Below are 52,504 nucleotides of genomic sequence, written 5' to 3' on the forward strand. Positions count from 1 at the left end.
TTTTTACTTGTTTTATATAAGGGATTTGAGTAGTTTCTCTTAGAATGCCTATGATAGAATATATAAGGTGAAAGAGAGCGATTATAGATGCTAATTGGTACTCAAATAAAATGCAATAAAGAAAATAATGTGACGGGGTGTGAGAATCTTGAATGATGTTGTACAAGTTCCTGTTACGGATGTAAAGGGGATAGGAGGAGAAACATCTGAGTTACTACATGAGATGGGTATTTATACAGTTTCTCATCTATTAGAACATTTTCCGTACCGTTATGAAGATTATGCGATGAAAGATCTTGCTGAAGTAAAGCATGATGAACGTGTAACGGTTGAAGGGAAGATTCATAGTGCTCCTTTGCTGCAATATTATGGTAAGAAGAAATCGCGTTTAACAGTTCGTGTTCTCGTCGGTCGTTATTTAATTACGGCGGTATGTTTTAATAGGCCTTACTATAAGCAAAAATTAAAGTTAGATGAAACGGTAACGATTACTGGTAAATGGGATCAACATCGTCAAACAATTGCTGTATCAGAACTTCATTTTGGGCCGGTTGTACGTCAACAAGAAGTGGAACCTGTTTATTCAGTAAAGGGGAAACTTACAGTAAAACAGATGCGTCGTTTTATTGCTCAAGCGTTAAAGGAATATGGAGATTCTATAGTCGAAGTGTTACCGGATGGTTTGTTAGGGCGATATAAATTATTACCAAGATATGAAGCGCTTAGGGCATTGCATTTTCCGGTAGGACAGGAAGATTTGAAGCAAGCGCGTCGCCGTTTTGTATATGAAGAATTTTTCTTATTTCAGCTGAAAATGCAAACGCTCCGGAAAATGGAGAGGGAAAATTCAAAAGGGACGAAGAAAGAGATTCCCTCAGTAGAATTACAAGAATTTATCGATGCACTGCCGTTTCCATTAACGGGTGCGCAGCGCCGAGTTGTAGATGAAATTTTGAAAGATATGACATCTCCTTATCGGATGAACCGACTATTGCAAGGTGACGTTGGTTCTGGGAAAACAGTTGTTGCTGCGATTGGCCTTTATGCATCGAAATTAGCTCATTATCAAGGTGCTTTAATGGTTCCTACAGAAATTTTAGCTGAGCAACATTATCAGTCGCTTGCTGAAACGTTTTCGCATTTTGGTATGAAGGTGGAACTGTTAACAAGTTCTGTTAAAGGTGCGAGACGTCGAGAAATTTTAGCGAAGTTAGAACAAGGAGAAATAGATATTCTTGTTGGAACGCATGCCTTAATTCAAGATGAAGTTATATTTCATAGGTTGGGTCTCGTTATTACAGATGAACAGCATCGATTTGGTGTAGCGCAGCGCCGAGTTTTACGGGAGAAAGGTGAAAGTCCAGATGTATTATTTATGACAGCGACACCAATTCCGCGTACGCTTGCAATTACTGCATTTGGAGAGATGGATGTTTCGATAATCGATGAGATGCCAGCAGGTAGAAAGGTGATTGAAACATATTGGGCAAAACATGATATGTTAGATCGCGTTCTCGGTTTTGTTGAAAAGGAGATAAAAAAAGGAAGACAGGCATACGTTATTTGTCCTCTAATTGAAGAATCTGAGAAACTTGATGTGCAAAATGCTATCGACTTACATAGTATGCTGACGCATCATTACCAAGGGAAATGCCAAGTTGGATTGATGCATGGGAGATTATCGTCTCAGGAAAAAGAAGAGATAATGGGACAGTTTAGTGAAAATAAAGTGCAAATTCTTGTATCGACAACAGTTGTTGAAGTAGGTGTGAACGTACCGAATGCGACTGTAATGGTTATTTATGATGCAGAACGTTTCGGTTTATCGCAGCTTCATCAGCTTAGAGGGCGTGTCGGCCGTGGTAGTGAACAATCATATTGTTTATTAATAGCAGACCCTAAATCAGAAACAGGGAAAGAAAGAATGCGCATAATGACTGAAACAAATGATGGATTTGTATTGTCAGAAAAAGATTTAGAATTACGAGGTCCTGGAGATTTCTTTGGGAGTAAGCAAAGTGGCTTACCAGAATTTAAGGTTGCTGACATGGTACATGATTATCGAGCGTTAGAAACAGCAAGGCAAGATGCGGCGATACTAGTAGATTCAGAAGCGTTTTGGCACAATGATCAGTACGCTGCCTTGCGTACGTATCTTGATGGGACAGGTGTGTTCCAAGGAGAGAAGCTCGATTAAAGGGAGTCAACAAAAGTTTTTGTTGCATTCTACTTTTAATGATTATATACTACTGTTAGTACCTAGTCATAAAAATGGATGGTGCGGTATGAAAAAAAGAAGAAGTAAAAAAGAAAGACAAGAGTTATTACAACAAACAATCGAATCAAATCCTTTTATTACGGATGAAGATTTAGCGGAAAAATTTCAAGTGAGTATACAAACAGTACGACTTGATCGTATGGAATTGTCTATTCCTGAATTAAGAGAGAGAATTAAACATGTAGCTACAAAGCAACATGAAGAAGATGTGAAATCTTTACCGTTAGAAGAGGTTGTTGGAGAAATTATTGATATTGAATTAGATAGACATGCAATCTCTATCTTTGAAGTAAAGGTAGAACATGTATTTAAAAGAAATCAAATTGCCCGTGGGCATCATCTGTTTGCACAAGCAAACTCACTAGCTGTTGCGGTTATTGATGAAGAATTAGCTTTAACTGCAAAGTCTACCATTCGATACATTCGCCCTGTAAAATTAGGAGAGCGTGTTGTTGCAAAAGCGCGCGTTGAAGATGTAGAGAATGATAAGGGACGGACGGTTGTCAAAGTGCGTAGCTTCGTTGGAGAAGAACTTGTTTTTACAGGCACTTTTGAAATGTATCGATCTAGTAATTATAGTGAGGAAGGTAACAACTTATGAAAATCGCAATAGATGCAATGGGCGGAGATCACGCTCCAAAGGCTGTAGTATTAGGGGCAATGAAAGCTATTAAGGAATATTCTGATTTACATATTACGTTAGTAGGGAAAGAAGAGGAAATTCGTCAATACTTAACGAGTGATGAACGAATTACTATTCTTCATACAGACGAAAAAATAGAATCAACGGAGGAACCAGTAAGAGCGGTTCGTCGAAAAAAACAAGCTTCAATGGTGCTTGCGGCACAACAAGTAAAGGATGGAGAAGCAGACGCTTGTATATCCGCAGGTAGTACAGGAGCTTTAATGGCAGCTGGATTATTTGTTGTCGGTCGTATGGAAGGAATTGAGCGACCAGCTTTATCGCCTACAATGCCGACTGTAGATGGAAAAGGTTTTGTTATGTTAGATGTTGGAGCAAATGTTGATGCAAAACCAATTCATTTATATCAATATGCAGTAATGGGATCTGTTTATGCTGAGAAGGTAAGAGGAATTGAAAATCCTCGTGTTGGACTATTAAACGTTGGAACAGAGGATGGAAAAGGAAACGAGCTTTCAAAGCAAGTATTTGCAATGCTTAAAGATGCGCCAATTAATTTCGTTGGGAACGTTGAATCGAGAGATTTATTGCAAGGTGTAGCAGATGTTGTTGTATGTGATGGTTTTACAGGGAATGTAGCGTTGAAATCATTAGAAGGAACAGGACTTGCGCTATTCTCTATGTTGAAAGAACAACTAATGAGTTCGTTTACGAGCAAATTAGCAGCGGCGGTATTAAAGCCAAAACTTATGGTATTAAAAGATAAAATGGATTATTCGGAGTATGGGGGAGCTGCATTATTTGGATTGAAAGCACCTGTCATTAAGGCTCACGGTTCTTCTAATGACCAGTCGATATTTAGTGCGATTCGTCAAACGAGAGAAATGGTAGCGAAAGAAGTAATTCCTACAATTTCAAGCGTAATGGAGAAAGAGTCACTCCAATAAGAGGAGGATTTGAAATGGGAAAAATAGCATTTCTTTTTCCGGGCCAAGGTTCACAGGCAGTTGGAATGGGTAAACAATTAGCAGAGAATAATAAAGAGGTTGCAAAAGTGTTTGCAAAAGCAGATGAGGTGTTACAAGAGTCACTTTCAGAAGTGATTTTTGAAGGCCCGCAGGAAAAGCTTACATTAACAACAAATGCTCAGCCTGCATTATTAACAACGAGTTTTGCTATTTTGACAGCTTTGAAAGAGTATGACATTACACCTGACTTTGTCGCTGGTCATAGTTTAGGTGAATATAGCGCTCTTGTAGCAGCTGGTGCATTAACTTTTGAAGATGCGGTATATGCTGTAAGGAAACGCGGGGAATATATGGAAGAAGCTGTTCCGGGCGGGGAAGGTGCAATGGCAGCTATATTAGGTGCTGACCCACATATGCTGAAACAAGTTACAGAAGAAGTAACAAGTGAAGGATATGCAGTGCAAATCGCTAATATGAATAGTACGAAGCAAATTGTAATTTCTGGAACGAAGCAAGGCGTAGAGGTTGCTTCTCAAAGAGCGAAAGAAAATGGTGCAAAGAGAGCAATTCCACTAAAAGTAAGTGGGCCATTCCATTCTTCACTTATGAAGCCGGCAGCTGAGAAGTTCCAAAGTGTTTTAAATGAAATTACAATTCATGATACGAATATTCCTGTTATTGCAAATGTTACGGCGGATGTTATTACGCGTGGTGCCGACATTCAAGAAAAGTTAATCGAACAGCTTTATTCGCCTGTATTATGGTACCCGTCTATTGAATGTATGGTGAAGCAGGGAGTAGATACATTTATTGAAATTGGGCCTGGAAAAGTACTTGCTGGACTTATGAAGTCAATTGATTCATCAGTGAAAGCATATGCGATATATGATGAAGAGACATTAAAAGATACCATTTCAAATTTGAGAGGAGAAAACTGATGTTAAAAGGGAAGGTAGCATTAGTAACTGGCGCTTCACGTGGAATTGGTCGCGCGATTGCGATCGATTTAGCGAAACAAGGGGCAAATGTAGTAGTAAATTATGCAGGTAATGAACAAAAAGCAAATGAAGTAGTAGATGAAATTAAGAAATTAGGTTCTGATGCAATTGCGGTAAAAGCAGATGTTGCAAATGCTGATGATGTTACAAATATGGTGAAACAAACAGTAGATACATTTGGACAAGTTGATATTCTTGTAAATAATGCTGGTGTAACAAAAGATAATTTATTAATGCGTATGAAAGAAGAAGAATGGGATACAGTTATTAATACAAACTTAAAAGGTGTATTCTTATGTACAAAAGCAGTATCTCGTTATATGATGCGTCAACGTCACGGTAGAATTATAAATATCGCTTCTGTTGTGGGTGTTATAGGAAACCCAGGGCAAGCTAATTATGTTGCTGCTAAAGCGGGTGTTATTGGATTAACAAAAACATCTGCAAAAGAGTTAGCAAGTCGAAATATTACTGTGAATGCAATTGCGCCAGGCTTTATTGCGACTGATATGACTGATGTACTAGATGAGAATATTAAAGCCGAAATGTTAAAAGTTATTCCAGCTGCTCAATTTGGTGAAGCGAAAGATATCGCGAATGCTGTAACGTTTTTTGCTTCTGATCAAAGCAAATATGTTACAGGTCAAACGTTAAATGTTGATGGCGGTATGGTAATGTAATAAAAGAATCGATTTCACCTAGTTTTTTTGGTCAATATTTAATATAATATTTGAGGGGAGGTGAATGGAATGGCAGATGTTTTAGAGCGCGTAACAAAAATCATCGTTGATCGTTTAGGAGTAGAAGAGACTGAGGTAGTACCAGCTGCAAGCTTCAAGGAAGATTTAGGAGCAGACTCCCTAGATGTAGTAGAACTTGTAATGCAATTAGAAGATGAATTCGAAATGGAAATTTCTGATGAAGATGCTGAAAAGATTGCTACTGTTGGCGATGCTGTGACTTACATAGAGAGTCATCTATAATGCTTAAGTGAAGTCCCGTTTTTTAGCGGGGCTTTCTGGCTTATATCTGGAGGGACCTATGCCGTACCGAAAATATAGAGAAAAAAAATACGAAACAAAATATCGTGAAGCATTTAAAGTGTTTCAAGAAAAGATAGGTATTACGTTTACAGATGAAAAATTATTGATTCAAGCATTTACGCATTCATCGTATGTGAATGAGCATCGAAAAAAACCGCATGAAGATAATGAGCGTCTTGAATTTCTTGGAGATGCAGTATTGGAACTGACTGTATCACAGTATCTGTTTCAAAAATATCCGACAATGAGCGAAGGAGAGTTAACAAAACTACGTGCAGCTATTGTATGTGAGCCATCTCTTGTTCGTTTTGCGAACGAATTGTCATTTGGCAGCCTTGTTTTATTAGGAAAAGGTGAAGAAATGACAGGTGGACGTGAACGACCAGCTTTATTAGCGGATGTCTTTGAAGCGTTTATTGGTGCCCTTTATCTTGATCAAGGGCTAGAAACAGTTTGGGAATTCTTAAAAGAAATTGTATATCCGAAAATTAATGAGGGTGCTTTTTCTCATGTGATGGATTATAAGAGTCAGTTGCAAGAATTGATTCAGCGTGATGGCAGTGGCAATGTTGAGTATCAAATTTTGCAAGAAAAAGGACCAGCTCACAATCGAGAATTTGTGTCACGTGTTACGTTAAATAACGTAGCTTTAGGTCTTGGTAGTGGTAAGTCGAAAAAAGAAGCAGAGCAACAAGCTGCTGCAGAAGCATTGAAAAAATTAAAAGAACAACTATAAGGAATCCCCCTTTGAATGAGGGGGATTCCTTATGCATAGAATGAAACTTTCTTTTTGTTTATAAAGAAAAAGAAGGTAAATCCGTATAATACTTGTTTTTGTATAGAGAACATTTATAACGACGGAGAATAGGAGGAAGGCCTTTCGTGTTTTTAAAAAGATTAGAAATAGCAGGGTTTAAGTCTTTTGCTGAGCGTGTATCTGTTGATTTTGTCCCAGGTGTAACTTCTGTAGTAGGACCTAATGGAAGCGGGAAAAGTAATATTACTGATGCAATTCGCTGGGTACTTGGTGAACAATCTGCAAAATCATTACGTGGTGCAAAGATGGAGGATATTATTTTTGCGGGCAGTGATACGAGGAGAGCGGTTAATGTTGCTGAAGTAACAATAACTTTAAATAATGAAGATCAACGTTTACCAATTGAATACAATGAGGTGTGTGTAACACGTCGTGTATCTCGTTCAGGTGATAGTGATTTTTATATTAATAAACAATCATGTAGATTGAAAGATATTATCGATTTATTTATGGACTCTGGTATGGGAAGAGAAGCTTTTTCAATTATTAGCCAGGGGAAAGTGGAAGAGATTTTAAGTAGTAAGTCAGAAGAGCGTCGAGGTGTATTTGAAGAAGCGGCAGGCGTACTAAAATACAAACTTCGCAAAAAGAAAGCTGAAGGGAAACTAGCAGAAACACAAGAAAACTTAAATCGTGTACAAGATATAATTCATGAATTAAGTAGTCAAGTAGAACCTTTAGAAAGACAAGCTTCTATTGCGAAAGATTATCTTGAGAATAAAGAAGAATTAGAGAAAGTAGAAGCTGCGCTTATTGTTCATGAAATTGAAGAATTGCATGAGAAATGGGAAGCGCTTCGAAATCAGTTTGGGCATAATAAAAACGAAGAAGCTAAAATGTCAACGAATTTACAAAAAAGTGAAGAAGAGCTTGAGGAATTACGAGGACAATTACAAGCGGTAGACGAGTCTGTAGACTCGTTGCAAGAAGTACTTCTTCTTTCTAGTAAAGAGCTAGAAAAACTAGAAGGGCAGCGTGAGTTGTTAAAAGAAAGAAAGCAAAATGCTACGACGCATTGTGTGCAACTTGAGCAGTTAATTGTTGAATTAACTGAGAAAGCTAAAAGTTACGATGGTGAGATTGAGTCAAGTACAGAATCTTTAATGCAATTTGTGAATGAAGTAAAAGAGTTGGAGCAAAAATTGCATGATAATGAGCAACTGCTTGCTACTTTTGCTGACAATTTAGAGGAACAGATTGAGAATTTAAAAGGTGACTATATTGAGCTTTTAAATCAACAAGCTAGTCATCGTAATGAATTATCTATGATTGAAGAACAATCGAAACAGCAAATGTCTAAAAACGAGCGTCTAGATGAAGAGAATGCGAAATATGTAGAAATGCGTATGGAAATTACAGCGAAAAAGACGAAACTTGTAGAAAGTTACGAACAAGCGAAAGAAAAAGTAGCTGGCATTCTCTCAAATATACAGAAGACAGAGGCGGCGCTTGGGAAATGTAAGACGCAGTATAGTGAAAATGAAACAAAACTGTATCAAGCATATCAATTTGTGCAACAGGCACGTTCTCGAAAAGAAATGCTTGAAGAGATGCAAGAAGATTATTCTGGATTCTATCAAGGTGTACGTGAAGTATTGAAAGCTAGAGAAAATAGGTTGCAAGGTATCGAGGGTGCTGTTGCGGAACTGTTAACGGTACCGAAAGAATACGAAGTTGCAATGGAAATTGCTCTAGGTGCAGCGATGCAGCATATTGTTGTACAAAAAGAGGAACATGCTCGTAATGCGATTGCATTTCTAAAGCAAAATAAACATGGACGTGCAACGTTTTTACCGCAAGCTGTTATTAAAAGCAGATCGTTATCATTTGAGCAATTACGCATTGCAAATCAACACCCATCGTTTGTAGGTGTGGCGGCAGAACTTGTGCAGTACAACAATAAATATGAAAATGTAGTTTCAAATTTATTAGGTACTGTTATTGTTGCGAAAGATTTACGTGGAGCAAATGAGTTGGCGAAACAACTGCAATACCGTTATCGCATTGTAACAATCGAAGGTGACGTCGTGAATCCTGGCGGTTCTATGACTGGTGGGGCGGTAAAGCAAGCGAAATCTTCTTTATTAGGACGCCAACGTGAACTGGAAGAGTGGACTCGCAAGTTAACTGATATGGAAGAAAAAACAACGAAGTTAGAAAACTTTGTTAAAGCAGTAAAACAAGAGATTCAAGAAAAAGAAGTGAAAATACGCGAACTAAGGCAAACTGTAGAAGCAGATCGTGTAGATGAGCAGAAATTAAGAGAAGAGATTAATCGTTTAGAATTAGAAGAACATCGTATTAATGATCGGTTGTCTATTTATGATTTAGAGATTGAAGGGTTTTTACAAGATCGAGTAAAAATGCAAGGGCGTAAAGAGGAGTTAGAAGGGGTTTTAACGAATCTTCAAGCTGAAATTACTAAGTTAGATAGTAAAATTGTAGCTTTAACAAAACAAAAAAGTGAGCAACATTCTTCGAAAGAAAAAGTTCAAAAAGAAATGACTGAGTTAAAAGTGCTGGCAGCTGAAAAGCAACAACGCTTATCTAATCAAAAAGAAAAAGTTGAACGATTGACGAAGGAAAAAGAAGAAACGGATGCGACACTTGTAAAAACGAAAGAGGATTTAGCGTTCTTAAAACAAGAAATGACATCTAATTCAAGTGGTGAAGAGCAAATTACGAATATGATTGAGAAGAAAGCATATGATCGTAATCAAACTTCAGAATTAATTCGCTCTCGTCGTGAACAACGTGTATCGTTGCAAGAGAGAGTAGAACATTTAGAGCGCAATTTGAAAGAAACGACAGGTAAACATAAATATGTTCTTGAAATGTTGAAAGATCAAGAAGTGAGAATAAATCGACTGGATGTAGAGTTGGAAAATAGATTACAACATTTACGTGAAACATATACGATTTCATTTGAAGCGGCAAAACTAAAATATACAATGACAATGCCTGCAGAAGATGCGCGTAAGAAAGTAAAATTAATCAAATTATCCATAGAAGAGTTAGGTACAGTGAACCTAGGGGCAATTGATGAATATGAACGTGTAGCGGAGCGTCATACATTCTTACTAGAGCAGAGAGACGACCTAGAAGAAGCAAAAGCGACATTGCACCAGCTTATTACCGAAATGGATGAAGAAATGAAAAAACGCTTTTCTACTACGTTTGAAGGCATTAGAATGGAGTTTCAATCGGTATTCTCTGAATTATTTGGAGGCGGTAGAGCGGATTTAGTAATGACTAATCCAGAGGATTTACTAAATACGGGTATTGATATTGTAGCACAACCGCCAGGGAAGAAACTGCAGAACTTAGGTTTACTTTCAGGTGGAGAGCGTGCTTTAACAGCAATTGCGCTTTTATTTGGTATTTTAAAAGTACGCCCAGTACCGTTCTGTGTACTAGATGAGGTAGAGGCAGCCCTTGATGAGGCGAATGTAGCTCGTTTTGCACAGTATTTAAAGAAATTCAGTGATGAGACGCAGTTTATTGTAATTACACATAGAAAAGGTACAATGGAAGAGTCTGATGTGTTGTACGGTGTAACAATGCAAGAATCGGGGGTATCTAAACTTGTTTCGGTTCGTTTAGACGCCGGAGAAGAACTTATTGCAAGTGAATAGGAAGGATGGGAAAGTATGAGTTTTTTTAAAAAACTAAAAGAAAAAATTTCAAAACAAACGGATACAGTTACAGAGAAATTTAAACAAGGATTAGAAAAAACGAGAAATTCATTTGCGGATAAAGTGAATGATTTAGTGTATCGTTACCGTAAAGTGGACGAAGATTTCTTCGAAGAGTTAGAAGAAATTTTAATCGGTGCAGACGTTGGCGTTGCGACGGTAATGGAATTAATTGACCAATTGAAAGAAGAAGTACAACGTCGTAACATTCAAGATCCAAAAGAAGTACAAGCTGTTATTTCAGAAAAACTAGTAGGAATTTACAAAGGTGACAGCGATTTTAGTAACGAAATTAATATGCAAGAGGACCAATTAACGGTCGTTTTATTTGTTGGTGTTAATGGTGTAGGAAAAACAACGACAATTGGTAAACTGGCGCATAAGTTTAAATCAGAAGGTAAGTCAGTCCTATTGGCGGCAGGAGATACATTCCGTGCTGGAGCGATTGAACAATTAGAAGTATGGGGCGATCGCGTTGGTGTAGAAGTGATTAAACAAGGATCTGGATCTGATCCAGCGGCGGTTATGTATGACGCTGTACAAGCAGCGAAAGCACGTAAGGTAGATGTATTACTATGTGACACAGCAGGACGCTTGCAAAATAAAGTGAACTTAATGAAAGAGTTAGAAAAGGTGAAGCGTGTAATTGAGCGTGAAGTACCAGGTGCTCCTCATGAAGTATTGCTTGTTATTGATGCAACAACAGGACAAAACGGTTTAAGCCAAGCGAAAACATTCCGTGAAGCAACGAATGTAACTGGTATTGTTTTAACGAAGTTAGATGGAACTGCTAAAGGTGGTATTGTATTAGCGATTCGTAACGAAATGGATGTACCGGTGAAGTTTGTTGGATTAGGAGAACAAATGGATGACTTGCAGCAGTTTGATCCAGAACAATATGTGTATGGTTTATTTGCGAACTTAGTAGAAACAGAAGAAGTATAAGCGAAAGAAGCGGTATTTCCGCTTCTTTTTCTATAAAAAATATATGATGTTAAGAAAAAAACTTGACACTCTTTTGGACTACATGTAAACTAATTCATGTAAAGGGAAATCACTTAACAAAGGATGATCCAACATGCTCGAAAAAACAACGAGAATGAACTATTTATTTGATTTTTATCAATCGTTGTTAACGCAAAAACAAAGAAGTTATATGTCGCTTTATTATCTAGATGATTTATCTCTTGGTGAAATTGCGGAAGAATTTGATGTAAGTCGCCAAGCCGTGTATGATAACATTAAACGGACTGAAGCGATGCTTGAAGAATATGAAGAAAAATTAGTATTACTTCAAAAGTTTCAAGAGCGACAGCGACTTGTTGCAAAGCTAAAACAGCTAATCAGCGAAGAAGAGCATGTGAATGAAGAAATGAAACAAGTTGTTGAAGCTATCGAAAAATTAGATTAGGAGGGCGGCAATATGGCATTTGAAGGATTAGCCGACCGACTTCAACAGACAATGCAAAAAATCCGCGGCAAAGGAAAAGTTTCTGAAGCCGATGTGAAAGAAATGATGAGAGAAGTTCGTCTAGCTCTTTTAGAAGCGGATGTTAACTTTAAAGTAGTAAAAGATTTTGTGAAGCGTGTGTCTGAACGTGCTGTCGGACAAGATGTAATGAAAAGTTTGACACCTGGACAACAAGTAATTAAAGTTGTACAGGAAGAACTTACAGAACTTATGGGCGGAGAGCAAAGCAAAATTGCTGTTGCTAATAAGCCACCGACTGTTATTATGATGGTTGGTCTGCAAGGTGCGGGTAAAACAACGACGACAGGTAAGCTTGCGAATTTGCTTCGTAAAAAGCATAATCGTAAACCGATGCTTGTTGCAGCGGATATTTACCGTCCAGCAGCGATTAAACAGCTTGAAACATTAGGGAAGCAATTGGACATGCCTGTATTTTCTTTAGGAGATCAAGTAAGTCCTGTTGAAATTGCGAAACAAGCGATTGCAAAAGCAAAAGAAGATCATCACGATTATGTTTTAATCGATACAGCGGGTCGCCTGCATATTGATGAAGAATTAATGGATGAATTAGCGAAAGTGAAAGAAGTTGCGAAACCGGATGAAATTTTCCTTGTTGTCGATGCGATGACGGGGCAAGACGCGGTAAATGTTGCACAAAGTTTTCATGAACAGTTAGGTTTAACAGGTGTTGTATTAACGAAATTAGATGGTGATACGCGCGGTGGTGCTGCATTATCTATTAAGGCTGTAACAAACACGCCGATTAAATTTGCTGGTATGGGTGAAAAACTAGATGCAATTGAAGCGTTCCATCCAGAGCGTATGGCATCCCGTATTTTAGGGATGGGCGATGTCTTAACATTGATTGAAAAAGCGCAAGCTACAGTTGATGAAGAGAAAGCAAAAGAACTTGAGCAAAAAATGCGTACGCTTTCGTTTACGCTTGACGATTTCCTAGAACAACTTGGACAAGTGCGCCAACTTGGGCCGCTTGATGAATTGTTAGGAATGCTTCCTGGTGCAAATAAAATTAAAGGGCTGAAAAATGCGCAAGTTGATGAAAAACAAATTGGGCATATTGAGGCAATTATTCGTTCTATGACTAAATTAGAACGAGAACAACCGGAAATAATCAATGCTAGTCGCAAAAAGCGCATTGCCAAAGGTAGCGGTACAACTGTACAAGAAATCAATCGTCTAATTAAGCAATTCGATGACATGAAAAAAATGATGAAGACGATGACGGGAATGCAAAAAGGTAAGAAAAAAGGACTAGGTGGATTGAAGTTTCCATTCATGTAAGGAAAAAAAGATGGCTCTGTTAAGAAAAAATACTTTACAAAGCAATAGTCTTTTTGCTAATATAATTATCTGTGTGAAATAAATTCGGAGGTGCTTTATAAATGGCAGTTAAAATTCGTTTAAAACGTATGGGAGCTAAAAAAACTCCTTTCTATCGTGTAGTTGTTGCAGATTCTCGTTCTCCTCGTGACGGACGTTTCATTGAGGAAATCGGAACTTACAATCCAGTTGCTCAACCAGCTGAAGTTAAGATCAACGAAGAAGCAGCATTAAAATGGTTAGGAAATGGTGCTAAACCATCTGATACAGTTCGTAACTTATTCTCTAACCAAGGTATCATGGAGAAATTCCACTTATCTAAACAAGGTAAGTAATTGAGGCAATGACTATGAAGAAGTTAGTCGAGACGATTGTCAAGCCTCTTGTCGATTATCCTGAAGATGTAAAAGTTACACAGGAACTTTGCAACGGAGAGATAAAGTATCGATTAACTGTACATCCTGAGGATGTTGGAAAAGTCATTGGAAAGCAAGGGAGAGTTGCGAAAGCGATTCGAATGCTCTTGTATTCAGTGGGACATCATAATGATGAAAAAGTAACACTGGAAATTCAATAAACGTAAAAAGGGCGAGGAGTTATTCCTCTCCCTTTTTTAACATTTAAATAGAGATTGCATGTTCCATCTGTGAAATGGAGATGCTTAATTTATATAGAAACCAGGGGTGACATACTATTTATGACAAAATGGTTTAACGTAGGGAAAATTGTAAATACTCATGGCGTAAGAGGAGAAATCCGTGTTATTTCTCGTACTGATTTTCCAGAAGAGCGATATAAAGTAGGAAACACGCTATACATATCGAATGAGAAAGGCACAGACTATCTTCCGGTAAAGGTAACTTCTCATCGCCAACATAAGACATTCGATTTATTAACATTTGAAGGATATAACAATGTAGATGAAGTAGAGAAGTTTAAAGGTTCTTTAATAAAAGTACCAGAAGACCAGTTAGGTGAACTTGCTGAAGGTGAATACTACTATCATGAAATTATTGGTTGCAGTGTTGTAACGGAAGAAGGAGAAGCGCTAGGGACAATCAAAGAGATTCTATCTCCTGGTGCAAATGATGTTTGGGTAATTAAACGCCCGAAGGGTCAAGATCTCTTAATTCCTTATATCGATGACGTTGTACTTCAAGTTAATGTTGAAAATAAATTAGTAACCATTCATGTAATGGAAGGGCTGCTATAATGAAAATTGATATTTTAACGTTGTTCCCAGACATGTTTACCGGTGTATTTGGATCTTCTATATTAAAGAAGGCGCAAGAAAAAGAAGCGGTAAACCTTCGTGTTGTTAACTTTCGTGATTATACAACAAGTAAGCATAATAGCGTAGACGATTATCCTTACGGCGGAGGAGCTGGTATGGTGCTTACTCCTCAGCCTATTTTTGATGCTGTAGAAGATTTGACGAAAGAGACAGAGCGTAAGCCGAGAGTTGTCTTAATGTGTCCGCAGGGCGAAAGATTTACGCAGAAGAAAGCGGAAGAGCTTGCAGGGGAAGAACATTTAATCTTCGTATGTGGGCATTATGAAGGATATGACGAACGAATTCGTGAGCATCTCGTAACGGATGAGATTTCTATTGGTGACTATGTATTAACGGGCGGAGAATTAGCCTCTATGGTTATTACTGATAGTGTGGTACGTCTCTTGCCAGGTGTGCTAGGAAATCATGCTTCACAAGTAGAGGATTCGTTTAGTACAGGTTTATTAGAGCATCCTCATTATACACGTCCAGCTGATTTTCGTGGTATGAAGGTACCGGATGTATTAATGTCAGGGAATCATAAAAACATTGATGAATGGCGACATAAGGAATCTTTGCGCCGAACGTATACGCGTAGACCTGATTTATTAGATGAGAGAGAGTTATCTAAACAAGAGAAAAAATGGCTTGAGGAAATAAAGCGAGAGCAGTAATAACTTCATATATTTGCTATTGCAACAGGCCTAGTAATATGCTATTATAACATTTGTGCTACTGAAATCAGTAGCCGTATTAACGATGTTCCGCTGTAATTTATTAAGACTTTATAAGAGCATCTGTTTAAAGGAGAGAATTTAATATGCAACAATTAATCGCAGAAATTACAAAAGGCCAATTAAAAACTGACCTTCCTTCATTCCGTCCTGGGGACACTTTACGTGTACACGTAAAAGTTGTTGAGGGAACTCGTGAAAGAATTCAGCTTTTCGAAGGTGTTGTAATTAAACGTCGTGGTGGCGGAATCAGTGAAACATTCACAGTTCGTAAGATTTCTTACGGTGTAGGTGTTGAGCGTACATTCCCAGTTCACACGCCAAGAATCGCGAAAATCGAAGTACTTCGCCGTGGTAAAGTACGTCGTGCTAAGTTATACTACTTACGTAACCTTCGCGGTAAAAAAGCACGTATTAAAGAAATTCGATAAGACATGTATGGGAGCTTGTAAATGCACAAGCTCCCTTTTTCCAATCTATATGAAATTTTGGTATAATACGAGCAGTTTACATAACCGTGGAGGGGAAATGCATGAAAAAAGAGAAGAGTTCACTTTGGGAATGGATTAAAGCAATTTTGATTGCTGTTGTATTAGCTGGTGTTATTAGACAGTTTTTCTTTGCACCAATTCTCGTAGACGGGGTATCGATGGCACCTACTTTACATGATCGTGATCGAATGATTGTGAATAAAATTGGTTATCACATTGGAGATCCAAAACGCTTTGATATTATCGTATTTCGAGCAACAGAAGATAAAGATTACATTAAGCGCATTATAGGCCTGCCAGGCGATGAAATAGAGTATCGTAATGATAAACTGTATGTTAACGGAAAGGCTTATGAGGAGCCGTATTTAGACAAGCAGAAAAAGCAAATTGCTGACGGACCGCTTACATATGATTTTAATCTTGAAGAAATGACAGGCAAGAAAACCGTTCCAAAAGATCAATTATTTGTTTTAGGTGATAATCGTCGTTTTAGTAAAGATAGCCGTTCAATCGGTACGATTTCAATGGATCAAGTAATTGGTAAAGCTAATATGTTATATTGGCCGTTAGAAGACGCACGTATTGTGAAATAAATGAAAAAGAAGGTGGCAACATGGTAATTCAATGGTTTCCAGGGCATATGGCGAAGGCTAGACGCCAAGTAACGGAGAAATTAAAATTAATTGATGTTGTAATTGAACTTGTAGATGCTCGATTACCATTATCATCTCGAAACCCAATGATTGATGAAATCATTACACATAAGCCAAGGCTTGTTGTTTTAAATAAAGCGGATATGGCAGATGATCGTTTAACAAAACAATGGATCGCATATTTTAAAGAAAAAGGCCATATGGCAATTTCAATTAACGCGCAAGCTGGACAAGGTATGAAGGAAATTGCAGCAGCTTGTAAAGTGCTTGTTAAAGAAAAATTTGATAAAATGGTTGCAAAAGGTATTAGACCGAGAGCGATTCGTGCATTAATTGTAGGTATACCAAATGTTGGTAAATCTACATTGATTAATAAATTGGCAAAGAAAAATATTGCTAAAACAGGAGATCGTCCAGGTGTGACAACAGCTCAACAATGGATTAAAGTTGGGAAGGAAATGGAATTGTTAGATACACCAGGTATTCTGTGGCCTAAATTTGAAGATCAATTAGTGGGTCTTCGCTTAGCGACAACGGGTGCAATTAAAGATTCAATTTTAAATTTACAAGATGTAGCTGTTTACGCATTACGTTTTATGGAGAAACATTATCCAGAACGCTTGAAAGAACGCTATAATTTAAATGAGATTCCAGAAGATATTGTGGAATTATTCGATGCAATTGGAAAAAATAGAGGCTGCTTAATGGGCGGCGGAATGATTGATTATGATAAGACATCTGAGCTTGTGCTTCGTGAGCTTCGTGGTGGCAAACTTGGAAAAATGACGTTTGAAACACCGGAAGAGTTTGCAGAGCAAGTAGAAGGTGTGGAAAAAATAGAAGAAGTATAAGACGTGCGTTTGTGCGTCTTTTCTTTTTGGATATGTTTAAAAAGGAGCTTGTATAAATGCAAACTATAACGATAAAAGAAGCGGAAAATGTATTGAAAGAAATTATGAATGAAGAAGATGATCGCTTTCAACTGTTAATGAAAGATGATCGAAAAGGTGTTCAAAAGCTCGTTTTGAAGTGGTATAAACAAAAAGAGTTAGAACAGAAAGAAAAAGAGAAGTTTTTTGAAATGTCCAAGTATGAAAATGCTTTGCGTGAAAAAGGGGTCACATATATCGCGGGTATTGATGAAGTAGGGCGCGGGCCATTGGCTGGGCCTGTTGTGACGGCAGCTGTCGTTCTTCCTGAGGATTTTTATATTCCAGGGTTAAATGATTCGAAAAAGTTGAGTGAAGCGAAACGTGAGCGTTTTTATGATGAAATAAAAGTACAAGCAATTGCAATTGGAGTAGGAATTGTATCGCCGCAAGTTATTGATGACATTAATATTTACCAAGCAACGAAACAAGCGATGTTAGATGCAGTTGCGAATTTATCTTGTACACCCCAACATTTATTAATTGATGCGATGAAACTTCCTACACCAATTCCGCAAACATCAATTATTAAAGGTGATGCGAAAAGTGTTTCGATTTCAGCCGCATCCATTATCGCAAAAGTAACGAGAGATCGTATGATGAAAGAACTGGGAGAGAAGTATCCTCAATATGGATTTGAGCAACATATGGGATATGGCACAAAGCAACATTTAGAGGCAATTCAAGTGCATGGAGTATTAGATGAACACCGAAAGTCATTCGCGCCAATTAAAGATATGATTCAAAAATAAGCTGTAAATATACAGCTTATTTTTTTATTTTGGCATATAAACATTACTATTTCCGAAAAAGAATAAAGCGATTTCAGTTTTCTGACACTTTATTGTAGACAGCGTGCCAATCATCTTATACAATGGCAATGTAATGTTTTTTAAACATTAAAAAACTTTTCGAGTAAAACAGGAAAACAGGGGAGGATGGGACCATGAATATCCATGAGTACCAAGGTAAGGCAGTCCTTAGAAGCTATGGGGTTAGCGTTCCGAACGGGAAGGTTGCATTTACAGTAGAAGAAGCTGTAGAAGCGGCGAAAGAATTAGGAACAGATGTATGTGTAGTGAAAGCACAAATTCACGCTGGTGGACGCGGCAAAGCTGGCGGAGTAAAAGTTGCAAAAAATTTAGATGAAGTTCGTACATATGCAGAAAGCATTTTAGGAACTACACTTGTGACACATCAAACAGGTCCTGAAGGTAAGGAAGTAAAACGCTTACTTATCGAAGAAGGTTGCGATATTAAAAAAGAATATTATGTAGGTCTAGTTTTAGATCGTGCAACTTCTCAAGTTGTTTTAATGGCGTCTGAAGAAGGCGGAACAGAAATTGAAGAAGTAGCAGAAAAAACACCTGAAAAAATCTTTAAAGAATATATTGATCCAGCAGTAGGCTTACAAGGTTTCCAAGCGCGCCGAATCGCATTTAACATCAATATTCCAAAAGAGCTTGTAGGACAAGCTGTGAAGTTTATGATGGGCTTATACCGTGCGTTTATCGAAAAAGATTGCTCTATCGCTGAGATTAACCCACTTGTTACAACAGGTGAAGGTAAAGTTATGGCATTAGATGCAAAATTAAACTTTGATTCTAATGCATTATATCGCCATAAAGACATTTTAGAGCTTCGTGATCTTGATGAAGAGGATTCAAAAGAAATTGAAGCTTCAAAATACGACTTAAACTACATTCCTTTAGATGGAAATATCGGTTGTATGGTTAATGGTGCAGGTTTAGCGATGGCTACAATGGATATCATTAAACATTACCACGGTGACCCAGCTAACTTCTTAGATGTTGGTGGCGGTGCAACTGCAGAAAAAGTTACAGAAGCATTCAAAATTATCCTTTCTGACAAAAATGTAAAAGGTATCTTTGTTAACATTTTTGGTGGCATTATGAAGTGTGATGTTATTGCAGAAGGTGTTATTGAAGCAACGAAACAAGTAGGTCTTGAGTTACCTTTAGTTGTACGTCTTGAAGGTACAAACGTAGAACTAGGTAAGAAAATTTTAAATGAGTCTGGCTTAAATATTGTTGCAGCAGAATCTATGGCAGACGGTGCACAAAAAATTGTTTCACTAGTGGGCTAATAGAAAGCGGGGGAGAAAAATGAGCGTATTAGTTAATAAAGATACAAAAGTTATTGTTCAAGGTATTACAGGTTCTCAAGGTTTATTCCATACAAAACAAATGATTGAATACGGTACGAAAATTGTCGGTGGTGTAACACCAGGTAAGGGCGGCACTGATATTGAAGGTGTACCAGTATTTGATACAGTAGAAGATGCAGTGAAAGCAACAGGCGCAAACGCTTCAGTTGTATACGTTCCACCCGCTTTTGCGGCAGATGCAATTATGGAAGCTGTTGATGCAGAAATTGATTTAGTAGTATGTATTACTGAAGGGATTCCTGTATTAGATATGGTAAACGTAAAGAGATATATGGCGGGTAAACATACACGTTTACTTGGACCAAACTGCCCAGGTGTAATCACACCGGATGAATGTAAGATTGGTATTATGCCAGGATATATTCATAAAAAAGGTCATGTTGGTATCGTATCTCGCTCTGGTACATTAACGTATGAAGCTGTACATCAGTTAACACAAGAAGGTATTGGCCAATCTACTGCTGTAGGTATCGGCGGAGATCCTGTTAACGGTACAGACTTTATTGATGCTTTAAAAGCATTTAATGAAGATGAAGAAACACATGCTGTAATTATGATTGGTGAAATCGGCGGTACAGCAGAAGAAGAGGCAGCTGAATGGGTAAAAGCTAATATGACAAAACCTGTTGTAGGCTTCATTGGTGGTCAAACAGCGCCTGCTGGCAAACGTATGGGCCATGCTGGTGCAATCATTTCTGGCGGTAAAGGAACTGCTGCTGAAAAGATTAAAACAATGGAAGCTTGTGGCATTAAAGTAGCTGAAACTCCAGCAGTTATGGGAGAAACGCTAATCTCTGTTTTAAAAGAAAAAGGTTTATTTGAGACTTGTAAAAACTATTAATCTGTTGAAAGACACCTTCTTACTTGAGGGTGTCTTTTTACACTTTTTTCTGTTTACATAATAAAAATTATGGGTAAGGAGAATTGAGATGAAAAGAGAGAGATTATTACATGTTCATTACTTGCTAGCAGATTATTGGAAAGCGATGGAGAGGCTACTATATGTCGATCCAGAATTAAAGAACATATATAATTTTAACGAAAAACAAATGGAACACTACACTGGAATGTCCTCGGAAAAATCTTCAGAACTAGTAAAATTTCTTCAAAGTTCAAATCTTCCGCAATATATATCTTATTTAGAGAAAAATCGTATTTTTTATATAACGGTATGGGATGAAGATTATCCGCAATTATTACGTGAAATACAAGACCCTCCCTTCGTTTTATATGGAAAAGGAGAGAAAGATTTCCTGAATAAAGTAAATAAATTAGCAGTTGTTGGAACGAGAGAACCATCATTATATGGTCATGAGAGTTTGAAGTTTATTTTACACCCTTTATTAGAAAGAGAGTGGCTTATTGTCAGTGGGTTTGCAAAAGGGATAGATACAATGTCTCATGAGATTACAGTAAGGCATCATTGCCCGACTATTGCGATATTAGGGCATGGATTGTCTTTTATGTATCCGAAAGAAAATAGACATTTATATGAAATGTGGAAGGAATATATATTGTTATTGACAGAGTATCCGCCGCACTATGCACCGAAAAAATGGTATTTTCCAAAAAGAAACCGGATTATTAGTGGTATAAGTAAAGGTGTTTTAGTTGTAGAAGCGAAATCGAGAAGTGGAACACTTATTACTGCGGACCTTGCGTTAGAGCAAAATAGAGAGGTGTTTGCGCTTCCTGGACCTATATTTATAGAGGGGGCATCGGGAACGAATCATCTTATTCAGCAAGGAGCAAAACTAGTAAGAAATGCAGAAGATATCTTGGAAGAGATTTTAAATTAACCTTATATTTTTATGTTTTTATTAAACAATTATTGACAAATGGTAGATTGGCACTGTATGGTATATTCATTCTTGATTGACAAAAACAAGAGAAATCAATAAGATTAATGAAGACTTGAATCCACCTCTTAAGGAGGCACTAGCATGTCAGATTACCTCGTAATCGTGGAGTCGCCTTCTAAGGCGAAGACCATTGAGAAATATTTAGGGAAAAAATACAAAGTTGTCGCGTCTATGGGACATGTTCGCGATTTGCCAAAAAGTCAAATGGGGATAGAAGTAAAGAACAACTTCACCCCGAAGTATATTACCATTCGTGGTAAAGGTCCCGTCTTAAAAGATTTAAAATCAGCGGCCAAAAAAGCAAAGAAAGTCTATCTCGCGGCCGATCCAGACCGTGAAGGGGAAGCGATTGCTTGGCATTTAGCGAATACGTTAAATGTGGACGTTGAATCAGATTGTCGGGTTGTGTTTAATGAGATTACGAAAGATGCAATCAAAGAATCATTTAAACATCCTCGTGCAATTAATATGGATTTAGTGGATGCACAACAAGCAAGACGTATACTTGATCGTCTTGTTGGTTACAATATTAGTCCTTTATTATGGAAGAAAGTAAAAAAAGGATTAAGTGCAGGGCGTGTACAATCTGTAGCAGTTCGTTTAATCATCGAGCGTGAAAGGGAAATTCAAAACTTTGAACCTGAAGAATTCTGGACAATTAAAACAGAATTTGTAAAAGGAAAAGACACATTTGAAGCAAGCTTTTACGGTGTAGATGGTGAAAAAGTTCAATTAACAAATGAAACGCAAGTGAATGAAATAATTGAACAGATGAAAGAGAATGCGTTTTCAGTTGAAAATGTAACGCGCAAAGAGCGAAAACGTAATCCTGCATTACCGTTTACAACATCTTCCTTGCAACAAGAAGCAGCCCGTAAGTTAAACATGCGAGCAAAGAAAACAATGATGCTTGCACAGCAATTGTATGAAGGGATAGATCTTGGAAAACAAGGAACTGTAGGTCTTATTACGTATATGAGAACTGATTCAACACGTATCTCAGAAACAGCTCAAACAGAGGCTCGTACTTACATCACTGAAGCGTATGGTACGGAATACATAGGAACAGAAAAGAAGAAAGAAACGAAAAAGTCAAATGCACAAGATGCGCATGAGGCAATTCGTCCTACTTCGGTAATGAGAAAGCCAGAGGAACTAAAAAGTTTCTTAGGTCGTGATCAACTTCGATTATATAAATTGATTTGGGAGCGATTTGTTGCAAGTCAAATGGCGTCTGCTATAATGGATACTGTGACAGCGAGACTCATTAATAACAATGTTCAGTTCCGTGCAAGTGGATCGGTTGTAAAGTTCCCAGGATTTATGAAAGTGTATGTAGAGTCAAAAGATGATGGTGCTGAAGAAAAGGATAAGATGTTGCCGCCTTTAGAAGTAGGGGAAACTGTATTTTCAAAGGATTTAGAACCAAAGCAACATTTTACACAACCTCCTCCGCGCTATACAGAGGCTCGCCTAGTAAGAACACTTGAAGAACTTGGAATTGGAAGACCGTCGACATATGTACCTACACTTGAAACGATTCAAAAGCGTGGGTATGTAGGCTTGGATAATAAACGCTTCGTTCCGACTGAACTTGGTGAAATAGTAATTGAACTTATTTTAGAGTTTTTCCCAGAAATTATTAACATTGAATTTACTGCCAATATGGAGCAAAGCCTTGATGAAGTAGAAGAAGGAAATGCGAATTGGGTAAAAATTGTTGATGATTTCTACGTAGGTTTTGAACCGCGTTTAGAAAAAGCGGAAAAAGAAATGCGTGAAGTGGAAATTAAAGATGAACCAGCTGGGGAAGATTGTGAATTATGTAATCACCCAATGGTCTTTAAAATGGGTAAATACGGGAAATTTATGGCTTGCTCGAATTTCCCAGATTGTCGTAATACAAAGCCGATTGTGAAAGAAATCGGTGTTACTTGTCCAAAGTGTGATAAGGGTCAAATTATTGAACGCCGTAGTAATAAAAAGAAACGTCTTTTCTATGGGTGCGGTACGTATCCGGAATGCGACTTTGTATCTTGGGATAAGCCAATTGGTCGTAAGTGTCCGAAGTGCGAAGGCATGCTTGTAGAGAAAAAGTTGAAAAAAGGCGTGCAAGTACAATGTATTTCGTGCGATTATGAAGAAGAACAACAAATGTGAGCGTAACTGCTCACATTTTTTTCGGGAAGAAAAGGAAAGGTGATATAAATGACAACACAAGTAGTAAACGTCATTGGCGCAGGTCTTGCAGGAAGTGAAGCAGCTTACCAAATTGCAAAACGTGGTGTCCAAGTTAGATTATATGAAATGAGACCGGTAAGGCAAACGCCAGCTCATCACACAGATAAATTCGCTGAATTAGTATGTAGTAACTCACTTCGTGCAAACACTTTAACAAATGCAGTTGGAGTTATTAAAGAGGAAATGCGCTTAATGGATTCTGTAATTATTCGTGCGGCGGATGAGTGCTCTGTACCAGCTGGAGGCGCTTTAGCTGTAGACCGTCATGAGTTCGCAGCTAAAGTAACAGAATACGTAAAGAACCATCCAAATGTAACTGTAATGAATGAAGAAATTACAGATATTCCAGAGGGACCGACAATTATTGCTACAGGTCCATTAACATCTCCTGATCTTTCTGCAAAATTGAAAGAATTAACAGGAGAAGATTATTTCTACTTCTATGATGCTGCAGCCCCAATCGTAGAAAAAGACAGCATTGACATGAATAAAGTATATTTAAAATCGCGTTATGACAAAGGTGAAGCTGCATATTTAAATTGCCCAATGACAGAAGAAGAGTTTGATCGTTTTTATGAGGCTCTAATTGCTGCTGAGACAGTGCCTTTAAAAGAGTTTGAAAAAGAAATTTTCTTTGAAGGTTGTATGCCAGTAGAGGTTATGGCAAGTAGAGGGAGACAGACGTTAGTATTTGGACCTATGAAACCTGTTGGATTGGAAGATCCAAAAACAGGGAAAACGCCATATGCTGTTGTTCAGTTACGTCAAGATGATGCAGCGGGAACTTTATACAATATCGTAGGTTTCCAAACACATTTAAAGTGGGGACCGCAAAAAGAAGTGCTACAGTTAATCCCAGGATTGGAAAATGCAGAGATTGTACGTTATGGTGTAATGCATCGTAATACGTTTATTAATTCACCTAATTTGCTTCGTCCAACATATCAATATAAACAACGGGATGATTTATTCTTCGCTGGTCAAATGACTGGAGTAGAGGGATATGTTGAATCAGCAGCATCAGGATTATTAGCAGGAATTAATGCTGCGCGTCTTGTGCAAGGTGAAGAGCCAGTTGTATTACCGCCAGTAACTGCGATGGGTAGCATGGCAAATTACATTACGGCAACGAACGCTAAAAACTTCCAACCGATGAATGCGAACTTCGGTCTATTTGCACCGTTAGAGAAGAAGATTAAAAAGAAAGCAGAACGAAATGAAGCGTACGCAGCACGCGCTTTAGAAACGATTCGAAATTTTGTAAATATTTAGTTAAATTTCTTGCAAAGGCTACTAAGTTGTGATACGATTTAGTAGCCTTTATTGAGGTGAGTTGTGTGAATGTGAAGAAATTGTTACAATTATTCGTTGGATATTTACAAATTGAAAGAAATTATTCAAAATATACAATTGCAAGTTATCAAAATGATTTAGAACATTTTGTGCAATTTATGGAACGAGAAGGCATATCCTCTTTTTTAGACGTTACATACGCGGATGTTCGTTTGTACTTAACGACGTTGCACGATGAGAAGTTAGCCCGTAAATCTGTCGCAAGAAAAGTATCAAGCTTACGAAGTTTATATCGTTTTTTGATGCGTGAAGGTTATCGAAAGGATAATCCGTTTGCACTTGCGTCACTCCCCAAAAAAGAATTGTCAATCCCAAAGTTTTTATATGCTGAAGAGTTAGAGGAATTATTTGAAGTTTCTGACACGGAAACACCATTAGGTCAAAGGAATCAAGCTTTGTTAGAGTTGATGTATGCGACTGGGATCCGTGTGAGTGAATGTGTCAATTTACAACTTACCGATATTGACTTTGCGGTGGGAACAATTTTAGTAATGGGAAAAGGAAAAAAACAAAGGTATATTCCGTTCGGAAGCTATGCGCAAGATTCTTTAATTACTTATATAGAGAATGGGAGAAAACAGTTAGTTAATAAGACTGACGAAGACTCTCATATGGTATTTTTAAATGCGAAAGGTAAACCGCTAACAAGTCGTGGAGTTCGTTATGTTTTAAATGAACTCATTAAAAAGGCTTCGCTGACAATGCGGATAAGTCCCCATATGTTAAGGCATACATTTGCTACACATATGCTAGATGAAGGGGCGGATTTACGTACTGTACAGGAGTTATTAGGCCATGAAAATTTGTCGACGACACAAATTTATACGCATGTCTCTAAAGAAAGATTGCGTTCTGTTTACATGAAGCATCACCCGCGGGCATAAATTGCTTTAAAAGCTATAAAAACAAATAAAGGAGTTTTTTCTATGGGAAATTTCCACGCTACAACGATATTTGCAGTTCATCATAATGGAGAATGTGCAATGGCTGGAGATGGCCAAGTGACAATGGGAAATGCTGTTGTAATGAAACATACAGCTCGTAAAGTTCGTAAACTTTTCCAAGGTAAAGTTTTAGCTGGTTTCGCAGGATCAGTTGCTGACGCATTTACTCTTTTTGAAATGTTTGAAGGGAAATTAGAAGAGTATAATGGCAACTTGCAGCGTGCTGCTGTTGAAATGGCCAAACAATGGCGTGGCGATAAAATGTTACGTCAGCTAGAAGCAATGCTCATTGTCATGGATAAAACAACTATGCTCCTTGTTTCAGGTACAGGAGAAGTGATTGAACCGGATGATGGTATTTTAGCAATTGGATCTGGTGGAAATTATGCACTTTCTGCAGGTCGTGCTTTAAAGCAATATGCAAGTGAACACTTAACAGCGAAGCAAATTGCGAAAGCGAGTTTAGAGATTGCTGGCGATATTTGTGTTTATACGAATCACAACATAATTGTTGAAGAATTGTAGAATCGTAAGGGAGGCATTTTATATGCATTTACATTTTACTCCGCGCCAAATTGTGGAAAAATTAGATCAATACATCATCGGTCAAAAAGACGCAAAGAAAGCGGTTGCTGTAGCGTTGAGAAATCGATATCGTCGCAGTAAATTAGCTGAAAATTTACGTGACGAAATTGCACCTAAAAATATCTTAATGATTGGACCGACAGGTGTTGGGAAAACAGAGGTAGCACGACGAATGGCGAAACTCGTTGGAGCACCTTTTATTAAGGTTGAGGCTACAAAATTCACAGAAGTTGGATATGTGGGTAGAGATGTAGAGTCGATGGTACGTGACCTGGTGGAAACATCGGTTCGTATCGTAAAAGAAGAAATGGTAGTGAAAGTTCAAGATAAAGCCGAAGAGCAAGCGAATCAACGTCTTGTTGAAATTTTAGTGCCGAGTCCAGAGAAACAATCTGGATTCAAAAATCCATTAGAGATGCTTTTTGGAGGCACTCAAAATTCGAATCAAACGTCTGATACACAAGAAGATGTTGAAATCGAAAAGAAGCGTCAAGATGTGGAGAGAAAGCTTGCTGCAGGGCTTCTTGAAGACGAAATTGTATCGATTGAAGTGACTGAACAACAGTCTTCCATGTTTGATATGTTACAAGGAACTGGCATGGAGCAAATGGGGATGAATTTCCAAGATGCGCTAGGAAGTTTTATGCCGAAAAAAACGAAAAAACGTAAACTTTCTGTAAAAGAAGCAAGAAAACTCTTGACAAATGAAGAGGCACAGCGCTTAATTGATATGGATGAAGTTACACAAGAGGCTGTTTATCGTGCTGAACAGCTCGGGATTATTTTTATCGATGAAATTGACAAAATTGCTGGTAAGCAGTCGAATAGCGTAGATGTATCACGTGAAGGTGTGCAACGTGACATTTTGCCGATTGTAGAAGGGTCGAATGTTGCGACAAAATACGGATCAGTAAAAACGGATTATATTTTATTCGTTGCAGCTGGAGCGTTCCATATGTCTAAACCGTCGGATTTAATTCCGGAATTGCAAGGGAGATTTCCGATTCGAGTAGAATTAACAAAATTATCGACAGACGATTTTGTTAAAATACTAATCGAGCCTGACAATGCGTTAATTAAACAATATATGGCATTATTAGCGACTGAAGGTATAGAAATTGAATTTTCAGACGAAGCTATTCGTAAGATTGCTGAGATTGCTTATCAAGTTAATCAGGATACAGATAATATTGGAGCAAGAAGACTTCATACGATTATGGAGAAGCTCCTTGAAGATTTATCGTTTGAAGCATCTGAAATTACGTTAGAGAAAATAACGATAACACCTCAATACGTTGAGGAGAAATTAGCAACAATTGCTAAAAATAAAGATGTGAGCCAGTTTATTTTGTAATAGTGTCATCAGGTGACTCGCCCTAGTTTCCAAGTGATGAAAAAATATGTGAGTAACATGTAGGAGGAACTTTTGAAATGGAATTATTAGCAAAAACGAGAAAATTAAATGCGTTATTACAGAGCGCAGCAGGGAAGCCTGTAAACTTTAGAGAAATGTCTGACACAATGTGTGAAGTAATCGAAGCAAACGTATTCGTAGTTAGCCGTCGTGGTAAATTACTAGGTTATGCAATTCACCAACAAATCGAAAACGAACGCATGAAGCAAATGCTTGCAGAACGTCAATTCCCAGAAGAATATACACAAAGCTTATTCAACATTACAGAAACATCTTCAAACTTAGATGTGAACAGTGCTTACACAGCATTCCCAGTAGAAAACAGAGAATTATTTGGTCAAGGTTTAACTACAATCGTACCAATCGTTGGTGGCGGTGAGCGTCTAGGTACATTAGTATTAGCTCGTCTTGGTCAAGAGTTCTTAGATGATGATTTAATCCTTGCTGAGTACAGCTCAACTGTTGTAGGTATGGAAATCTTACGTGAAAAAGCAGAAGAAATCGAAGAGGAAGCACGTAGTAAAGCTGTTGTTCAAATGGCGATCAGCTCATTATCTTACAGTGAGTTAGAAGCGATTGAGCACATCTTCGAAGAATTAAATGGAACAGAAGGTTTACTTGTTGCAAGTAAAATTGCTGATCGCGTAGGAATTACTCGTTCTGTAATCGTAAATGCACTACGTAAATTAGAAAGTGCTGGTGTTATTGAGTCTCGTTCTTTAGGTATGAAAGGAACATACATTAAAGTGCTAAACGACAAGTTTCTACAGGAACTTGCTAAATTAAAAACAAACTAATTTGTAAAAAACTCTCCTCAATCGAGGAGAGTTTTTTATGTACAATGGATAGATGGTGCTTGTGAAAAGTGTCATAAGCGTGTTTTCTGAGAAAACTATTAATTGTATTTATTTTTTTGCTTAAAAGAAATGAAGGTTGGTAATACTAGAATTCGAGTATGCACAAAGAAAGTTTTACATTGTTCGCATTTTCGACTTGATTGTAATATTTCAGTATGATATAGTAAGCAGTGGTGTCAGTACAAAGTACACACGTTTACTGATTTAAGTGTTGGTGCTACGTTTGTAGTTTCGCTTAGAGATGAAGTAAACGGAGGATATCAAAAACCATTTAGGAGGAACTATATTATGTCAGTAATTTCTATGAAGCAATTGCTTGAAGCTGGTGTTCATTTCGGACATCAAACTCGTCGTTGGAACCCAAAAATGAAGCGTTACATTTTCACAGAGCGTAACGGTATCTACATCATCGACTTACAAAAAACTGTGAAAAAAGTTGAGGAAGCTTACAGAACGATGCGCGACATCGCTGCTGAAGGCGGAGACATCTTATTCGTAGGTACTAAAAAACAAGCACAAGAAGCTATTAAAGAAGAAGCAACTCGTGCTGGTATGTACTTCGTTAACCAACGTTGGTTAGGCGGAACTTTAACAAACTTCCAAACAATCCAAAAGCGTATCAAGCGTCTTAAAGACATCGAAAGAATGCAAGAAGATGGTACTTTTGAAGTACTTCCTAAGAAAGAAGTTGTTCAACTTAAAAAAGAGTTAGAGCGTCTTGAGAAATTCTTAGGCGGTATTAAAGATATGAAAGGTCTTCCAAGTGCATTATTCGTAGTAGACCCTCGTAAAGAGCGTATTGCAGTTGCTGAAGCACGCAAATTACACATTCCAATCATCGGTATCGTTGATACAAACTGTGATCCAGACGAAATCGATCACGTTATCCCAGCAAACGATGATGCAATTCGTGCTGTAAAACTTCTTACATCTAAAATGGCAGACGCGATCCTTGAAGCAAAACAAGGTGAAGAAACTGTTACTGCGTAACAAAGTTGGAAAGGTGATAAGGGGTTCGGCCTTTTATCACCTTTTTTAAGGTATAAACACCTTTATAAAAGGTATAAATACATATTTTAGGAGGATGAAAAGTATGGCAATCACTGCTCAAATGGTAAAAGAATTACGTGAAAAAACTGGCGCAGGTATGATGGACTGCAAAAAAGCTTTAACAGAAACTAACGGCGACATGGAGAAGGCAATTGACTTCTTACGTGAAAAAGGTATTGCGAAAGCTGCTAAAAAAGCTGACCGCATTGCTGCTGAAGGTTTAACTTTCATCGAAACAAACGGTAACGACGCTTTAATCTTAGAATTAAACTCTGAAACTGATTTCGTTGCGAAAAACGAAGGTTTCCAAACACTAATTAAAGAATTAGCTGCTCACTTATTAACTAACAAACCAGCTAACGTTGAAGAAGCTATGGCTCAAACAATGGAAAACGGTAAAAAAGTTGAAGAGCACATCAACGAAGCAATCGCTAAAATTGGTGAAAAACTTACACTTCGTCGTTTCGAAATCGTATCAAAAACTGATGCAGATGCATTCGGCGCTTACCTACACATGGGTGGACGCATTGGTGTATTAACAGTTCTTGAAGGTTCTACTGATGAAGCTGCTGCTAAAGATGTTGCAATGCACATCGCTGCAGTTAACCCTAAATACATCGACCGCGATGCTGTAACAGCTGAAGAAGTTGAGCATGAGCGTCAAGTATTAACACAACAAGCATTAAACGAAGGCAAGCCTGAGAAAATCGTTGCAAAAATGGTTGAAGGCCGTTTAGGCAAATTCTTCGAAGAGATTTGCTTACTTGACCAAGCATTCGTTAAAAACCCTGATATGAAAGTTCGTCAGTTCGTTGAGTCTAAAGGCGGAACATTAAAAGGATTCGTTCGCTACGCTGTTGGTGAAGGTATCGAAAAACGCGAAGACAACTTTGCTGAAGAAGTAATGAACCAAGTAAAAGGTAGCAACTAATACAGATTAGGGAACACATTGTGTTCCCTTTTTTAAAATAAAGATGTAAGCAATTGGAGGTTCATTATGAGTAAACCGAAATATAATCGTGTCGTTTTAAAGCTAAGTGGAGAAGCTTTAGCTGGAGAGCAAGGATTTGGAATTAACCCAACTGTTATTAAGTCAGTTGCGGAACAAGTAAAAGAAATTGCAGAACTTGATGTAGAGGTTGCTGTTGTTGTTGGTGGCGGTAACATTTGGCGTGGGAAAATTGGAAGTGAAATGGGCATGGATCGTGCAGGGGCAGATTACATGGGCATGTTAGCGACAGTTATGAATTCATTAGCTCTTCAAGATAGCTTGGAGAATATCGGAATTCAAACTCGTGTACAAACTTCAATTGAGATGCGTCAAGTTGCAGAACCTTACATTCGTCGTAAAGCAGTTCGTCACTTAGAGAAAAAACGTGTTGTTATCTTTGCAGCAGGTACAGGTAACCCATACTTCTCTACAGATACAACAGCAGCATTACGTGCGGCAGAAATTGAAGCAGATGTAATTTTAATGGCGAAAAACAATGTAGATGGTGTATATAATGCGGATCCATCTATTGATCCAACAGCTACGAAATATGAAACGCTTACTTACTTAGACGTATTAAAAGAAGGTTTAGGTGTAATGGATTCTACAGCTTCTTCTCTATGTATGGATAATGATATTCCATTAATTGTATTCTCAGTTATGGAAAAAGGTAATATTAAACGTGCCGTTTTAGGCGAAAATATCGGAACAGTGGTAAGGGGGAAATAAATATGGGACAACAAGTATTGAAGTCTTCAAATGAAAAAATGGAAAAAGCAGTTGCTGCTTATTCTCGTGAATTAGCAACAGTTCGTGCTGGCCGTGCAAACGCGTCTGTATTAGATAAGGTACAAGTTGATTACTATGGTGCACCAACACCAGTTGTGCAATTAGCGAACATTACAGTTCCAGAAGCGCGTTTACTAGTAATTCAACCTTATGATAAAACTTCTATCGGTGATATTGAAAAAGCAATTTTAAAAGCAGATTTAGGCTTAAATCCTTCTAATGATGGAACTGTAATTCGTATTGCATTCCCTGCATTAACAGAAGAACGTCGTCGTGATCTTGTAAAAGTTGTGAAAAAATATGCTGAAGAAGCTAAAGTTGCTGTTCGTAACGTACGTCGTGACGGAAATGATGATCTTAAGAAGCTTGAAAAAGCTGGCGAGATTACAGAAGATGATTTAAGAGGATATACTGAAGATATCCAAAAAGAAACAGATAAATATATTGCAAAAGTTGACGAAATCGCAAAAAACAAAGAAAAAGAAATCATGGAAGTGTAATAGCGATAACTTCGCAATTATGACCCTCTTCTTAAGGGGGTCTTTTTACACTTTTAGGCATACGTCTGCTTGCTGGAGGGTATGAATGATGTTTAAAAACTTTCCTTTTTTTAAAGGTAAAAAGGACACATCGTTTGATCATCTCGTTGAAGAAGTGAAAAAAGGATATATCCCAGAACATATTGCCATCATTATGGATGGGAATGGAAGATGGGCAAAGAGGAGAGCAATGCCTCGTATTGCGGGACATCATGAAGGTATGCAAGTTGTAAAGAAAATTACAAAATTTGCAAGTAAACTTAATGTGAAAGTGTTAACTCTTTATGCTTTTTCAACTGAGAACTGGAAAAGACCGAAAAAGGAAGTTGATTATTTAATGAAGCTTCCAGAAGAATTTCTAGGTACATTTTTACCAGAATTGATTGAAGAAAACGTACAAGTCCGAGTAATAGGGCAAAAAGATCGTCTTCCTACGCATACACGCAGAGCGATGGAGAAAGCCATGGAAGATACGAAAGAGAATACGGGATTAATTCTTAATTTCGCGTTAAACTATGGAAGTCGAGATGAAATCGTTTCTGCTGTGCAACATATGATGAAAGATAATGAGGAAGGAAAAATTCGTTCTGAAGAGGTAAGTGAAGAAATGCTTTCCTCCTACTTAATGACGAGTTCTTTACCTGATCCAGAGTTGTTAATCCGAACAAGCGGAGAGCTACGTATTAGTAATTTCATGTTATGGCAAATTGCATATTCGGAGTTTTGGTTTACAGACGTGTATTGGCCAGACTTCAAAGAAGAACATTTGCTAAATGCGATTACTGACTTTCAACATAGAGGGCGCAGATTCGGAGGCGTGTAGAAAGAGAGGGTTTGGTAGTGAAACAGAGAATTATTACTGGAGTGGTTGCTGCCGCGCTATTCATTCCCATCGTAATATACGGTGGCGTGCCTTTTACGGTTTTAGTGTATGCACTTGCTTCTATAGGTTTATATGAATTAATTCGTATGAATAAGCTTACGCTTATTTCCATACCAACAGTTTTAGCTGCAGTATTATTGTGGATTCTTTTAATTCCAAGTAGTGCATCAGAACTGTTTACATGGATTGGATTAGGTAAATTGGAAATCACATTTGTGATTGTTTTATTACTTTTATCATATACAGTCCTTTCTAAGAATACATTTACTTTTGATAATGCTTCATTTTTACTGATGGCAACGACATATGTGGCAATGGGATTCTTATATTTAAATGAAACGAGAATATTAGGAATTAAATATGTATTTTGCGCATTATTTGTTATATGGGCTACTGATTCAGGCGCATATTTTGTAGGAAAAGCATTGGGCAAGAGAAAATTGTGGCCAGAAATCAGTCCAAATAAAACGATTGAAGGTTCATTAGGGGGAATCGTTTGTGGAATTATTGTGGCACTTGTTTACAACGTGTTCTTCCCAGTCGAATCGAATGTAGTAATTTTAATTGTGCTGACAATTATCATTTCTATTTTTGGACAAATTGGTGATTTAGTACAATCTGCTTTTAAACGTCATTATGGCGTAAAGGATTCAGGTACAATTTTACCTGGGCATGGTGGTATATTAGACCGAACAGATAGTTGGTTATTCGTTTTACCAATTCTTTATTTCTTATTACAATACAATTAATAAATGAACGAGGGGTTGGAGTCATGAAAAACATTAGTTTATTAGGTGCAAGCGGATCAATTGGTACACAAACTTTAGATGTATTACGCTCGCACCCAGACCAATTCCGTCTCGTTGCTTTTTCTGTAGGGAAAAATATTGACTACGCAGTAAAGGTAATTCAAGAATTTTCTCCGCAAATCGTCTCTGTGCAAAGAGAGGAAGATGTTTTAAAATTACAATCTGTTTCTGGTAATACAAAAATTGTATATGGTAGTGAAGGACTTTTAGAAGTAGCATTACATCCAGATGCGGAGATTGTAGTAAATGCTGTTGTAGGTAGCGTAGGGTTGTTACCAACACTTCGTGCAATTGAGGCGAAAAAAACAATTGGAATTGCAAATAAAGAAACGTTAGTAACTGCAGGACATCTTGTAATGGAAGCAGCACGAAAACATAATGTTTCGTTACTTCCAGTTGATAGTGAACATTCGGCTATTTTTCAATGCTTGAATGGTGAAAATGAAAAAAGAATTTCTCGTCTTATTATAACGGCTTCTGGTGGAAGTTTCCGCGATAAAACGAGGGATGAATTGCATCGTGTGACCGTAGAAGATGCGCTTCGACATCCAAACTGGTCAATGGGTTCGAAAATTACAATTGATTCTGCTACAATGATGAATAAGGGACTAGAAGTAATTGAAGCACATTGGCTTTTTGGTATCCCTTATGAGCAAATCGATGTTGTTTTACATAAAGAAAGTATTATCCATTCTATGGTTGAATTTGAAGATCGTAGTGTAATGGCGCAGCTTGGTTCACCTGATATGCGAGTACCAATTCAATACGCACTTACATATCCTGATAGATTGCCTCTTTCAGACACAAAACAGTTAAACTTATGGGAAATAGGGACGTTGCATTTTGAGAAAATGGACCAAGAACGATTCCGTTGTTTACGTTTTGCGTATGAAGCTGGAAAAGCAGGTGGAAGTATGCCAGCTGTAATGAACGCAGCGAATGAAGTAGCTGTTGAAGCCTTTTTACAAAAGAGAATTAATTTCTTAACAGTGGAAGACCTCATTGAAAAAGCAATGAACCATCACAATGTCATTGCACGACCGAGCTTAGAGGAAATTTTGGAAATTGATGCGGCCACAAGACGGTTTGTGATGGAACAAATTTAGCAAAGGTGGTTATGGAATTGAATACAGCGATTGCCTTTATATTAATTTTCGGTGCACTCGTATTTTTCCATGAGCTAGGGCATCTATATTTCGCAAAAAGAGCAGGTATTTTATGCCGCGAGTTTGCGATTGGTTTTGGTCCGAAAATATTCTCATTTGAAAAGAATGAAACGGTGTATACGATTCGATTACTGCCCCTTGGTGGCTATGTAAGAATGGCTGGCGAGGATGCGGACACAGTTGAGTTAAAGCCTGGGAAAAAGGTTGGCCTTGTATTAAATGAAAAAGACGAAGTTGTGAAATTAGTTTTTGATGGATATGAAAAGTATCCAAATGTTCGTGTTATTGAAGTCGAACAAGCTGATTTGGAGCATAATTTAACAATTTCGGGCTATGAAGAGTACGAGGAAGAGCTTCAAACATTCCGAGTGAATGAAAAGGCTCGTATTATTACTGCGGGGGAAGAAATTCAAATTGCCCCGTATAATAGACAATTTGGCTCGAAAAAACTAGGGCAACGCGCTTTAACAATCTTTGCGGGTCCTGCAATGAACTTCATTTTAGCATTTGTTATTTTTGTGATTCTTGGATTTGTACAAGGGGCCCCTATTGACAAACCAATGGTCGGAAAAGTGATGGATAACAGTGCAGCACAGCAAGCTGGATTGAAAGAGAATGATACAATTCAAGCTATTGATGGGAAAAACACAAGTACATGGAAAGATGTTGTTACTATTGTACGTGAAAACCCAAATAAAGAAATTACGTTACAAGTAAAGCGTGATAATGAACAGTTTAATGTGAAAGTAACGCCAACACTTGATAAAGAAGGAAAAGACGAAGTTGGTAGAATCGGTGTTTATTCTCCTGTAGAGAAAACAGTAATGGGTTCTATTAAATCAGGATTTGAACAAACGTACCAATGGACGAAACTAATTTTTGAATCTCTTGTTAAATTAGTAACTGGTCAATTTTCTATTAATGAGTTATCAGGTCCAGTAGGAATTTATAATCTAACAGATCAAGTTGTAGATTATGGGTTTACGCGTGTACTAAGTTTAGCTGCAGTTCTAAGCATTAATCTTGGTTTATTTAATTTATTACCAGTTCCTGCTTTAGATGGTGGCCGTTTATTCTTCTTCTTAATTGAAGCGTTACGAGGAAAACCAATTGATCGCCAAAAAGAAGGAATGGTTCACTTTATTGGTTTTGCATTATTAATGTTACTTATGTTAGTTGTAACTTGGAATGACATTCGTAAGTTTTTCTTGTAAAATAAAGTGAAACTTATAATGAAATAGAGCTCGTAGAATAAAATCCCTCACCTAACTCGAGGTGAGGGGTTTTACTGCGTGTAAGAGTAAAATGAAGAGGTGCAAATAAATGAAACAAAGTATGGTATTCAGTCCTACATTACGTGAAGTTCCAGCTGATGCTGAAATTAAGAGTCATCAGCTATTACTTCGTGCAGGTTTTATGCGTCAAAATGCTTCTGGTATTTATAGCTTTCTACCATTTGGATTAAAAGTATTACACAAAGTAGAACGTATCGTTCGAGAAGAAATGGAGCGCGCAGGAGCTGTAGAATTATTAATGCCAGCTATGCAAGCTGCGGAATTATGGCAAGAATCAGGTCGTTGGTATTCTTACGGATCTGAATTAATGCGTATGAAAGATCGTAATGCTCGTGAATTCGCATTAGGAGCGACACATGAGGAAGTAATTACGGATCTTGTGCGTGATGAAGTGAAATCATATAAAAAATTACCGTTAACATTATACCAAATTCAAACAAAATTCCGTGATGAGCAAAGACCTCGTTTCGGCTTATTACGTGGAAGAGAGTTTCTAATGAAAGATGCATACTCTTTCCATGCTACACAAGAGAGCTTAGATGAAGTATACGATCGCTTATATAAAGCATACTCTAACATTTTTGCTCGCTGTGGTTTGAATTTCCGTGCAGTTATTGCCGATTCTGGAGCAATGGGCGGAAAAGATACACATGAATTTATGGTATTATCTGATGTTGGTGAAGATACAATTGCATACTCTGACACATCTGATTATGCAGCAAACATCGAAATGGCTCCTGTTGTAGCTACGTATAAGAAGAGTGACGAAGCAGAAAAAGCACTTGAAAAAGTAGCAACACCAGACCAAAAAGCAATTGAAGAAGTATCTGCATTCTTAAACATTGCAGCTGACAAGTGCATTAAGTCTATGGTGTTTAAAGTAGATGAGAAATTAGTAGTTGTACTTGTTCGTGGTGATCACGAAGTAAACGATGTGAAAGTGAAAAATGTATACGGCGCTTCAGTTGTTGAGCTTGCTTCTCATGAAGAAGTAAAAGCATTATTAAATTGTGAAGTGGGTTCATTAGGACCGATTAATGTAACAGGTGATATCGAAATTATTGCTGATCATGCTGTAGCATCAATTGTTAACGGATGTTCAGGAGCGAATGAAGAAGGATTCCATTATGTAAATGTAAATCCAGAACGTGACTTTAAAGTAAGTCAATATACAGATTTACGCTTCATTCAAGAAGGAGACCACTCTCCAGATGGAAACGGAACAATTCTTTTCGCACGCGGAATTGAAGTTGGTCATGTATTCAAATTAGGAACTCGTTATAGTGAAGCAATGAACGCAACATTCCTAGATGAAAACGGAAAAACACAACCACTTATTATGGGTTGTTACGGTATCGGTGTATCTCGTACAGTAGCAGCAATTGCAGAGCAATTTAACGATGAGAACGGCTTAGTTTGGCCAAAAGCGGTAGCACCGTTCCATGTGCATGTAATTCCAGTAAATATGAAATCTGATGCACAACGTGAAATGGGTGAAAATATTTACAACTCATTACAAGAACAAGGCTATGAAGTGTTATTAGACGATCGTGCAGAACGTGCAGGTGTTAAATTTGCAGATGCAGATTTATTCGGTCTTCCAGTTCGTGTTACAGTTGGTAAAAAAGCAGACGAAGGTATTGTAGAAGTGAAAGTACGTGCTACAGGTGAGTCTGAAGAAGTAAAAGTAGAAGAACTTCAAACATATATTGCAAATATTTTAAAATAAGAAGAGGTACCTCGTAATGGGGTACCTTCTCTTTCTTTGTAAACGTATTTTGTAAAAGAAGAGGTGAGAAATCTTTCTTTGTGGTACGTTTCAATTTATAATAGCAAATGGAAGGAGAGTGCTTATGTCTTTAACAAATGAACAACAAGAGCGATTTCAAATTTTGCTCCAGCAGTTGCAAATACCAGACGACCTTATAAATCAATATTTACAAGGCGGTGGTATTGAAAGGCTCGTTATTGATAAAGCGAATAAAAGTTGGCATTTTGATTTACAAGTGCCACGTATTTTGCCTACAGAATTATATGAATTGCTAGAAACAAAGCTTAAGCAATCATTTTCTCATATTGCAAGAACAACATTTGCATTAGAAACAGAGAATAAACAATTTACAGAAGAAGAAGTGAGGGCGTATTGGCCGCTTTGTACGGAACGAATTACATTTTCACCTATGTTCGCATACTTAAAGAAGCAGCTTCCACAGGTGAATGGAGTTAAGTTGTTAATAAATGTAAATAACGAGCTGGAGTCTACGGCTTTAAAGAAAAACGTTGCGAAACCAGTAGGGGATCAATACGAAGTTTTTGGATTCCCGCGTTTTCAGTTAGACACACATATACAGCAAAATACAGAAGAAATGCAAAAGTTTCGTGAACAAACGCAGCAAGAAGACCGTGAGCGTGTTATACAAGCTATGGAAGAAATGGCGAAGAAGCAAGCTGAAGAAAGCAGCGTTGTGTATGAAGGACCGATTACACTCGGGTATCTTATTAAGCCAGATGAAGAGATTACACCGATGCGAGAAATTCAAGATGAAGAAAGAAGAAAAACGGTTCAAGGATATGTCTTCCATGTAGAAACAAAAGAGCTTCGTAGTGGGCGTACGTTATTAACTTTAAAAATAACGGATTATACGGATTCTATTATGATCAAAATGTTCTCACGTGACAAAGAAGATATTCCGATGCTGCAATCCTTGAAAAAAGGAATGTGGGTGAAAGCACGTGGTTCTGTTCAAAACGATACATTCGTTCGAGATTTAGTAATGATTGCAAATGATATTAATGAAATAACAGGACCGTCTCGTAAAGATAAAGCACCAGAAGGCGAAAAACGAGTAGAGCTGCATCTCCATACTCCGATGAGTCAAATGGACGCTGTCACTCCAGTTTCTAAGCTTGTTGCTCAAGCTGGTAAATGGGGACATGAGGCTATTGCGGTTACAGATCATGCCGTGGCTCAGTCTTTCCCAGAGGCGTATTCTGCAGGGAAGAAGGCTGGAGTTAAAGTTATATATGGTGTAGAAGCAAATCTAGTTAATGATGGTGTACCGATAGCGTATAATGAAGCGCATCGTTTACTTGCAGAGGAAACGTATGTTGTTTTCGACGTTGAGACGACAGGTTTATCAGCTGTATACGATACAGTCATTGAGTTGGCTGCCGTAAAAGTAAAGGGTGGCGAAATTATTGATCGCTTTGAATCTTTCGCAAATCCACATCAACCATTATCAGCGACGATTATTGAATTGACAGGTATTACGGATGATATGTTAACTGATGCACCTGAAGTGGACGAAGTGTTTAAAAAGTTTGAGGAATGGATGGGCGACCATACACTTGTTGCCCATAACGCGAGCTTTGATATGGGCTTTATTAACGTAGGTTTTAAAAAGGCTGGACTAGAAAAAACGAATAATCCAGTTATTGATACGTTAGAACTTGCACGATTCTTATTTCCAGAAATGAAAAATCATCGATTAAATACGATGTGTAAAAAACTTGATATTGAATTAACACAACATCACCGTGCGATTTATGATACAGAAGCGACGGGATATTTACTTGTGAAAATGTTGAAAGACGTAATTGAAAAGGGATTTGAATATCACGATCAATTAAATGATAGCATGGGACAAGGGGATGCGTATAAGCGTGGCCGTCCAAGTCATATGACGTTACTTGCCACATCGGATGTTGGATTGAAAAATTTATATAAACTTGTTTCATATTCTCACCTTAATTACTTTTACCGTGTACCACGTGTGCCGAGGTCACTATTAAAAAAATATCGTGAAGGACTTTTAGTAGGAACGGCTTGTGATAAAGGTGAAGTGTTCGAGGCGATGATGCAAAAGGCACCTGAAGAGGTAGAAGAAATTGCCCAGTTCTATGATTACATTGAAGTAATGCCTCCAGAGGTGTTGCGTCATTTAGTAGAACGTGAGCTTGTTCGAGACGAAGGTCAATTAAAAACAATTATTTCTAACTTAGTAAAACTAGGTGAGACGTTAGATAAACCAGTTGTTGCTACAGGAAACGTGCATTATTTAGACCCTGAGGATGCGATGTATCGTAAAATTTTAGTCAGTTCGCAGGGCGGAGCCAATCCGTTAAATCGACATTCATTACCGCCAGTACATTTCCGTACAACTGATGAGATGTTAGAATGTTTTTCATTCTTAGGTGAAGACAAAGCGAAAGAAGTTGTTGTAACAAATACACAAAAGATTGCGTCATTAATTGGTGATGTGCATCCAGTAAAAGACGATCTATACACACCGAAAATTGAAGGTGCTGATGATGAAACGCGTGATATGAGTTATAAAATGGCGCGTAGCATTTATGGTGAAGAGCTACCGGAAATTGTAGAAGCACGTTTAGAAAAAGAATTAAAAAGTATTATTGGGCATGGATTCGCCGTAATTTATTTAATTTCACATAAGCTTGTGAAAAAATCGTTAGTAGACGGATATCTAGTAGGTTCGCGTGGATCGGTAGGGTCATCATTTGTTGCAACGATGATGGAAATTACAGAAGTAAACCCATTACCACCACACTATGTATGTCCGAAGTGTAAGCAATCAGAATTCTTTAATGATGGTTCTGTAGGTTCTGGTTTTGACTTACCAGATAAAGAATGTCCTGCTTGTAATATTCCATATGTAAAAGATGGACATGACATTCCTTTCGAAACGTTCCTTGGATTTAAAGGAGATAAGGTGCCCGATATCGATTTGAACTTCTCCGGGGAATACCAACCACGTGCCCATAACTATACGAAAGTACTGTTCGGTGAAGACTATGTATATCGTGCAGGAACGATTGGTACAGTTGCGGAAAAAACTGCTTACGGATATGTAAAAGGTTATGCAAATGATCATAACTTAACGATTCGAAATGCAGAGATTGATCGCTTAGTAGCAGGGTGTACCGGTGTAAAACGTACAACAGGACAGCATCCAGGCGGTATTATCGTTGTGCCAGATTACATGGATATCTTTGATTTCTCACCAATACAGTACCCAGCTGATTCAATTGGTGCTGAATGGAGAACAACGCATTTTGATTTCCACTCGATTCATGATAATTTATTAAAACTTGATATACTAGGACACGATGATCCGACCGTTATTCGTATGTTACAAGATTTAAGTGGTATTGATCCGAAAACAATCCCAACGGATGATCCAGAAGTAATGAAAATTTTCTCTGGTCCAGAATCGTTAGGGGTAACGGAAGAGCAAATTAACTGTAAAACAGGTACACTTGGTATACCAGAGTTTGGTACAAAATTCGTAAGACAGATGTTAGAAGAGACGAAACCGACGACATTCTCAGAGTTAGTCCAAATTTCTGGACTATCACATGGTACTGACGTATGGCTTGGTAATGCAAACGAGTTAATTTATAACGGTACATGTACGCTGAGCGAAGTTATCGGTTGTCGTGATGACATCATGGTATATTTAATCTATCAAGGTCTAGATCCATCATTAGCCTTCAAAATCATGGAGTCGGTTCGTAAAGGTAAAGGTGTACCGGAAGAATGGGAAGAAGACATGAAAAATAATAATGTACCAGGTTGGTATATTGATTCATGTAAGAAGATTAAATACATGTTCCCTAAAGCCCATGCGGCTGCTTACGTACTTATGGCTGTACGTATCGCATACTTTAAAGTACATTTTGCACTGTTATTCTATGCCGCATATTTTACAGTTCGTGCAGATGATTTTGATGTAGAGGCAATGGCGAAAGGTTCAGCATCTATACGTGCAAGAATTGATGAAATTGCTCAAAAGGGACTAGATGCTGCGCCGAAAGAGAAAAGTTTATTAACAGTACTAGAAATGACACTTGAAATGTGTGAGCGTGGATACTCATTCCAAAAGGTGGATTTATACCGCTCACATGCAACAGAATTTATTATTGATGGAGACACATTAATTCCTCCATTTAATGCGGTACCTGGTCTTGGTACAAACGCAGCTTTAAGTATTGTGGAAGCACGTAAAAATGGAGACTTCTTATCAAAAGAGGACTTGCAGCAGCGTAGTAAGGTTTCGAAAACAATTATTGAGTATTTAGATAGTCAAGGTTGTTTAGGAGATTTACCGGATCAAAACCAGTTATCACTGTTCTAGTAGGTAGGAAAAGTCTTTGCAAATCAACATTTCCTATGATATACTATTAACCGAGATAACCATGTCATGTATATTGTGTAAAGAAAAGAGTGGGGAAACCCACTCTTTCGTGTTACTATCTATGTTTTCTCTACGTAGATAGGTAAAAGATTTCTGTCGTATATACATATTTTGTTACAAGTTTTACTTCTTAAATTTGGTAATACTAAGACAGATAATCCCTGCTGAACAGCAGGGGCTTTTGTTAGCTAACGAGAAAGAATAAGATAGACCGTTTTTAAAGTGGCGGGGTCTTCTTCTTTTAAATGGTACATGACGGCAGGAAGGAGGCTGTTTATGGATAAGAAAGTCACAGAAGTTGTAGAAGCATTTGCGCAGCCGATCGTTGAAGAGTTAAATCTTGAACTTGTAGATGTAGAGTATGTGAAAGAAGGACAAGACTGGTTCTTACGCGTATTCATCGATTCTGAAAAGGGAGTCGACATTGAAGAATGCGGTGCGGTAAGTGAACGTTTAAGCGAAGCTTTAGATAAAGAGGATCCAATTCCTCATCTTTACTTTTTGGATGTATCATCTCCTGGAGCGGAACGCCCATTAAAGAAAGAAAAAGACTTCCAGCAAGCGGTAGGAAAACAAGTGGCAATTAAAACATATGAGCCGATTGATGGTGAAAAGATGTTTGAAGGAAAACTACTTTCTTACGATGGTACAACAATAACATTATTATTAACAATTAAAACACGTAAAAAAGAAATCCAAATTTCGATGGATAAAGTCGCAAATGCGCGACTTGCTGTTACGTTTTAGTTAGAAGGGGGATCTTCATGAGCACTGAGTTATTAGATGCTTTGCTCGTATTAGAATCTGAAAAAGGCATTAGCAAAGACATTATTATTGATGCGATTGAAGCAGCTTTAATCTCTGCTTATAAGCGCAATTTTAATCAAGCACAAAACGTTCGTGTGAGCTTTAACCCAGAAGTGGGAACAATTCAAGTTTTAGCACGTAAAGACGTAGTAGACAATGTGTTTGATCCACGTCTTGAAATTTCTGTAGAGGAAGCAAGACAAATTAATCCAAACTACCAAGATGGTGACGTACTAGAAATTGAAGTAACACCAAAAGACTTTGGTCGTATTGCAGCACAAACTGCAAAACAAGTTGTCACACAACGAGTGCGTGAAGCAGAGCGCGGTGTTATTTACTCTGAGTTTAGTGACCGTGAAGAAGATATTATGGTAGGTATTGTACAACGTCAAGATGCTCGTTTCATCTATGTAAGCTTAGGAAAAGTAGAAGCTTTATTACCTGTAAGTGAGCAAATGCCTAATGAGCAATACAAACCACATGATCGTATTCGCGTATTCATTACGAAAGTAGAAAAAACGACAAAAGGACCACAAATTTACGTATCACGTACACATCCTGGTCTTTTAAAACGTTTATTCGAAATGGAAGTTCCTGAAATCTATGATGGAACTGTAGAAATTCGTTCTGTAGCACGTGAAGCTGGCGATCGCTCTAAGATCTCTGTATATGCAGAGAACACTGATGTTGATCCAGTTGGTTCTTGTGTAGGACCAAAAGGGCAACGTGTACAACGCATTGTAGACGAATTAAAAGGTGAAAAAATTGACATCGTCCGCTGGTCAAATGATCCAGTTGAATATGTTGCAAATGCATTAAGCCCATCACAAGTTGTTAAAGTACTTGTAGATGAAGAAGAAAAAGCGACAACAGTAGTTGTTCCAGACCACCAGTTATCATTAGCTATCGGTAAGCGTGGACAAAATGCACGTCTTGCAGCTAAATTAACAGGCTGGAAAATTGATATTAAGAGTGAGTCTGATGCGAAACAACTTGGTATTGTAACAGAAGAAGATAGCGTAATCGCATTTGGATTCGATTCAGTGGAAGACGAAATCGAATAGAGGTGATGAGTATGAGCAATCGAAAAGTTCCGTTACGAAAATGTGTTGCAACGCAAGAAATGAAATCAAAACGAGAGCTCGTTCGCATTGTTCGTTCCAAAGAGGGAGAAGTGTCCATTGATTTAACTGGGAAAAAATCAGGACGAGGTGCTTACTTGTCGAAGGACAAGGAGAGCATTCTTCAAGCTCAAAAGAAAAATGTTTTGGAACATCATCTAAAAGCGAAAATCGACGGTTCTTTATATGAAGAGCTTCTTGAGCTTGTTGAGAAGGAGTCGAAATAAGTGTCCGATTGGAAATCGTTTTTAGGACTAGCAAACCGGGCTCGGAAAATTATTTCGGGTGAAGAACTCGTTTTAAAAGAAGTACGAAGTGGCAAAGCAAAACTTGTATTGCTATCTGAAGATGCGTCAGTAAATACTACAAAACGCATCACAGATAAAACTACGTACTACAACGTACCAATGAGAAAGGTCGAAAATCGACAACAATTAGGGCATGCGATTGGGAGAGATGAGCGAGTCGTTGTAGCTGTGTTAGATGTAGGCTTTGCGAAAAAGCTGCGTAGCATGCTCGATACAAATTACCGGGGGTGAAGGTATGAGTAAAATTCGAGTGCATGAATATGCAAAAAAACATAATATCTCAAGTAAAGATCTTATGACAAAACTAAAAGAAATGAATATCGAGGTTTCGAATCATATGACAATGTTAGACGATGAAGTAGTAAATAAATTAGATAATGAATATCAAACTGAAAAACCTTCTGTTGCAGATGAGTTTGAAGTAGAAGAAAAAGTTGTTCGCAGTAAAAAGAACAGCAATAAGAAAAAGAAAAAAGGCAAAGGAAACGAAGACAAACGTCAAGAGAACTTTGCTGGTAGACAACAAACTCAAATTGTAGAAACACCAGATAAAATTACTTTCTCTGGAAGCCTTACAGTAGGAGATCTTGCTAAAAAATTAAGCAAAGAGCCATCTGAAATTATTAAGAAGCTCTTCATGCTTGGAATTATGGCAACAATTAACCAAGACTTGGATAAAGATACAATTGAGTTAATTGCTAACGACTACGGTATTGAAGTAGAAGAAGAAGTAATTGTAAGCGAGACTGAGTTTGAAACATTCATTGATGAGCAAGATGATGAAGAGAACTTAAAAGAACGTCCAGCTGTAGTTACAATCATGGGACACGTTGACCATGGTAAAACAACATTACTGGATTCTATTCGTAACTCAAAAGTAACTGCAGGCGAAGCGGGTGGAATTACTCAGCATATCGGTGCATATCAAGTTGAAGTAAACGATAAGAAGATTACATTCTTAGATACACCTGGTCACGCAGCATTTACAACGATGCGTGCTCGTGGGGCACAAGTAACGGATATTACAATCCTTGTTGTTGCAGCGGATGACGGTGTTATGCCACAAACGGTTGAAGCAATTAACCATGCGAAGGCAGCAGGAGTACCAATTATTGTTGCTGTGAATAAAATGGATAAACCAGCTGCAAACCCTGATCGCGTAATGCAAGAACTAACTGAATATGAATTAGTTCCAGAAGCTTGGGGCGGAGATACTATTTTCGTACCAATTTCTGCAATTCAAGGCGAAGGCATTGACAACTTACTAGAAATGATCCTTCTTGTAAGTGAAGTAGAAGAATATAAAGCAAATCCAAACCGCTATGCAACTGGTACAGTAATCGAAGCACAGCTTGATAAAGGTAAAGGAACTATCGCGACATTACTTGTTCAAAATGGTACGCTTCGAGTTGGAGATCCAATCGTTGTTGGAACTTCATTCGGACGTGTTCGTGCAATGGTAAGTGATATTGGTCGTCGTGTAAAAGTTGCTGGTCCATCAACTCCTGTTGAAATTACTGGTTTAAACGAAGTACCACAGGCTGGAGATCGTTTCATGGCATTTGCTGATGAGAAGAAAGCTCGTCAAATTGGTGAATCACGTGCACAAGAAGCGTTAGTTGCACAACGTGGTGAGAAATCTAAATTAAGCCTTGAAGATTTATTCCAACAAATCCAAGAGGGCGATGTAAAAGAAATTAACTTAATCGTAAAAGCAGACGTACAAGGTTCTGTTGAAGCAATGGCAGCATCACTTCGTAAAATTGATGTTGAAGGCGTAAAAGTTAAAATCATTCACACTGGTGTAGGTGCGATTACAGAATCTGATATCATTTTAGCTTCTGCATCTAATGCAATTGTAATTGGATTTAACGTACGTCCAGATGTGAACGCGAAGCGTACAGCTGAATTAGAGAACGTTGATATTCGTTTACACCGTATTATTTATAAAGTAATCGAAGAGATTGAAGCAGCTATGCAAGGTATGCTTGATCCAGAATTCGAAGAAAAAGTAATCGGTCAAGCAGAAGTTCGTCAAACGTTTAAAGTAACAAAAGTTGGAACAATCGCAGGTTGTTACGTAACAGACGGTAAAATTACGCGTGATAGTGGCGTACGTATTATCCGTGACGGCGTAGTAATTTTCGAAGGACAACTTGATACGTTAAAACGTTTCAAAGACGATGTAAAAGAAGTTGCACAAAACTATGAGTGTGGTATTACAATTGAGAGATATAATGATCTTAAAGAAGGGGACATCATTGAAGCGTACATTATGGAAGAAGTGAAGCGATGATTATCGCTTCACTCTCATTCGAGTGTATGATTTACGATGTGCATTCTTTAAAAGAGAAACGTGCAATTTTACAACGTGTGTTAACTCGTGTAAAACAGCGCTATAATGTAGCTGTTTCTGAAGTTGGGCACCAAGATGTATGGCAACGTACAGAAATTGCAGTTGTTTCCGTATCCTCAAATCGTGTTATCTGTGAGAAAGAAATGAATCGTGTACTTGAGTACATCGATTCATTTCCTGAAATTGAACGTACAATAACACATTTGGAATGGTATTGAATGAGGTGAAGAGTTATGAAATTACGTGCGAACCGTGTGGGCGAGCAAATGAAAAAAGAATTAGGCGACATTATCAGTCGTAAAATTAAAGACCCACGTATTGGATTTGTTACAGTAACTGATGTACAAGTGAGTGGTGATTTACAAATTGCTAAAGTATATATTTCTGTTTTAGGTGATGAAGAACAGAAAGAAAATACTTTAAAAGGTTTAGCGAAGGCAAAAGGCTTTATTCGTTCAGAAATTGGCCAACGTATTCGTCTTCGTAAAACACCAGAAATTACCTTTGAGTTTGATGAGTCTATCGGATATGGTCATCGAATTGATACACTTTTACATGAAATTAATAAAGACGGTAAACGTGAAGAATAATGGATAGACATTTGTCTATCCATTTTTTCAATGCAAAATAAGTTTTGGATATTTACTACGAGAGAATTATGATGAGGTGAACATATATGGAAGGTGTAGTATTATTACATAAGCCAAAAGGCATGACATCACATGATTGTGTATTTAAATTAAGAAAGATATTGCGAGAAAAGAGAATTGGTCATACGGGAACATTAGACCCTGATGTAACAGGAGTATTACCAATTTGCGTTGGAAGAGCAACGAAAATTGCACAATTTTTAACAAGTGAAACGAAAACATATGAAGGTGAAGTAACATTAGGGTTTTCAACGACAACTGAAGATGCTTCTGGTGAGGTTGTTGAAACGAAAAATGTAGATCGTACTATTACTCGTAAGGAAGTAGAGAAAGTCCTTGCGGAATTAACAGGCACGATTGAACAAATGCCACCAATGTTCTCGGCTGTAAAAGTAAACGGGAAAAAATTATACGAATATGCAAGAGCAGGGCAAGAGGTGGAACGTCCAGTTCGTACAATTACAATTCATGAATTCATATTACTTGATGATCGTGAAGTTTTTGAAGGAGAAAATATTTCATTCCGTTTCCGTGTAACGTGTAGTAAAGGAACATATGTAAGAACGTTAGCTGTAATGATCGGGGAAAAACTTGGTTTCCCATCACATATGTCGCACCTTATAAGAACGGCATCTGGTGAATTTTTATTAGAAGATTGCATATCATTTGAAGAAATTGAAGAAAACGTGCAAAATGGAACAGTAGAGTCTATCTTCATTTCAATTGATGAAGCATTAAGTAAGTTTCCAAAAATGGTTGTAGATGAAAAGCAAGCAGAGAAAATAAAGAATGGTATGTTCTTAAAAAATGAATTAGAAATAACAGCACCATTTATTACAGTGTTTGATAAAAATGATCGTTGCTTAGCAATTTATGAACATCATCCGAAACATCCTGGTATGTTAAAGCCGATGAAAGTACTTGTGAATAATCAAGAACTAAAGCTATAATGAATTATTGGAAGGATTATTACAGAAAAAGGTGAATTCAAGCGTGAAACTTATTCATTTAACTCATCCACATGAACAAAATAAATTAGAATTACCACCTACTGTAATGGCATTAGGATTTTTTGATGGCATTCATTTAGGACATCAATGTGTAATTCGAACTGCGAAAAAAATAGCGGACGACCGAGGATATAAAAGTGCAGTTATGACATTTCATCCTCATCCATCTGTTGTTTTAGGAAAAAAGGATGCGCATGTGGAGTATATTACACCGATGCGCGATAAAGAAAAAATAGTCGAAAGCTTAGGAATCGATATATTATATGTAATTAAATTTGATGAATCATTTGCAGGGTTATTACCGCAACAATTTGTAGATGATTATATTATTGGTTTAAATGTAAAGCATGTAGTAGCAGGGTTTGATTATTCATATGGACGTTTAGGAAAAGGAAAGATGGAGACTTTACCATTTCATGCAAGAGGGGAGTTTACACAGACTGTGATTGAAAAAGTTGAATTTCAAGAAGAGAAAGTAAGTTCTACAGCATTACGAAAGTTAATTCGAAATGGCGAAATGGAGCAAATTCCATCTATTTTAGGTAGAGCCTATACTGTAGCGGGAACAGTTATACACGGCGACAAACGTGGACGTCAAATTGGTTTTCCAACAGCTAATGTAGGTTTAAGTGATGAGTATTTATTGCCACCTGTAGGTGTTTATGCAGTGAGATTAAAAGTTCACGGTGAATGGTACGATGGTGTATGTAATATTGGATATAAACCGACTTTTAAAGAAGATGAGCGTCAATTATCAATTGAAGTGCATTTATTTGAATTTAACAAAGATATATACGATCAAAATGTTACAGTAGAGTGGCATATGCGTATAAGAGCAGAAAAGAAATTCAACGGTATTGATGAGTTAGTTGAACAAATCGCAAAAGATAAGAAAACAGCCCAAGAATATTTTGTGAGCGAAAAGAATATACTTGCTTTTTCAAATGAAAAGTAGTATTCTATGTTATGTACTTTATGACAACCATTGCTTGGCATTGCGACTCACCGACGCTTGCTAGGTAATTGGGGGTTTAATTAATAGGAGGTGAAATAGGATGGCTTTAACACAAGAGCGTAAAAATGAAATCATTGCACAATTTAGAACTCATGAGACTGATACTGGTTCTCCAGAGGTTCAAATTGCTGTCCTAACGGAGCAAATTAACACTCTAAACGAGCACTTACGTACTCACAAGAAAGATCATCATTCACGTCGTGGTCTATTAAAGATGGTTGGTAAACGTCGTAACTTACTAACTTACCTTCGTAATAGCGATATCACACGTTACCGTGAATTAATCACAAAGCTTGGCTTACGTCGATAGTCAAAGAAGCGGGAATATTCCCGCTTTTTTGTTAGGTAAAAATATATCTTCTACGCTTTATAGCTTACTTAATTTTAGGCAATACTAGAGGTAGAATATTGTGATATACTATCCATTTACATAGAAGAATTGAATACTTTAAATTGAGAGGGGTACTTAAATGAGTCAAGAAAAGCAAGTCTTCTCGATAGATTTAGCTGGTCGCCAGCTAACAGTTGAAACTGGTCAGCTTGCAAAACAAGCGAACGGAGCAGTATTAGTAAGATATGGCGATACAGCGGTTCTATCTACAGCAACTGCATCAAAAGAAGCAAAAAATGTAGATTTCTTCCCACTTACAGTAAACTATGAAGAGCGTTTATATGCAGTCGGAAAAATTCCTGGCGGTTTCATTAAACGTGAAGGTCGTCCAAGTGAAAAAGCAATTTTGGCAAGTCGTTTAATCGACCGTCCAATCCGTCCACTTTTCGCAGATGGTTTCCGTAACGAAGTACAAGTTGTCAGCATCGTAATGAGTGTTGATCAAGATTGTTCTTCTGAAATGGCAGCTATGCTTGGTTCTTCATTAGCGTTATCGATTTCAGATATTCCATTTGAAGGTCCAATCGCGGGTGCAACAGTTGGTCGTATTAACGGCGAATTCGTTATCAACCCAACAGTAGAACAGCAAGAACAAAGTGATATTCACCTTGTTGTAGCTGGTACGAAAGATGCAATTAACATGGTTGAAGCAGGAGCAGATCAAGTGCCTGAGGAAACAATGTTAGAAGCAATTATGTTTGGTCATGACGAAATTAAACGTCTAATTGCATTCCAAGAAGAGATTGTACAAGCTGTAGGTAAAGAGAAATCAGAAGTGAAACTTTATGAAGTTGACGCTGATCTTAACCAAGCTGTACGTGAAATGGCTGAAGAAGATATGCATTCAGCAATTCAAGTACATGAGAAGCATGCACGTGAAGATGCAATTAACGAAGTGAAAAAGCGTGTTATTGAGCATTACGAAGCGCAGGAAGCTGACGCTGATACATTAGGACAAGTAAATGAGATTTTATATAAAATTGTAAAAGAAGAAGTACGTCGTCTTATTACAGTTGAAAAAATCCGCCCAGATGGCCGTAAAGGTGACGAAATCCGTCCATTAGCATCAGAGGTTGGCATTTTATCTCGTACACACGGTTCTGGTTTGTTCACTCGTGGACAAACACAAGCATTAAGTATTTGTACATTAGGTGCATTAGGCGATGTGCAAATTTTAGATGGTCTTGGTGTAGAAGAATCAAAACGCTTTATGCACCATTACAATTTCCCATCATTTAGTGTTGGTGAAACTAGACCAATGCGTGGACCAGGTCGTCGTGAAATCGGTCACGGTGCACTAGGAGAACGCGCACTTGAGCCTGTAATTCCATCTGAAAAAGATTTCCCATACACAGTACGTCTTGTATCTGAAGTTTTAGAATCAAATGGTTCTACTTCACAAGCAAGTATTTGTGGTAGTACTTTAGCAATGATGGATGCTGGTGTTCCACTTAAAGCTCCAGTTGCAGGTATTGCAATGGGTCTAGTTAAAACTGGTGAGCATTACACAATTTTATCTGATATTCAAGGTATGGAAGATCATTTAGGTGATATGGACTTTAAAGTAGCAGGTACAGCACAAGGTGTAACTGCACTACAAATGGACATTAAAATCGATGGTCTATCTCGTGAGATTTTAGAAGAGGCATTACAACAAGCGAAAGTTGGTCGTGTGCACATTCTAAATCATATGTTATCTGTTATTCCAGAGCCACGCACTGAATTATCAGCGTACGCTCCAAAGATTATTACAATGACAATTAATCCAGATAAAATCCGTGACGTTATCGGACCGAGCGGTAAACAAATCAATAAAATTATTGAAGAAACTGGCGTTAAAATTGACATCGAGCAAGATGGCACAGTATTCATTTCTTCAATAAACCAAGAAATGAACGACAAAGCTAAGAAAATTATCGAAGATATCGTTCGCGAAGTACAAGTAGGTGAAATCTACGAAGGAAAAGTGAAACGTGTTGAGAAATTCGGTGCTTTCGTTGAATTATTCAGCGGTAAAGATGGATTAGTTCACATTTCTGAACTTGCACTTGAGCGTGTAGGTAAAGTAGAAGACGTTGTAAAAATCGGTGACGTAATTACGGTTAAAGTTATCGAGATTGACAAGCAAGGTCGTGTTAATCTATCTAGAAAAGTATTGCTAAAAGAAGAGCAAGAAAAAGAAGCTGCTAAAGAAGAAAGCAAACAAGAGCAGCAATAAGCGAAAGCCAGTTTAACTGGCTTTTTTTGTTATGTAAAAATATGATTTATATATATTTTTATGTCAGTATAGGTATAGTTTTCATTATAACGCTCAAATTAACAAAGATAAGA

General features: G+C 37.7%; 49 protein-coding genes. All 49 read left to right on the forward strand.

The annotated features are described in order from the left end of the window. Positions 1-148 precede the first annotated feature (148 nt). The 49 genes from recG to pnp all read left to right on the forward strand — a co-directional run bounded on the left by recG (position 149) and on the right by pnp (position 52,391). The gene (gene recG / locus ACQGS6_RS02955) at positions 149-2,197 is read left to right on the forward strand and encodes an ATP-dependent DNA helicase RecG (protein WP_001000813.1); all 2,049 of its coding nucleotides are present in this window, start codon (positions 149-151) and stop codon (positions 2,195-2,197) included. 88 nt (positions 2,198-2,285) lie between these two features. Continuing rightward, entirely contained in the window at positions 2,286-2,879 is a 594-nt protein-coding gene (gene fapR / locus ACQGS6_RS02960) for a transcription factor FapR (protein ID WP_000747349.1), read from the forward strand. Further along, on the forward strand, positions 2,876-3,868 hold the full coding sequence (gene plsX / locus ACQGS6_RS02965) for a phosphate acyltransferase PlsX (RefSeq protein ID WP_426964874.1): 993 nt from the start codon (positions 2,876-2,878) through the stop codon (positions 3,866-3,868). The genes fapR and plsX overlap by 4 nt, the downstream gene beginning before the upstream one ends. A 14-nt stretch (positions 3,869-3,882) precedes the next feature. Then, on the forward strand, positions 3,883-4,827 hold the full coding sequence (fabD, locus tag ACQGS6_RS02970) for an ACP S-malonyltransferase (protein ID WP_000515910.1): 945 nt from the start codon (positions 3,883-3,885) through the stop codon (positions 4,825-4,827). Continuing rightward, positions 4,827-5,567, forward strand: coding sequence for a 3-oxoacyl-[acyl-carrier-protein] reductase (gene fabG, locus ACQGS6_RS02975; protein ID WP_000911768.1), 741 nt, complete (start codon positions 4,827-4,829; stop codon positions 5,565-5,567). Before fabD ends, fabG begins: the two co-directional genes overlap by 1 nt. 69 nt (positions 5,568-5,636) lie before the next feature. After that, positions 5,637-5,870, forward strand: coding sequence for an acyl carrier protein (acpP, locus tag ACQGS6_RS02980; protein ID WP_000786062.1), 234 nt, complete (start codon positions 5,637-5,639; stop codon positions 5,868-5,870). Positions 5,871-5,928: 58 nt separating this feature from the next. Next, on the forward strand, positions 5,929-6,666 hold the full coding sequence (rncS, locus tag ACQGS6_RS02985) for a ribonuclease III (RefSeq protein WP_001146875.1): 738 nt from the start codon (positions 5,929-5,931) through the stop codon (positions 6,664-6,666). A 146-nt stretch (positions 6,667-6,812) separates the two neighbouring features. Continuing rightward, positions 6,813-10,382, forward strand: a complete 3,570-nt coding sequence (gene smc, locus ACQGS6_RS02990; protein ID WP_000478980.1) for a chromosome segregation protein SMC — start codon at positions 6,813-6,815, stop codon at positions 10,380-10,382. A gap of 15 nt (positions 10,383-10,397) precedes the next feature. Beyond that, positions 10,398-11,387 (forward strand): signal recognition particle-docking protein FtsY, encoded by a 990-nt coding sequence (gene ftsY, locus ACQGS6_RS02995; RefSeq protein ID WP_000007655.1) that lies wholly within the window; start codon positions 10,398-10,400, stop codon positions 11,385-11,387. 133 nt (positions 11,388-11,520) lie between these two features. Continuing rightward, positions 11,521-11,853, forward strand: coding sequence for a putative DNA-binding protein (locus ACQGS6_RS03000; protein WP_000891062.1), 333 nt, complete (start codon positions 11,521-11,523; stop codon positions 11,851-11,853). Positions 11,854-11,865: 12 nt separating this feature from the next. Next, a complete protein-coding gene (gene ffh, locus ACQGS6_RS03005; RefSeq protein ID WP_000863460.1) occupies positions 11,866-13,215 on the forward strand; it encodes a signal recognition particle protein in 1,350 nt (449 codons plus the stop codon). A 101-nt stretch (positions 13,216-13,316) separates the two neighbouring features. Then, positions 13,317-13,589, forward strand: coding sequence for a 30S ribosomal protein S16 (gene rpsP / locus ACQGS6_RS03010; RefSeq protein ID WP_000268750.1), 273 nt, complete (start codon positions 13,317-13,319; stop codon positions 13,587-13,589). 14 nt (positions 13,590-13,603) lie between these two features. Then, the gene (locus ACQGS6_RS03015) at positions 13,604-13,831 is read left to right on the forward strand and encodes a KH domain-containing protein (protein WP_000737401.1); all 228 of its coding nucleotides are present in this window, start codon (positions 13,604-13,606) and stop codon (positions 13,829-13,831) included. Between the two features lie 120 nt (positions 13,832-13,951). After that, the gene (rimM, locus tag ACQGS6_RS03020; RefSeq protein ID WP_426964875.1) at positions 13,952-14,467 is read left to right on the forward strand and encodes a ribosome maturation factor RimM; all 516 of its coding nucleotides are present in this window, start codon (positions 13,952-13,954) and stop codon (positions 14,465-14,467) included. Beyond that, positions 14,467-15,201 carry a tRNA (guanosine(37)-N1)-methyltransferase TrmD gene (trmD, locus tag ACQGS6_RS03025; protein ID WP_000686903.1) on the forward strand — a complete coding sequence of 245 codons (735 nt, stop codon included), beginning with the start codon at positions 14,467-14,469 and terminating at the stop codon, positions 15,199-15,201. Before rimM ends, trmD begins: the two co-directional genes overlap by 1 nt. 146 nt (positions 15,202-15,347) lie before the next feature. Continuing rightward, the gene (gene rplS / locus ACQGS6_RS03030) at positions 15,348-15,692 is read left to right on the forward strand and encodes a 50S ribosomal protein L19 (protein WP_001186516.1); all 345 of its coding nucleotides are present in this window, start codon (positions 15,348-15,350) and stop codon (positions 15,690-15,692) included. Positions 15,693-15,793: 101 nt separating this feature from the next. After that, positions 15,794-16,345: a signal peptidase I gene (lepB, locus tag ACQGS6_RS03035; RefSeq protein WP_000711853.1), complete on the forward strand. Its 552-nt coding sequence runs from the start codon at positions 15,794-15,796 to the stop codon at positions 16,343-16,345. Between the two features lie 20 nt (positions 16,346-16,365). Then, positions 16,366-17,256 (forward strand): ribosome biogenesis GTPase YlqF, encoded by an 891-nt coding sequence (ylqF, locus tag ACQGS6_RS03040; protein ID WP_000236703.1) that lies wholly within the window; start codon positions 16,366-16,368, stop codon positions 17,254-17,256. A gap of 56 nt (positions 17,257-17,312) precedes the next feature. Further along, on the forward strand, positions 17,313-18,086 hold the full coding sequence (locus ACQGS6_RS03045; RefSeq protein ID WP_001193513.1) for a ribonuclease HII: 774 nt from the start codon (positions 17,313-17,315) through the stop codon (positions 18,084-18,086). 194 nt (positions 18,087-18,280) lie between these two features. Further along, the gene (gene sucC / locus ACQGS6_RS03050; protein WP_001020791.1) at positions 18,281-19,441 is read left to right on the forward strand and encodes an ADP-forming succinate--CoA ligase subunit beta; all 1,161 of its coding nucleotides are present in this window, start codon (positions 18,281-18,283) and stop codon (positions 19,439-19,441) included. A 19-nt stretch (positions 19,442-19,460) separates the two neighbouring features. Further along, a complete protein-coding gene (sucD, locus tag ACQGS6_RS03055; protein WP_000115178.1) occupies positions 19,461-20,363 on the forward strand; it encodes a succinate--CoA ligase subunit alpha in 903 nt (300 codons plus the stop codon). An 88-nt stretch (positions 20,364-20,451) separates the two neighbouring features. Beyond that, on the forward strand, positions 20,452-21,321 hold the full coding sequence (gene dprA, locus ACQGS6_RS03060) for a DNA-processing protein DprA (RefSeq protein ID WP_000818062.1): 870 nt from the start codon (positions 20,452-20,454) through the stop codon (positions 21,319-21,321). 144 nt (positions 21,322-21,465) lie between these two features. Then, positions 21,466-23,544 carry a type I DNA topoisomerase gene (gene topA, locus ACQGS6_RS03065; protein WP_001286964.1) on the forward strand — a complete coding sequence of 693 codons (2,079 nt, stop codon included), beginning with the start codon at positions 21,466-21,468 and terminating at the stop codon, positions 23,542-23,544. 48 nt (positions 23,545-23,592) lie between these two features. Then, the gene (gene trmFO / locus ACQGS6_RS03070; protein ID WP_000213002.1) at positions 23,593-24,897 is read left to right on the forward strand and encodes an FADH(2)-oxidizing methylenetetrahydrofolate--tRNA-(uracil(54)-C(5))-methyltransferase TrmFO; all 1,305 of its coding nucleotides are present in this window, start codon (positions 23,593-23,595) and stop codon (positions 24,895-24,897) included. Positions 24,898-24,962: 65 nt separating this feature from the next. Continuing rightward, positions 24,963-25,862: a tyrosine recombinase XerC gene (gene xerC, locus ACQGS6_RS03075; RefSeq protein WP_001101241.1), complete on the forward strand. Its 900-nt coding sequence runs from the start codon at positions 24,963-24,965 to the stop codon at positions 25,860-25,862. Between the two features lie 42 nt (positions 25,863-25,904). Beyond that, positions 25,905-26,447 carry an ATP-dependent protease proteolytic subunit HslV gene (gene hslV, locus ACQGS6_RS03080; protein WP_000526272.1) on the forward strand — a complete coding sequence of 181 codons (543 nt, stop codon included), beginning with the start codon at positions 25,905-25,907 and terminating at the stop codon, positions 26,445-26,447. Positions 26,448-26,469: 22 nt separating this feature from the next. Then, positions 26,470-27,861, forward strand: coding sequence for an ATP-dependent protease ATPase subunit HslU (gene hslU / locus ACQGS6_RS03085; protein ID WP_000550087.1), 1,392 nt, complete (start codon positions 26,470-26,472; stop codon positions 27,859-27,861). A gap of 77 nt (positions 27,862-27,938) precedes the next feature. After that, entirely contained in the window at positions 27,939-28,718 is a 780-nt protein-coding gene (codY, locus tag ACQGS6_RS03090; RefSeq protein WP_000421290.1) for a GTP-sensing pleiotropic transcriptional regulator CodY, read from the forward strand. A gap of 348 nt (positions 28,719-29,066) precedes the next feature. Next, positions 29,067-29,768 carry a 30S ribosomal protein S2 gene (gene rpsB / locus ACQGS6_RS03095; RefSeq protein ID WP_000111485.1) on the forward strand — a complete coding sequence of 234 codons (702 nt, stop codon included), beginning with the start codon at positions 29,067-29,069 and terminating at the stop codon, positions 29,766-29,768. Positions 29,769-29,871: 103 nt separating this feature from the next. After that, entirely contained in the window at positions 29,872-30,759 is an 888-nt protein-coding gene (tsf, locus tag ACQGS6_RS03100) for a translation elongation factor Ts (RefSeq protein ID WP_001018578.1), read from the forward strand. A 66-nt stretch (positions 30,760-30,825) separates the two neighbouring features. Further along, positions 30,826-31,548 (forward strand): UMP kinase, encoded by a 723-nt coding sequence (pyrH, locus tag ACQGS6_RS03105; protein WP_000042668.1) that lies wholly within the window; start codon positions 30,826-30,828, stop codon positions 31,546-31,548. 2 nt (positions 31,549-31,550) lie between these two features. Continuing rightward, complete coding sequence (gene frr, locus ACQGS6_RS03110) at positions 31,551-32,108, forward strand: ribosome recycling factor (protein WP_000531501.1); 558 nt, start codon at positions 31,551-31,553, stop codon at positions 32,106-32,108. Positions 32,109-32,193: 85 nt separating this feature from the next. Beyond that, on the forward strand, positions 32,194-32,970 hold the full coding sequence (uppS, locus tag ACQGS6_RS03115; protein ID WP_000971296.1) for an isoprenyl transferase: 777 nt from the start codon (positions 32,194-32,196) through the stop codon (positions 32,968-32,970). A gap of 17 nt (positions 32,971-32,987) precedes the next feature. Beyond that, a complete protein-coding gene (gene cdsA / locus ACQGS6_RS03120) occupies positions 32,988-33,779 on the forward strand; it encodes a phosphatidate cytidylyltransferase (protein WP_000813580.1) in 792 nt (263 codons plus the stop codon). Positions 33,780-33,802: 23 nt separating this feature from the next. Next, positions 33,803-34,945 (forward strand): 1-deoxy-D-xylulose-5-phosphate reductoisomerase, encoded by a 1,143-nt coding sequence (gene dxr, locus ACQGS6_RS03125; RefSeq protein ID WP_000790376.1) that lies wholly within the window; start codon positions 33,803-33,805, stop codon positions 34,943-34,945. Between the two features lie 17 nt (positions 34,946-34,962). Further along, positions 34,963-36,219 carry an RIP metalloprotease RseP gene (gene rseP / locus ACQGS6_RS03130; protein WP_426964878.1) on the forward strand — a complete coding sequence of 419 codons (1,257 nt, stop codon included), beginning with the start codon at positions 34,963-34,965 and terminating at the stop codon, positions 36,217-36,219. A 109-nt stretch (positions 36,220-36,328) separates the two neighbouring features. Continuing rightward, positions 36,329-38,029 carry a proline--tRNA ligase gene (locus ACQGS6_RS03135; RefSeq protein ID WP_426964876.1) on the forward strand — a complete coding sequence of 567 codons (1,701 nt, stop codon included), beginning with the start codon at positions 36,329-36,331 and terminating at the stop codon, positions 38,027-38,029. A 124-nt stretch (positions 38,030-38,153) separates the two neighbouring features. After that, positions 38,154-42,455: a PolC-type DNA polymerase III gene (locus tag ACQGS6_RS03140; protein WP_000060006.1), complete on the forward strand. Its 4,302-nt coding sequence runs from the start codon at positions 38,154-38,156 to the stop codon at positions 42,453-42,455. A gap of 336 nt (positions 42,456-42,791) precedes the next feature. Further along, a complete protein-coding gene (gene rimP / locus ACQGS6_RS03145; protein ID WP_000359096.1) occupies positions 42,792-43,262 on the forward strand; it encodes a ribosome maturation factor RimP in 471 nt (156 codons plus the stop codon). Between the two features lie 17 nt (positions 43,263-43,279). Then, positions 43,280-44,386 (forward strand): transcription termination factor NusA, encoded by a 1,107-nt coding sequence (gene nusA, locus ACQGS6_RS03150; RefSeq protein ID WP_000102604.1) that lies wholly within the window; start codon positions 43,280-43,282, stop codon positions 44,384-44,386. Between the two features lie 11 nt (positions 44,387-44,397). Continuing rightward, a complete protein-coding gene (rnpM, locus tag ACQGS6_RS03155; RefSeq protein WP_000071127.1) occupies positions 44,398-44,670 on the forward strand; it encodes an RNase P modulator RnpM in 273 nt (90 codons plus the stop codon). Next, entirely contained in the window at positions 44,671-44,982 is a 312-nt protein-coding gene (locus tag ACQGS6_RS03160; protein ID WP_001286524.1) for a YlxQ family RNA-binding protein, read from the forward strand. 4 nt (positions 44,983-44,986) lie between these two features. Then, the gene (infB, locus tag ACQGS6_RS03165) at positions 44,987-47,047 is read left to right on the forward strand and encodes a translation initiation factor IF-2 (protein ID WP_000036343.1); all 2,061 of its coding nucleotides are present in this window, start codon (positions 44,987-44,989) and stop codon (positions 47,045-47,047) included. Then, positions 47,044-47,325, forward strand: coding sequence for a DUF503 domain-containing protein (locus tag ACQGS6_RS03170; RefSeq protein WP_000582367.1), 282 nt, complete (start codon positions 47,044-47,046; stop codon positions 47,323-47,325). Before infB ends, ACQGS6_RS03170 begins: the two co-directional genes overlap by 4 nt. A 15-nt stretch (positions 47,326-47,340) precedes the next feature. Continuing rightward, positions 47,341-47,697 carry a 30S ribosome-binding factor RbfA gene (gene rbfA, locus ACQGS6_RS03175; RefSeq protein WP_000776437.1) on the forward strand — a complete coding sequence of 119 codons (357 nt, stop codon included), beginning with the start codon at positions 47,341-47,343 and terminating at the stop codon, positions 47,695-47,697. A gap of 86 nt (positions 47,698-47,783) precedes the next feature. Continuing rightward, positions 47,784-48,707, forward strand: coding sequence for a tRNA pseudouridine(55) synthase TruB (truB, locus tag ACQGS6_RS03180; protein WP_000399348.1), 924 nt, complete (start codon positions 47,784-47,786; stop codon positions 48,705-48,707). 43 nt (positions 48,708-48,750) lie between these two features. Further along, a complete protein-coding gene (gene ribF, locus ACQGS6_RS03185; protein WP_000766704.1) occupies positions 48,751-49,722 on the forward strand; it encodes a bifunctional riboflavin kinase/FAD synthetase in 972 nt (323 codons plus the stop codon). 100 nt (positions 49,723-49,822) lie between these two features. Beyond that, on the forward strand, positions 49,823-50,092 hold the full coding sequence (gene rpsO, locus ACQGS6_RS03190) for a 30S ribosomal protein S15 (RefSeq protein WP_001229392.1): 270 nt from the start codon (positions 49,823-49,825) through the stop codon (positions 50,090-50,092). 160 nt (positions 50,093-50,252) lie between these two features. Then, positions 50,253-52,391, forward strand: coding sequence for a polyribonucleotide nucleotidyltransferase (pnp, locus tag ACQGS6_RS03195; RefSeq protein ID WP_426964877.1), 2,139 nt, complete (start codon positions 50,253-50,255; stop codon positions 52,389-52,391). Positions 52,392-52,504 lie beyond the last annotated feature (113 nt).

It is taken from the genome of Bacillus sp. GMs2/2 (assembly GCF_050172095.1).
Lineage (GTDB): Bacteria > Bacillota > Bacilli > Bacillales > Bacillaceae_G > Bacillus_A > Bacillus_A cereus.

Excerpts from the sequence above, each read along its gene's own strand:
- fapR (WP_000747349.1), top strand. The coding sequence starts at position 2,286 with ATGAAAAAAAGAAGAAGTAAAAAAGAAAGACAAGAGTTATTACAACAA.
- plsX (WP_426964874.1), top strand. The coding sequence starts at position 2,876 with ATGAAAATCGCAATAGATGCAATGGGCGGAGATCACGCTCCAAAGGCT.
- fabD (WP_000515910.1), top strand. The coding sequence starts at position 3,883 with ATGGGAAAAATAGCATTTCTTTTTCCGGGCCAAGGTTCACAGGCAGTT.
- fabG (WP_000911768.1), top strand. The coding sequence starts at position 4,827 with ATGTTAAAAGGGAAGGTAGCATTAGTAACTGGCGCTTCACGTGGAATT.
- acpP (WP_000786062.1), top strand. The coding sequence starts at position 5,637 with ATGGCAGATGTTTTAGAGCGCGTAACAAAAATCATCGTTGATCGTTTA.
- rncS (WP_001146875.1), top strand. The coding sequence starts at position 5,929 with ATGCCGTACCGAAAATATAGAGAAAAAAAATACGAAACAAAATATCGT.
- ftsY (WP_000007655.1), top strand. The coding sequence starts at position 10,398 with ATGAGTTTTTTTAAAAAACTAAAAGAAAAAATTTCAAAACAAACGGAT.
- ACQGS6_RS03000 (WP_000891062.1), top strand. The coding sequence starts at position 11,521 with ATGCTCGAAAAAACAACGAGAATGAACTATTTATTTGATTTTTATCAA.
- ffh (WP_000863460.1), top strand. The coding sequence starts at position 11,866 with ATGGCATTTGAAGGATTAGCCGACCGACTTCAACAGACAATGCAAAAA.
- rpsP (WP_000268750.1), top strand. The coding sequence starts at position 13,317 with ATGGCAGTTAAAATTCGTTTAAAACGTATGGGAGCTAAAAAAACTCCT.
- ACQGS6_RS03015 (WP_000737401.1), top strand. The coding sequence starts at position 13,604 with ATGAAGAAGTTAGTCGAGACGATTGTCAAGCCTCTTGTCGATTATCCT.
- rimM (WP_426964875.1), top strand. The coding sequence starts at position 13,952 with ATGACAAAATGGTTTAACGTAGGGAAAATTGTAAATACTCATGGCGTA.
- trmD (WP_000686903.1), top strand. The coding sequence starts at position 14,467 with ATGAAAATTGATATTTTAACGTTGTTCCCAGACATGTTTACCGGTGTA.
- rplS (WP_001186516.1), top strand. The coding sequence starts at position 15,348 with ATGCAACAATTAATCGCAGAAATTACAAAAGGCCAATTAAAAACTGAC.
- lepB (WP_000711853.1), top strand. The coding sequence starts at position 15,794 with ATGAAAAAAGAGAAGAGTTCACTTTGGGAATGGATTAAAGCAATTTTG.
- ylqF (WP_000236703.1), top strand. The coding sequence starts at position 16,366 with ATGGTAATTCAATGGTTTCCAGGGCATATGGCGAAGGCTAGACGCCAA.
- ACQGS6_RS03045 (WP_001193513.1), top strand. The coding sequence starts at position 17,313 with ATGCAAACTATAACGATAAAAGAAGCGGAAAATGTATTGAAAGAAATT.
- sucC (WP_001020791.1), top strand. The coding sequence starts at position 18,281 with ATGAATATCCATGAGTACCAAGGTAAGGCAGTCCTTAGAAGCTATGGG.
- sucD (WP_000115178.1), top strand. The coding sequence starts at position 19,461 with ATGAGCGTATTAGTTAATAAAGATACAAAAGTTATTGTTCAAGGTATT.
- dprA (WP_000818062.1), top strand. The coding sequence starts at position 20,452 with ATGAAAAGAGAGAGATTATTACATGTTCATTACTTGCTAGCAGATTAT.
- topA (WP_001286964.1), top strand. The coding sequence starts at position 21,466 with ATGTCAGATTACCTCGTAATCGTGGAGTCGCCTTCTAAGGCGAAGACC.
- trmFO (WP_000213002.1), top strand. The coding sequence starts at position 23,593 with ATGACAACACAAGTAGTAAACGTCATTGGCGCAGGTCTTGCAGGAAGT.
- hslV (WP_000526272.1), top strand. The coding sequence starts at position 25,905 with ATGGGAAATTTCCACGCTACAACGATATTTGCAGTTCATCATAATGGA.
- hslU (WP_000550087.1), top strand. The coding sequence starts at position 26,470 with ATGCATTTACATTTTACTCCGCGCCAAATTGTGGAAAAATTAGATCAA.
- codY (WP_000421290.1), top strand. The coding sequence starts at position 27,939 with ATGGAATTATTAGCAAAAACGAGAAAATTAAATGCGTTATTACAGAGC.
- rpsB (WP_000111485.1), top strand. The coding sequence starts at position 29,067 with ATGTCAGTAATTTCTATGAAGCAATTGCTTGAAGCTGGTGTTCATTTC.
- tsf (WP_001018578.1), top strand. The coding sequence starts at position 29,872 with ATGGCAATCACTGCTCAAATGGTAAAAGAATTACGTGAAAAAACTGGC.
- pyrH (WP_000042668.1), top strand. The coding sequence starts at position 30,826 with ATGAGTAAACCGAAATATAATCGTGTCGTTTTAAAGCTAAGTGGAGAA.
- frr (WP_000531501.1), top strand. The coding sequence starts at position 31,551 with ATGGGACAACAAGTATTGAAGTCTTCAAATGAAAAAATGGAAAAAGCA.
- uppS (WP_000971296.1), top strand. The coding sequence starts at position 32,194 with ATGATGTTTAAAAACTTTCCTTTTTTTAAAGGTAAAAAGGACACATCG.
- dxr (WP_000790376.1), top strand. The coding sequence starts at position 33,803 with ATGAAAAACATTAGTTTATTAGGTGCAAGCGGATCAATTGGTACACAA.
- ACQGS6_RS03135 (WP_426964876.1), top strand. The coding sequence starts at position 36,329 with ATGAAACAAAGTATGGTATTCAGTCCTACATTACGTGAAGTTCCAGCT.
- ACQGS6_RS03140 (WP_000060006.1), top strand. The coding sequence starts at position 38,154 with ATGTCTTTAACAAATGAACAACAAGAGCGATTTCAAATTTTGCTCCAG.
- rimP (WP_000359096.1), top strand. The coding sequence starts at position 42,792 with ATGGATAAGAAAGTCACAGAAGTTGTAGAAGCATTTGCGCAGCCGATC.
- nusA (WP_000102604.1), top strand. The coding sequence starts at position 43,280 with ATGAGCACTGAGTTATTAGATGCTTTGCTCGTATTAGAATCTGAAAAA.
- rnpM (WP_000071127.1), top strand. The coding sequence starts at position 44,398 with ATGAGCAATCGAAAAGTTCCGTTACGAAAATGTGTTGCAACGCAAGAA.
- infB (WP_000036343.1), top strand. The coding sequence starts at position 44,987 with ATGAGTAAAATTCGAGTGCATGAATATGCAAAAAAACATAATATCTCA.
- ACQGS6_RS03170 (WP_000582367.1), top strand. The coding sequence starts at position 47,044 with ATGATTATCGCTTCACTCTCATTCGAGTGTATGATTTACGATGTGCAT.
- rbfA (WP_000776437.1), top strand. The coding sequence starts at position 47,341 with ATGAAATTACGTGCGAACCGTGTGGGCGAGCAAATGAAAAAAGAATTA.
- truB (WP_000399348.1), top strand. The coding sequence starts at position 47,784 with ATGGAAGGTGTAGTATTATTACATAAGCCAAAAGGCATGACATCACAT.
- rpsO (WP_001229392.1), top strand. The coding sequence starts at position 49,823 with ATGGCTTTAACACAAGAGCGTAAAAATGAAATCATTGCACAATTTAGA.
- pnp (WP_426964877.1), top strand. The coding sequence starts at position 50,253 with ATGAGTCAAGAAAAGCAAGTCTTCTCGATAGATTTAGCTGGTCGCCAG.